The organism is Phocaeicola sp. HCN-6420 (assembly GCF_037890145.1).
In the GTDB taxonomy this organism is placed as follows: domain Bacteria; phylum Bacteroidota; class Bacteroidia; order Bacteroidales; family Bacteroidaceae; genus Phocaeicola.
In genome coordinates, this window is the sequence record NZ_JBBKBJ010000018.1 from 1 (window position 1) to 57,671 (window position 57,671).

The window sequence follows — 57,671 nt, forward strand, 5'->3', positions numbered from 1 at the left end:
ATGTCTTATTTAATAGTTACTTGTAATGGATGATTTACCTTACAGGCATATTCTTTTAGATATTGTTTCCAGGCATCCATTCCGGCTATTCCACCTTTGCTCCATCCACTTCCCCAATAATATGTATAAGTAGTTTCTGGAGTGTAGGTACTGATTCCCAAAACATGACCCAATGCTCCCGGATGTAGAGACTTTTCAGTGTCCTGAAACCATTGTACAAATGTATTCTGAAGCGATTTTGTAAATACAGCTCCTAAATACATAACTCCGTTATTCTGACTGGTATTATTGGTTGAATCGGCATAAGCAATATATTGTTCCTCCTTACAGCATTCATATCCATCCGGATTTTCAGGATGGATTACAATACCTGAAACAACGGGGACATCCTGAGATAAGTTATGGTATGTTATTTCTGTATGGTTCAGATGAGAACCCTTGTCGAGAGTAATGATACGGGTTTCTATTACATTCGAATCATTTTTTACTATAAGAGGCGGATAAGTCAGCTTTACAGTAAAACGAAGAGGTCCGTTATCCAGAATATCATAATCCTTGTAACAATACGGATAAATGATGCAGGAATCAACCATTAAGGCAGCAGTTCCTCCTCCTAAAGTTGCGCCTACACTATAACAGTCCATACCATTACCATGATCAATGTGATAGGAGATAGCATTGCCTATACTGTCGGCTTCCTGTATTTTCCCCTCTTCCTTAAGTTGTTGTATGCGTTTTCGCATTATAGTATCAATATCCATTTTATAACGGTACTCTACTACCGGTTCAGATACAGATTTGGTAAAGACATCATATCCGAAAGCTCTTTCTCCATTTGCTTGCAGAGCCGGACCATAAGCACGGTAAGCAGCCTTATCATTTTCCCAGGCTATATCATCGAGGCGTTCCGGGTAATATTTCCCGCATGAAATGGTTGCGATACTATCAGGAATACCTTTGGTAACTATATATTCAGCGTTTCCTTTACTCGCTACTGAGACCGGAAATATTAGTAAACTGTCATGTGTTACCTGATAGGGAACCTGCCTGTTTTCTACATCGAGCACAACAAACTGTTCATTGGCTTTTAGAGCCAATGCTTGCAATGACTGCATAGGCACTTCTATAAATTCATTATTCCGGTCCAAATCTATCGGATTACTGACCTGAATATGTATTGCCTGATTAAAAGAACATCCTGCCAGGCAAGATGCTGCCAGCAGGATGTTCATTGCTTTTGTAAGAGTATTCATTTCAACAAATATTTTACTTTGATTTATTTAGGCTGCTTTCCGATATAAGCCAGAATACCACCGTCTACGTAAAGCACATGACCGTTTACGAAGTTTGAAGCATCCGAAGCAAGGAAAATAGCCGGACCCATCAGGTCTTCCGGATTTCCCCAGCGTGCAGCAGGAGTCTTGGCTACAATGAAAGCATCGAAAGGATGACGGGAACCGTCTGCCTGACGTTCACGCAAAGGAGCGGTCTGAGGAGTAGCGATATAACCCGGACCGATACCGTTACACTGGATGTTGAATTCACCATATTCAGATGCGATGTTGCGGGTAAGCATCTTCAAGCCGCCTTTTGCTGCTGCATAAGCCGATACTGTTTCACGGCCAAGTTCACTCATCATTGAACAGATGTTGATAATCTTTCCGTGACCTTTCTTGATCATGCTAGGAATAACAGCTTTTGATACAATGAACGGAGCATTCAAATCAACATCGATTACCTGACGGAATTCGGCTGCTGACATCTCACACATCGGAATACGCTTGATGATACCTGCATTGTTTACCAGAATATCGATAACACCTACTTCCTTTTCAATCTGGGCAACCAGAGCATTTACAGCTTCTTCGTTGGTTACATCACAAACATAACCACGAGCATCAATACCCAGTTCCTTATATGCTGCAAGACCTTTGTCTACCAGTTCCTGCTTGATGTCGTTGAATACAATTTTTGCACCAGCCTGTGCAAAACCTGTTGCAATTGCAAAACCGATACCGTAAGAAGCTCCTGTTACAAGAGCTACTTTACCTTCGAGTGAAAAATTAACCATAATCTATAATTTTTATAACAATTCATTTCTAATTATCCAATACATCTTTTCCTTCATATACCCGTTTAAGACGCAACAATGCCTCTATATAATAATAATCAGCATAAATAATAGAAGCATCAATTTCCGAATTATTTGGATAGTGCCCTGTAGAATGAAGCAAAAAAGAAGAAGCTCTATCCCCAGAACGATAAGCAGGAGAAGCAAGAGAAACTAACATTTTTTCAGCAGCTTCACTGTATCGTCTAGCATTTTCAGGCTCACAATATTCAGACAATTCCAAAAGTGCAGAAGCAACAACACAAGCAGCAGAAGCATCCTTAGGAGCATTAGGTATATCAGGAGCATCAAAGTCCCAATATGGAATATAATCTTCGGGCAAACGTTTCAGATATATATCCGTAACTTTTTGCACAAAATCCAAATATTTGGGATCCTTTGTTTCACGATATACCATGGTAAATCCATAAATGGCCCATGCTTGTCCTCTGGCCCACATACTATCATCCGAATATCCCTGATGTGTACAACGCTTAATACATTTTCCAGTTAAAGTATCATATACAGCTACATGAAAAGAGGAATAGTCAGAACGGAAATGATTTTGCATCGTCTTATCAGCATGCGAAACAGCTATATCATACAAATTCTTATTACCTCCATTCTTAGCAGCCCAAAAAAGCATTTCCAAATTAATCATATTATCCATAATTGTATTATGCCCCCCTAACATTTCAATATTGCGAGGCCATGACAGGATAGTTCCGACTTTAGGATTATATAGTGTAGCCAAAGAATCAGCGACTGCCAAAATCACTTTTTTATACTCCGGATTATGAGTTAAGCGATATCCATTACCATAACTACAAAATATCAAAAAGCCCAAATCATGATCATAAGCTGGAATTTCTGCAAAGAACTTGAGTGAAGCAGTATATTTTTCAGCCTCCTCTTTTATGCTATCATTCTGAGTAGCCTCATAATCATACCATAACACACCCGGCCAAAATCCTCCAGTCCATTCTTCCTTATCTGCAGGTTTACAGAACCAAGTGTTCTGTCCCGAAAGTATATTCTTCGGCATCAATGTATAGTCAATACTATCACCATTATGAAATTCAGACAGTGCACGATGTACCTGTTCATCACAATAATTCAACGCTTCATCTACATCTACTTTTCTTTCTTGTTGCTTCCCTGTACATGCGACACACATACAGAACGAAAGGCCATACAATACATTCTTTAATCGCATAATTATATTGCTTATTTATTTTTCAACAATTATTTATTTCTCAAAATATATTCTAACCGACAAAATTTCCATCTCAGAGCGTCTGTCCCCTATATTTCTTATATAACTTCAATGTATTTCTATCCGCAGGAAGTAACTGTAAAGCAGCTCCTCCTCTTGGTTTTAATTTAAATTTCAATATCTGACTTGCATCTACCAGCAGATATGTACATTTCACATGAGTTCGAGTTTTGACCTCTTCGCCTCCATCAGTATAAATACGTACCAAATACACCTTGTCTTTATCCAGGAAAGACAAATCGACCGTCTCCATTGAACCCTCGTTATTAGTCATTGCTCCAACAAACCATTCATTTCCTTTTCGACGTGCCATAATTATATGTTTTCCGGGAGTACCAGCCAAGACACGTGAATCATCGAATACAGTCTGCAAATTTTCAAACCACTCAACTTCAGGTTCTCCCTGATAGGATTCAGCCTTATCATACCAAAATATAGTCTGTAACGGGCTATAAAAAACAAGCGATGCAGCCAATTGATGTGCATGTGTATTCTTCAACCTTCTATCGTAGTAACATATCGTATAATCTGCTGCACCATTAATCATACGTGTAAAAGGCAGAATTGTATTATGCGTAGCATCTGGAAATTCTTCATTACCCCTAATACCTTCCTGAGTCAATAAATTCGGATAAGTACGGCTGAATCCAGATGGACGAAACTCATCATGAATATTTATCATCAATTTATTTTCGGCAGCTAAACGTACCATATCATGCAGCCAGGTTGCCCAACGGTGACTTGCATATTGTACAAATCCAGACTTAACACCGACAACTCCCCATTTATGCAACAATGGAAAAAGTTCACGCATTTGTTTTTGAAGTGCATGCTGATTAACATAAAGCCAAACGCCAACTCCTTTTTCTTTTCCATAAGCAATAACTTTTTGCATATCGACATGAGGCACAACTTTAGTTGCATCACCATCGTGCGAAGTGCAAGGCATATACCATTGCCAGTCAAACAGCATGTAAGGAATATGATGTTCGGCACAAAAATCAATTGTAGCCAAACCAGCTTCAGTTGAAATAGCCGATCGCATAATTTTACCTGGTTGAATCCATGAAACATCAGCAATCTGACAAGAAGGATTCAAATTCTGTATAATATCATTATTTTCCAGCAGATCTCCCGGCTTTTCAGCTGTCATAATCACTTTCCAGGGAGTTGCATAATAGGTAACAATATCTACCGGACTATACATTACAGAAGTCAAAGTATTCTGCTTATCCACAGAACTCTGGAACTTTGTCAGACACCAGTCATCAGTATCAGCATCAGCCAATGCCACCCATAATCCATTAGATAATTCTAATGTTAATGCACGTTCTACCGGCTTTTTTATAGCATTAACATCCAAATATTCAAAAGGCCCCTGTGCCCATTGTTCAGCCCATGCCTTTGTATTCTCCGGAAATGAATATTCCGTCAAGTCACCTACCACTTTATGGAATATCGCCTGCGGATGTTCAGGGAAAAAGTACCGGAAAGCAATTCCTTCGTCATAAGCACGGACTTCAATATTCAGACGATATCCTGAGCCATCCTTCTTCGATAAATACAGAGTTCCCTCATTAAAGGCATCTCTTACAACACTTCGTTCTCCATAAACCGGTGTCCAAATCGTATCTCTAGCAGTATATGACACAGAATCTATTTCAAGATTATCCATCCAGCAAGACGGTTGTTCTACCTTACGTGCCAATGCCAACTCCCAAACTCGATTGTCTAATTCTAAGCCAGCACGCGATTCTTCTAATACAGTTTCATTATGATACTTCAGTTGATAAAAAATACCGTTTTTACCTGAAGCATCTTGCTTACCATAGAAACAAACATTTTGACTTCCATCAGGTGAAGTCAACTCAAGTACCACAGGCTCAGAAGCTACCATCCATCCACTTAATGAGCATGCTACTAATGACAATATAATACCCTTCATAATTAGAATCTTTTGCCATTAATACGAATGAAATCTGCCGTCTACCTAATCAAAATAAAAAAAAGATGGACAAATTCTTTTTATTGAATCCGCCCATCCATTACATTACCTAAAAACACAAGTATAAATTATCTATTCTGTAATATAAAAACATCGTTCCACAGGTATTGCTGTTTGATATTTGCCGGCAATACCATACTGCCATGCAACAACCGTTACTTTTACCGGCATTCTAGCACGCAAAGGTATAGAAGTAAAATATAATCTATTTCCTTCTACTCTGGCAGGTCCTTCTTTCACATAGTAAGATACAGGCAAATTACTGTCGGATACTGCATCAAGTAGAATACTTTCTGTACCTTTTTTCACATCATTTATTCCAGGAAACAAAATATACTGCCGTTTTCCTTCCGTTATACAATAAGGTATTCTAACTTCCATTTCCTGCACAGCCCCTTTATAGTATTTATCACCCGGATGACTGGCCAACAAATAGATACTTCCTGTACGTCGAGGATTATCCATCCCCATCTGATAAAAACTGACAACAAAAGTCGTATCATTCACCTTTTTCACCGGTCCACAAATCCGGTCTATACAAATTTCTCCTTCTCCATGACGATTCGATATACTTTTCCGTAAGCTGTCAGTAAAGCAAGGCTTTAAATAAAAAGTCAGTCCATCAGAACTCGGACGGAAAGGTACTGATAAACGCACATGTGATTTTACATTATAACAAACCAAACTATCCTCTTGTGTCACACTAAGATATTGTGGCAACTTTTTTCGATGCTTTCGATAACGTTCTTCTGTCAATCTAGCCATTTCTTCATCAAAATACCAAAAGGCATCGTGACTGTCACCTTTATACTTTACATAAGGAGCAGCATCCGGACGTTTCCCTTCTTTCGGACTCCATCTAGCAGCCAACCAACCTTCACGTACGTCAACAGGCTTCAACTCTATTCTCTTTTCAAATGAATAAGAAGTCGGGTAACGCCATTCCAACGCTTTTTGCAAGAACAAAGCGATATAATCAGCAGTTTCTTCGGCAACATCAAAATGCCCTCTTCCCGTATCACATAAAAAAGAAACGCAACTTTTCGGATACATCATTCGAAAAGCTAATGCTGGATTTACACGCTCTTCCCACCATTCATACTCACCTTCTATCATCAATCCAGGAATGCCATCGATATTTCTCGTTCGTCCCCATTCCAGATTCTCTCTCCCATAACCAGTAAGATTAGTTCGAGGTGCATCTCCATGCAATGAAACAACAGCCAATGTACGTTCTGGATTCCATGCTGCAAAATTCCACGGAAAAGTAGCCTGTGCAGAGTGCCCAATAGGAATAATAGGAATTCGTTTCAATTCATCATATCCGCTAACACCAGCCAAATCTGATAATACCATATCAAAGACTTTCTGAACACCTGTAGAAACATCCCAACGCTGATCCAATTCTGGCGCTATCCAAATGAGAGCAATACCCAATTGTTCCATTTTCTGACGAAAAGAAGGTAATTCAAACAATGTTTCTTCCGACATATTCTGTTGTCCTACCATAACAGCTTTTATGACACTGCAGGTTGGAGGTATCCACAAAAAAGCTTCTTGAGGCTTTTGTGTTTCTTTTGAAACTCTTCCCTTTACCGTTACCGACCACTGCCATTCTCCTCCAAACAATAAAGTCATCGAGAAAAAGCAAATAAACAGCAAACAGATTCTTTTCATCTTTTTACTTTTTAGTTCAAACTATAGTTTTATAAACAGTAGCAGATATTATCGACCGCCAATCTCCTACTCTGTATATTTGACTTTTACATTACCTTTCTGATAATTTACAATCATATTCTTATCGTTAACAGACAGATGTATAGGTCGTTTTTCTACCCGAAAAGTAGCATTTACAAAAGGCTGACCGTTAATCCACAAATCCAATCCTTTTTCTGTATCTTTTCTAATAAAAAACAGTTTCGACATAGAAGCAAAATAAGAAACATCATTCCGGCGTAAAGCACTTCCATAAGCCATGAATATATCTTTAGTTTCAGCTGGATCTGTTCCTTCAGCATAAGTCACAGCAAACATATATGCATCTGTTGTCCATCCGTCAGCCTCAATCCATGAATTACTATGCATCAGTCGTCCGTCTGCTAACTGATTTATATACAAGTCTGTCACTTTCCCTTTATACACAATACGAAGTCCTATCCAGTCCTTACCCTCTCTACGTTCCATCACCGGCAAATCTTTCTGGGTAATGCTGTCTTTCAAAATTACAGCAGTAAGACCTTTTATCTGATTAAACTTACCCGGCAAATGAAGTGAATAATAAGTTTCCGTAGCTTTCAAATCTTCTGTTGGAGCGGTAATCTCCTCCCAATACAAATCATCCGGATAGTCATGAACAAAATCCGACAAAGCCAACAGACGAGGATAAAGCGGACGTACCACTACCGATGATTCACCACTAGTAATTGTCACATCAGCACCACGCTTTTTCCATTCTCCTCCCGGATGCCATAACCATTCAAACTCTCCACTTTCATGAGTTTTCAAATCATCGATAATATAAACTACATTATCCATCCACAAGAAATGACGGAAGTTACGGCTAAAATGATCCGATACAGGTCCGGTTCCATTGGCCAAAACGTATTTCACATTTCCACCGTCGAGCAAATGATGCAAATATCCTCTCAACGTAGAACCGTGATATTGCTGTTCACGGCTTTGTCCTTGCCCATTGAAAAGCACTACATTATGTGCCTGACTTTGGAAGAAATAATTCCGATAAGCAGGATTTGGATACCAGCAGTTACCCGCATCCTTGATAATATCTACTCCTTTATGAAAAAGAATAAACGAATTGGCATCCGCATGCGAATGATTCCATGTGTGTCCACTTTTCACAGCAAGCATCGTTGCATCTTTTTTCCATGAATTACGCATCGTGGCCCAACCGAAATCGGCAAACAACTGCGATTGTTTCAAATCAGGGACTTCCGGAGCTGATTTCAAACTAGGAGTATAAAGAAAGCCCATCGGACGATTCAAGAAATATCCATCACGATGTTGTCCAGACTCAACCTGACTGATATACCACAACATATTCTTATCCTGAATACCTAAAGCATAAAGCAACATCAGACTACTTTCTGCGGCAACATTCTTATGACTGTCACCAAAATTGATATTATACAAAATACCTGTGCGTGGATAAGATACATAAGCAAAAAAACTAGAAAGGTCTTTCAGCTGCGGAACATCAGGAAGAGAAGCTGACGGATGCATATTTTTCCATGCAACCCAAAACTGTAAAGCTTCCTGTATACCGAAATTTGCATAATTCAAACTTTCATACATGCCTCCAGCCTCATCAAAAGTCTTTGCTTTCTGCTGTAATACATCACCGGCAAAAAGAAACCATTCCGGTAAATAATCGTAAACTGCTTGTGCACCTTCTTTAGCATCCTCCAATTCATTCTGTAAACTCAGAGCCAGTATACCTCCCATACATACACACGAAGTCCACCAATTATGACCCATAGAATTAAGAGAATGAATTCTAGTTGGCTCCAACAACCAGTCACCCAACGAAGGCTCTACACCCAAACGATACAATCCTTCGGCTATTTTCTTCTTCTCCGTAGTTGACAAATCATTATAAACCGCATCATAAGCGATAGCAGACAAGTAAGACTTATGCGCTACCCCCAAATCGGCATGCCATGCCGGACGACGGGCAAGCATTTCACTACTTCCCCAAGTTCTACTCTTTATTACATCCAACAATATTTCCTTTAGCTTATCAGAATATCGTTTATCACCAGTCATCAGATAAGCGAGAGACAAATAGTCAGCTTTATTCAGACTCTTTCCTTTCAACTCCTTATCTGCTGTCTGTTTAATATCTTCCCAAGCCGCAGCCAACTGTGGTTCATGCTGCATACGTTGTTTTACTTGCGATATACGTTCCGGTGTATAAAGCAGTGAAGGATGCTTCACCTTTTGAGCATAGCCTATACACATCCAACAAATCACTCCTACTACTAATACAATACGTTTCATATTTTATTCAAAATTTATATTCTTTATTCCATCCTATCCATTCTTCTTATAATAAAGAAAAGGGTTATGTGCAGCAAATACAAGAATACACTTCTTCAGCGTTATCTTATAATTTTCTCTAATATACGATTAACCAGCCACATCTACCTAAGCACTTCATTCTTTTATTTACATTCTTTCATTATTTCGTATCTTCACTCATCATAAAAAAGCCTCTTTACACGTTTGCATCGTAATCTCAAGATTCAATATAATCCTTTGAAAACAAAGCCAAACTGTGCAAAGAGGCCTAATAGACAACTTATCCTAACCTTTTTACCTGATTTTTTATATAACAAAAAATAAATCTTTCGTTATATCAAACTAACTATTGATAAACCTTACCTATTGCTAACAAGTTTTATTTTATAACTATAAATGTATTTCTTATCAAATAAACGATACTCTTTATGAGGGTACATTCCCCAACTGTTATCCCCTCCAAGCCCTCTCTGCTTCAAATCAACATGCAGAAAAATATTCTTCCGAGAAAAAATATCTATTACATGCTGTAATTTACGAGTTAACCCCGGATCTAAATCTTCTGGAGCAAAATGCAATGCAGAAAAAGCTAATGGTTGAAGACCTGTTATTTCTATACCAAAACCATTATCATCCGACAATGAAAGCCATCGTACATCTGTTTTATTTCCAGTTTCCTGAGGACGTATATACGGATAAAACTGATTTGCTACCTTATCTTTATAACATCCAATAAACGTATTATCACATCTGTCTATATAATTCTCCTGAGGGCCTCTTCCGTAATATTCAAGATTATCATAATTTCCATTCAATTCCATTCTCATACCGAAACGAGGCAATTCAGGCAATTTTCTTCCCGTCATATCAATACTAGCCGTCAAAATCACAGCCCCATCATTACACACATGATATTCCACGATGTAAGGAACCATAATATCATCAAGCATCCATTCCATTTTGACAGAAAGAGTCTTATCTGCATTTTCCGTTACAACAGCATTCTGTAACGAACGATTTACGTGTGCTGTACGCCAAACTCCACAAAGCCAGGGCATTTTATTACCAAAGTCATTATCAGTCGGCACGCGCCAGAAAGCTGGCTCCGGATATTGAACAAACGGTGATTTACCATCCAAAGTATAATCAAATAATCTTCCTTTTTTTAAATCTATCTTACCAGAAATCTTACCCGATTTAAACGAAATCACATTTCCTGTCTGCTCATACGATAATGTACCCGCTGTTTGACACTCCAACACAAAGAAATTACCCTCACTCAGTTTCAGCTGTTCCTTTGCAATTTCAAAATGTTCAGGAACCAAATCTGTTCTTTTACGAGTATATGCATACAAGTTCAAAAAGTATTCATCTTTGCCCTGTGATATTTCAGGAAGTTTCAGTTTGATGCTTTCAGATGAATGAGGTTTCAGATCGACAGAGAAGCTGGCAGAATCTACCGGCTCACCATTCTTAATAAGCTTCCATTGAAAATCAAAATCTTTAAGATCCGTAAAGTCATAAAGATTCCGGATTTCAACAAGCCCCTTCTGCAAATCTTTCTCCTTAAACTGAATATACTGATAAACCTTCTTCACCTCATAAGCCTGCGGCTTAGGAATACCATTTGCCGATATAATGCCATCCGTTCCCGTATTCCATTCACTTTCCTTATCTTCGAGCCATTTATAACTTCCAAGTTCTCCGTTATACATCCAGTATGTTCTGCCACCCTGTCCGTCTTTACGTATCTTGATACCCTGATCCATGAAATCCCAAATAAATCCTCCCTGCAAATTAGGGCTATCGTATATGACATTCCACAAATCTTTTAAGTTGCCGTTACTGTTTCCTTGTGCATGGGCATATTCACACATGATATACGGACGTTTTTTCCCTGAGTTACGATATTCTATCATTCTTCCAAAACTTGGATACATCGGACATACGACATCCGTATTCCAATCCTCCCAAGCCTGTTCAAACTGTACAAAACGGCTTGGATCATACTGCTTGAGCCGCTTGTATTCATCATGAAAAACCTTTCCATTACCACATTCATTACCTAACGACCATCCAATAATACAAGCATGATTTTTATCTCTTTCAACCATTCGGGTAATACGGTCTACATGCGCATCATACCATTCGGGGCGATAAGCAGGATGAGGAATTGTATCCTTAAAATAAGGAACCGATCCCATGCCATGAGTTTCTATATTGGCCTCATCCACTACATAAATTCCATACTTATCACATAATTTATAGAAGAAGGGATGATTGGGATAGTGACAGGTACGAATCGCATTCATATTCAAACGCTTAATAACTTTCAGGTCATTCAGAATGATCTCTTTCGTCTGCACATGTCCCAAACTGTCATTATGTTCATGACGGTTTACTCCTTTTATGTAAACAGGTACTCCATTTACATGTAATTTTGAATCCTTTATTTCTATTTTACGGAAACCTACTTTATAGGAAGTCACGGCCAACTGTTTACCTGTAAGATCATGCAAAGTCAGTACACAGTCGTACAAATAAGGAGATTCAGCATTCCATTTATTCACATTCTTCACAATCCCTTCAAAAGACAAAGTAGTCAACTCCTTTTCGATGCCGAATTCTCGAGATACAGACAATACATTCTTACCACTTGTATCAAACAAACCTAAATTTAACCTACCCTCTTTTACTTTATTACCAGTAAACTCACGTAGGTCGACAGTTCCCCGAAACACTCCATTTTTATAGTGACTGTCAAGGTCAGGTTTAAAGAAAAAGTCCCAAACAGTCAATTTTGGATAAGCTTGTAAAAAGACATCCCGTTCAATGCCAGACAATCTCCAAAAGTCCTGATCTTCCATATAACTTCCGTCATGCCATCTATACACCTGAACAGCAAGCAGATTCTTACCTTCCTGAATGTATGAAGTAACATTGAACTCTACAGGAGATTTAGCTGCCTTACTCATTCCCACCTCTTTGCCATTGATATAAATGCGAGCATATCCACTGATAGAGCCAAAGTGAATAAAAATTTCTCTATCTGACCAGTTTTGAGGAACTGTAAAATAGGTACGATATGTACCCACAGGATTATCTACATCAATATAAGGAGGATTAGGAGAAAATACGTATTGAATATTACGCATTACAGGCTCTCCAAAACCTTCCAATTCCCAATTTGAAGGAACATCGATTTCATTCCAGTCCGCATCCGATAAGTCTGTGCGATAAAATTCCCGATTGCTTTTTTCAATGGAAGGAGCATAATCAAACTTCCATTTTCCATTCAACGATTTATACCAAGGAGAAGATTCAATATTTTCGGATTTAGCGTCAACAGCCGATTCATAAATTCCGAAGTCCGCATGCGGCTTTTCTTTGTTTCTCTCGTATATAGTAGGACATTCCCACTCATTCTGCTGTGCCTTAAAAGAAACACAGATATTTACGAGCAAGAAAGTTAAAATCAAGTTTTTTAAATTCATCAGTATTCTATAAACTAACTAATAATACAACTTAAAAAATAATATAGAATAAGGAACAAAAAAAATCTATACTACTATTCTGAACCTTATTCTATATAAACATACTTTTTCAATAAACTTACTGCAATCAATTAATCATTGAATAGCAATGGTCCATAACTAGGATGCCCTCCATCATATGTCAGTTCTTTATATGTTTCCAATAATTTTTCAGTATAAGGCATATTCAGTTTCTTCCGTTTGACATAGTGATTATAAACCATATAGAAAATAGGTTGCCAACATTTGCCACGTTCTACATCTACACCTCCATTTTTATCTTTTGTTTCTTTAGAAATCACATCCCATTTACAATATTTACCAGTAACATCAGTCCATGTTTCAAAAGGAACATCATATCCCAAATTATATTTGACTGTGTATTCATACCCCAGCATCGCACGGTTTTTATAAGCTGAATAAAGATCGTTACCTTGCTTCCAGGCTATTTCACAAATAGCAGACACAGCCCCCAATCCCAATACAGTATGCTGTTGGTCACGACCAGACTCCTGACACTGACCTGTTTCTCCATCTATATAATGTGAAATAGTACCATTATCATTTCCATACAAGTAAAAGTTAATACATTTCTTATACATCTCTACATCATCCCATAAAATGGCAGCAGCTAAATACGATTTAGTCACATGCAATCCCCAGTTACCATTCGTATAAGGCTTGGTTGCATAGAATTCTTCCCAAACTGGAAGAAAGACTTTACGTAACATAGTATTTATCTTCTCTGTATCTTCTGCAGTCATACCTTCGTAAGTATGACTCAACATTTCTAGCGCATAGATAATCTTAATACCTTCAAGTCCGGCCATTAAAGCTGTATCATTACCATCAATATCTTTCAGAACACTCGCATAGGCCAGCATCAATTCCCGTGACTTTTTAGCATATGCTTCATCTTGAGTTATCATCCACATCACAGCATTCAAATAAACCGCATCAAAATCCTGCTCAGCATTTCGCTTGGTAAATCCATATTCTCCATCACGAGCTATTATATCATATGGGCCTTTAATCGTATAAGTAGCTTGTGCCAATGGCTCTTTCTGCATAGCAAGGAAAGTACTATATGCGGGTTCTTTTTTATCTGCTACCATTTCACGAATATGCTCAATATCTTTCTGAGTATGTAAAATTCCAGGATGCTCCAAAGAAGGTTCATAATTATCTCCAGATAAAGGCCAACTATCAATATCGTTCACCCCATTCTCGAATTCAGCTGAACAGCTTGTTATTACAGCAACTGTCACCAGTGAAAACAGTATTTTATTAAGTTTCATATCTAATTTCTTTTATGTTAATACATTTTCAATAACTACCGAATTATTAAAGCATGAGGGTACTTTAAAGTAATACCCTCATATCCTTTAATAAACTATTATTTATTATCACTATCCTGTTTTATCAAATTTTTTAAATCTTCTTCAGATTCAAAAGTTTTAATCCAATCAACATCAATAGTACCAGTTTGGTCTGCATCATACCAAATTTTCCAGATTTCGAACACAACATTATCAACTTTCTGTAAACTCAATGGCATCATCTCCGTATTTACCTTTTTCTTAGTAAAATCTGCATAGAATACCTGATAATCGCCACATTGCAAAACATCCATTGCTCTATTACCTTTATTGGTATCAGCACCATATTTACCACCAGAAGCAATTCCTCCCCACATATCAAGGTACCATTCCATTTTAGTTGACTCCTCCCATACACCTTCAGGGAATTTCACTTTAAAAGCAAGAATCGGATAATTCCGCACATTAAATTCAAATCCGCCAGTACGCTTAATACGAATAGCTTTATAATTCTTATCAGCACCAGGGAAGAGACTTAATATACCTTTTTCTTCCAACCAGTTAAATTCGGCACACTGTTTATTAAAGTTTTCCCACGAATTCATAAATTCGAATGAATCATTCATCTTACCTTCAGCTACAGTTATTGTCATTAAAGCAGAAATAGGATCTCCGGTACCATAATCAGCTGTAGCAGTAACAGTAACAGTACCATATTTTTTAGCTATTAACCTTCCATCCTCATCAATATCCAAAACACTTGCATTATTGCTTTCCCACTTCAATGCAGACAATGTAGCATCAGCAGGAGTTACTACCAATTGAGGAACATATATTTCTCCTAATGCAAGCTTATCTGACTCTTTCGCAAAAGCTAACGTTTCCACATAAACGATCGGCTTCACATTTATTTCAAACACTTTAGAAAAGTGTTTTGAATCCGTAGCTATTGCTTTAATTTGTGCAGTACCTTCTTTCAGACCTTTTACAACTCCACTTTCACTAACAGATGCTATTTCTGGAGTTAAACTTTCCCATTTCAATGATGGATAAGTTGGATCAGCTGGAAGTGTATTCCACTCTAACTGCAAAGTCCCTGTAACAAACAGATCTAAATTCTTATTTGTTAGTTGAATATCTTCTATAAAAATAATTTCATCCACAACTTTAATTTCAACTGTAGAAGTAACAGCAAAACCAATGGCAGGCATAGCTGAAACGATAGCAGAACCTGCATGTACAGCTGTTATACGCCCATCAGCATCAACAGTAGCTATCTCTGGACTGGCAGATTTCCATACTACCCTCTTATCAGAAGCATTATCCGGCAGTATAGTATATGACAAAATAGTATCAGAACCTTTTAACAAAGGTAATACAGGAGTAACATCCAAATTAATTTCCGATATCAGAACTTTTTCGTCCATTGCAGGAGATACAACATCTTCACTACATGCTGAAGCCAACAGACCGGCTCCCAACATGCAAGCAAAAAAGTTCTTTTTACATAATATATTCTTATTCATCATAGTCATATTTTCATTAAGTTTATCAAGTATGAGATTTTATTCCCAGCCTGGATTCTGTTTTAAGTTTGGATTAAGTTTCAACTGATCTGTTGGCAATGGATATAAATAATTCTTTTCTGCCCAAACACGTCCTTGCTCGTGTATAATACAACCCTCTGCATCCAACGGTTTGGAAGAGGCATCAGCCCATTTTCTTTCAAACTCAGTGCCTTTCCATTTTACACCTGTCAAATTCATAGGCATTTCAACCTCCGCTGTTTTCCATCGTTTTAAATCATCAAGACGAAAATTTTCATCAAAAAATTCCACAGTACGCTCTCTACGTATTTCAGTACGCATATCAAGATTATGCTGACTAACAAAATCATTAGTTAAATCAGGCATTTCTGGATTCACACGTTTGCGTGTTAAATTCAAACTAATATCCAAATCATCATCCGATATTTTCTCATCGCGTTCAAATACAGCTTCAGCATAATTTAATAAAACTTCTGCATATCGAATTATAGGGTAGTCATAAGCTTCCATACCAGCAGGGACTCCATCACGTTCACAACACCACTTTTGTGGGAAATATCCAGTACCAGCTGCAGGCATAAAGTTTTTATGAGAAGCATTTGCTATCTCCTCAGGACTTCCAGTCCAATCAATACGACCTCCTCCTGTTCCCCAATAAGTATTACCAGGTATCATTAAAGTATTATTCATACGGTTGTCTCTTCCCATAAATTCAGAATCAACTTCACTATAATTCCAAGTTTTTTCATCAATAGGCAAACCATTGCTTTGCAAATACATATTTGCTAATTTACGTGTCACATAAACAGCATTACCCAATCTACCCTGAGTTATATTAAAACCGATAGAATTCAATGTTGGATGATGACGTCTAGAAAAAATATACTCTTTATTAGCATTCTTTCCAAGACCTGCAGGATTCGACTTTTCATCTTCCAATATAAACAAATACTTATAAGCTTCCACTCCTAATTCTGCCGGAGCAAATATTTCAAAAAGTCCACTTTCAATAACATCGTATGCAGCTTTTGCAGCAATATCAAGTAATTCTTTCGAATGTTCATTGTTTTTTCCATCATTACGGAACTTCTGCCAAGTACCTTCATATAAAGCAACTCGAGACAAAAAGGCACTAGCAGCCTGACTTGACAAACGTCCAGCATCATTACTGCTTATTTCATCGGCAGAGGGGAGTAAATTTACCGCTTCCTTTAAATCTTCTACAATAAAGTCTACAACTTCTTCACGAGGATTTCGTGCAGACTGCATTTCTGGAGAATCAATATCAATAACATTTTTTACAATAATAACATCTCCATACACCTGCAATAACTCAAAATAACAATAAGCACGGAAGAATCTAGCTTCTCCTGCATATATAGCTATATCCGAAAAATTCTTATATTCTTCTGCTTTCTCTAGTAATGTGTTTATCTGTCGTATACGATTGTAAGTATCCGTATAAGTTTTATCCGAAGATGGAACACTATTTGTACCATTACTGTAAACATCCAATGTATTTCCTGTACGCAAATCAGAACGAGCATCACTGTGTGCTCCTGCATCAAGTTGTTTGAAGTCGGTTGTCCAACTATAAAATTGAGTTGCAAACAACTTAAAATGTTCAGGCGTCTGCCAATAATTAGTATCTGCCAACTGGGTTTTCGGTTCCAAATCAAGGCAAGACTGAAACGCCAACATACAAAATAGTACTAAAATATTTATAATTGTTTTCATCTGTTTCATTTTTAGAAGGTTGCATTAATGCCAAAAGTAACTGTACGGTTAAACGGATAACGTTGCTTGGTTTCCACCTTACGTGTAGCTTCAGGATCCCATCCATCATTTATATATGACTTTTCCCACAAATCAGAGCCAGACACATATATACGTAGATTTTCAATAAAACCACTTTTAGTAATTAATGATTTTGGAATTGTATAACCTAATACAATATCTTTCAAACGTAAATATGCTCCATTTTCGACCGACCAAGTAGAAGCTATGTAATTATAGTTATTTATATCATTATTATTTGAATAACTAGGATAATAATTATCTGGAGTTTCAGGGCTCCATACATTACCAACTGACTGATTAGAAGTATTCAACCAAATAGCCTTAAAAGGAACCTTCCATGCATCTATTTCTCGGTAGATGGTACGCTTTCCTACTCCTTGGAATACAGTATTAAAATCAAAGCCCTTCCATTCAAATCCAAAATTAAATGAGAAAGAAAGCTTCGGGTCGTCAGTACCTAAGTAAACAAGGTCATCTTGTGTCAATTTACCATCCTTATTCACATCTTCATACATATGATCACCCAAACGAAGATTAGCCGGCATATCAACCGAATTATTTCCTATATACTTTTGGGTATATTTCATCAATTGCTCTTCCGTCTGAATCTTACCAATATAGCGATATCCGAAAATAGAATTCAGAGGATAACCATTCAATGCAGAATTATATCCCTCCTGAATAACAATTTCTCCGCCATCAATCATTTTATTAGTAATATATGTCAAAGTTCCACCTATGTGATAATTGAAATCTCCTATACGATCACGCCAAGTCAAACTTCCATCGTATCCCTTAGCTTCAAATTTTCCGGTATTGGTACTTGGAGCCGTGCCTCCCAACACTCCAGGATACAAACGAGATACTAACATATTGTTATTTTTCTTCATAAATAACTCAAAACTACCAACAAGGCGATTATTGAAGAAACCAAAATCAAGACCTAAGTTATAATTATAGATACGTTCCCAAGTTCTTTCTGTACTAACCAGCCCTGCCGATTCAACATATGTACCTCTAGAATTTCCCAAATAAGCACCACTGCCCGACTTATAATTATAAAGTTGGATACCATCATAGCGACCAATTCCACTCTGATTACCAACTTCACCATAAGAAAGGCGCAACTTTAGTTCACTTATATAATCACGAGTATTTTCCATAAACTTCTCTTCGCTAATACGCCATCCTGCGGAAGCTCCCCAAAAGAAATTCCAACGATTTTTGGGCAAAAATTTAGAAGATCCATCATAACGAGCACTCAATTCAATCAAATACCGAGAACGGTAATTGTAATTAAAACGTCCAAAATAAGAAAGGATAGCTTCTTCCCAACGGTCAACTTTATCAATATAAACTTCTCCTTTACCGTTCAGTGACTCAATGGCAGATTCTACATCCATAACTTTAGTAGCACTATAATCATAAGCAGAATAATCATATTGCACACCAACCATAGCCGAAACATCATGAGCTTCTTTAAACATTTTCTGATAAGTCAAAAAAGCAGAAGCTGTATAATTATCAGTCCGTGAAGAAGACTTTTTATAAGAAGATTTTTCTTGTGACGGATAAGGTGAATTTTCATTTCTAATCAAAGTACCATCGTACTGATACCAATCTATCGACAAATATTGCTCGTCACGAGCTGCATTATTTGTGCTATATCCTAAAGTACCCTGAAAATCTAATCCATCCAAGAGATTAACTTTCAAAACTTCATTTACATTCACTGAAGTAACAACCAATTTATTATCACCACCCAATTCTACTAGCCAATTTGGAGAATGAATTCCTCCCCATGCATAAGGTTTACCATCTATTGTAGAAACAGGTAATCCTGGTTGAGGAATAGAAACTCCAAGTACAGAACCTATTTGCGTAGGTGCAACTTGATATTGACGACTTGTAGCCATATTCGATTCAAGGCTGATACGGTCAGATAATTTGAAATTATTAAACAAGCGCACATTATAGCGTTCATTAGAGTTATTTCCCCATTGTAGAGTACCTTCATCGCGCAAATATCCTAAAGACAAACGATAACTAGACTTTTCTGTACCTCCAGATAGACTGAGATTATGCTGTGTAGAATTTGCATTTCCCCAAAGGACATCTGTCCAGTTCATATCATGGAATACAAAATCTGCAACCCCATTGAATGCTCCTGGTATAGGATCAGGAACTGAACCATCTCCACCATTCAAATTAATCCAACTTCCTTTTAAGGACTTGGCCAATTGAGCATAACGTATCCAAGAATCATCTTCACCATATCCATCATTACGACGAGCTTGAATCACACCATCGGCCCATTCATCCAAACTCATTAAACGAGGCTGAAGTCCTACTATCTTACGAGTAAACGAACCACTATACTCTATTTTAGCTTTACCTACATCAGGACGCTTAGTTGTTACAAGAATAACTCCTCCAGCAGCCTTTGCACCATAAATAGCAGCCGAAGCATCTTTCAGGAAGTTAATAGAAGCTATATCATCAGCATTTAACTGTGACATTTCGCTAACCCCACTGGCTGGAACACCATCAATAATCAATAAGGGATCTACTGAGTTCTTCGATACAGCACCACGTATTGAAATCCCCCAGCCTTCCTCACCAGGAGCAGCTGATGAACGAGTAATACGTAGTCCTGGAACTTGCCCCTGCATAGCCGAAAGCGGATTTGACACAGTACCTTTGTTCTTAAAAATATCATCTGTTACAACTGTTACAGATCCTGTTAATGTTTCTTTCTTTTGAGATCCATAACCTACAACAACAACTTCATCCAATACTTCTGTATCTTCTTTCAACTGTATTTTCGACAAACGAGCATCAGAAGCAGGAAGCTCTATTGTTTTATATCCAATATAAGATATAACAATAACTGCATTGCGAGAGGAAACTTTCAACTGGAAATTACCATCCATATCGGTAATTACACCATTAGTCGTTCCCTTCTCCAAGACACTAGCACCAATTACAGGAATACCATCGGCATCCAACACTTGTCCTTTCACACTAACACCTTCTACTACAGCCTGCATATCGGAATTAGCATAAACAGGAGTAATACTCCCAGCTGCCATAGCCGAAAGAAGCAAAGCTGAAAAAAGGATTCTTCTTGATGAAATCTTTAGAAAGTCATTCTTCATAAGATTAAATTTGAAATTAACTTATATACACTTCTTTATAAATTCACGAATTTCACGTCGACCAATCAACAGATGATTTTCGACAGTACGGGGAGACAGATTTAAAACTTCAGCAATATCACCAACCGACTTATCTTCGAAACGACTCATACAATAAATCTTACGACGCTGCACTGGTAAAGTAGCAAGCTTTTCTTTTTCTACTTGTTCTAAATTATCAGCAATAATACGGCTTTCACAATCATTACTGCCAATAGGAGTAACCTCATACATATACGAAGATATTTCCTGCCACTTATAATAACGACGGAGATAATCATTCACCAAATTCCGGACTATAGTAAACAAAAAATACTTAACTGTATCCGGACGAAGCATCAACTGATAATCCAACAGGCGAAGAAAAGAATCCTGCGTCAAGTCTTCAGCATCTTCTTTATTATTTACTTTTTTATAAATATAGAAAAACACCGACTGCCGATATCTTTCATACGATTCGGCTACTAACTGATAAGATGTTTTTGCTTGGTCTTTCATAAAATTAGTCATTTCCGGTTTTGATTACACCGCAAAATTAACAGACATTTACCTTGATGTAAAAATTTTTAAGTCCAAAGCTATCTCACAGAATCCGAATAGACATAAAGCTATATATAACATTAATAATCAATAAATTACAAGAAAATATATAGAGTCTCAAATAATAATTTGAGACTGTTATTCTAATGTAATTTCAATAAAAAGCCTTCTAACTACTCAATACGAAGAACATTATATATAAAAGAAAAAGTACAAAAAAGCCTACCGTATGATAAATTGATCTTCTTTCATACGGCAGACTTTTATAATACGATTACTAATTAAAATAGATTCTATAAAACTTCAATTACACCTTCAATAAAATAAATTTATTTCTCTAACTGCTTGATATATTCATTAGGAGTAACTCCTGTCATTTTCTTGAAATGTCGGAAAAAAGAGGCACGTGAACTAAACCCACAATGTTCGGCTAATGCACTCAATGTATATCTGGCATATTCTTCTTTAGCTATCAGTTGCTTGAATTCTGCTACACGATAATCATTTACATAATCATAAAAATTCCTATTAAGATATTGGTTAAATAAATAGGAAAGCACATGTGATGAAGTTCCGATAAGATCTGCCAGATCGGCTATTTTCAAAGCTGGGTTTTTATAAGGTTTCTTTTGTTGCATTACAGCTTCCAGCAACTTAAACAAGCGCTTGCACTCCTCTGGACTAACCTTATTTGTCTTATATTTATCTTCTGAAGTTTTAATATCTTTCGCTATTTCAAAAGAAACAGCCTGTTCAACAACTGCTGGCTCCGGCACATCAACGGTTTCGCGCATATCAGCTAATACTACCAGCTGCTGTTTCCGTCTTCTAATGCGAATATAAAATACTACTCCGACTAATATTATCAGAACTCCTCCACCAATAATCCATAACAAAGGAAATCCTTCTACAACAATGTTTAGCTTAGCTTCAGAATCCGGATAGCCAATACGCCTCATTTTAAATATATACTTGCCTGCCTGAAGATTGTAAAATGAAACTTCAGAAGTACCCAACAAAGGCTTCCAGTTATCATTTTCCCCTTCGAGCATGTATTCATAAGAAACATTCGACGGATCTGTATAGGTAAAGCCCGAAAATCTGAAGGTCAGACTGGAAGCCGTTCTATCAAGCCGGATATCATTTCCACAGTTCTCGGGATAAAACTCTTTACCGTTAACTAAAATTTCTGATATGGACAATCTGTACGGATGACTATGAAGAAGCTTAGTCCCCTGTGTGCCTAGATAAACCAACCCTTTAGAATTCCCAAACCATAATCCTCCCGCATCATCTTTCACTGGAAAACAATTTATAAAAATAGGGCTCGGTATACCATCGGTAAAATTATATGGTATGCAGATTTCTTTCTTGTCGTAACGATATAATCCATTATTAGTTGTTATCCATAACCATCTTTTATCATCTTCTACAATACCCATCAAAGCTTTATCTTTCAACAGACTGACGGAAATTCTATTGAAACGGCTCATATTCAATGTCGAAACAAATAAATCTCCTTTTTCTGGCAAAAAATAAAGATTGTGTTCAGAATCCTCATAAATGGATCGTATTTTTTCCTTATCGACAAATCCTTCCGGAAAGACATCTAATTTCAAACTTTTACTGGAAGGCTCCCAGATACAGAGCCCTGTTTCGGTACAAATCCATCCCTTGTGAGTGGAATCAAAATAAATTTCGTACACATTCCCTTCCGGCAATTTAGAATTTGATGCGGTATAATGAGCAACCTGCTTCCCATCGCGATAACAATAAACTCCCACAGAAGTACCTATCCAAAGATTGTTTTCATTATCAGAGCGGATACAAAAAACATGTCCACTAAGAAAAGGATTGGGTTCACTAGAGTCAAAATTACTCAATGTCAACGTTTCCGGATTGAAAACGTACATTCCTCCCCCATAAGTTCCAATATAATAGTTACCCTCGAAATAGCAACTCGACAAAATCAGACTAGCACGTAATTCAGGAGAATGATAGTTACGATAAATTTTACGTGACTCATCGATATAAAATAAACCGTCGCGAGTTCCTATCAACTTCTCATCGCCATGAAAGGCAATTGTACGAATCGGCATGTCTTTCGTATCAAAATAAGGAGGGTATTTATACGTTTCGAACAATCCACTCTGAAACAATGTATAGTCAACCCCTTGTTGATAATAGCCAATCCACAACAATCCGTCACGATCCAGCATCAGTGAATAAACGGAATTAGAACGAATACTATTTTCATTGCCTACTTCATGCCGGAATGATTTCACAACCTGTTGCTGACTGGTAGATATAAAATGTACACCATTTCCATCGGTACCCACATACAATAAATCTTTTCCGTCTGACGATAATGATGAAATAACACCACAACCGACATCTATATACCGACGATACTGCCTGCTGGAAATATCAAATGCTATGATGCCTTCACTCATTGTACCAAGATATAAAGTCTTACCGATACAACAAACAGAATGGAATGCTCTATCATATGGATAAAACGCTATCGAATTATCAATCAAATTCAAGGAAGCAACTCCCTTGCGTGTTGCTATCCACAACAAATGTTGTTCACCAAAACTCAAACCAGTTATACTATTTTTTAAAGAAAAGACATTTTTATCGAGTAATAATAGTTTGAAATTACCATTTTTATATACGTAAAGTCCTTTATCTGTACCTATATAAAGAATTCCTTTTCCATCGGATAACAAAACCTTAACAGGAGTTTCTATTATATCAGATGCAACGTGCTCTATGTCATGTATTCTATTATTCACACGCCAAAGCCCATTTCCAGTCCCTACCCATATTTCCTTCTCAGGCATTTCGGCTATAGCATATACTCGCTTCAGATTTTCAGTACTACCCTTTATCATATAATGTTTCAGATAAACCCCATCAAAACGCTCCAAAGAAGTGTTGGTACCAAACCAAACATAACCAGAACTATCTTTATAAAGGGCATTCACAACCAAATCTGGCAAACCGTCTGCAACTGAAAGATTACGGAAATGATAGGAAGAAGCCATCACCTGACCGGTCAAAAAAAACAATATTATGAAACAAATAAACCTTATCTTCATAAAAGCATAAAAAATCCATCTATTTATCATTACAAAGATAGAAAATTAAAAACATAACAAAATATGCTATAAAATTAAATTTATATCAACATAATAATCTAACAACAAACGGTAGAGAACAAAATATCTCCAAAAAAAGTATGACTATAAAAAGACACAGTCAGCTTATAGAAAATATTGCAGGAAATAACAGATAAAATTTGTACAAAAAATTTTATCTTTTGTACAAATTCTAAAAAAACGTCCCGACAAATTCCGCCAGATACGGGCAGAACTTCTTGTAAACAATTCATCCAGTACATACGATTTGATGCGATACATTCAGACAATTGACGGGCGTAACTTCTTATAAACAGTTCACCCCCTTCACATCCGGTCGGTGTGAAGGGGGTGAAGGGCAAAAAAGGTAAAAAATTTCTTTATCAGCGTATCGCAGCAATCAATTCTTCCGGAGCCAACAGGCTTTGTTCACCTGTCGCCATATTCTTCAAGGTTACTTTTCCTTCGTTCATCTCATTTTCACCTACGATAGCAACAAAAGGAATTGCCTTGGCATTGGCGTAACTCATCTGTTTCTTCATCTTCGTACTGTCGGGATAAATCTCGGCACGGATACCTGCTGCACGAACCTTTGCCAGTATCGGAAGCACGTAAGCAGCCTCAGCCTCACCAAAGTTGACGAACAGAAGCTGAGTACCCAGTGCAGCATCTTTCGGATATAAATCGAGCTGGTTTAATACATCGTATATACGGTCTGCACCAAAAGAAATGCCAACTCCCGACATACCATCCATACCAAACACGCCTGTCAAGTTGTCATAACGTCCACCACCACTGATACTACCGATCTGTACATCGAGCGCCTTTACTTCGAAGATGGCACCGGTATAATAATTCAATCCACGTGCCAGCGTCAAATCCAGCTCAACTTCCGACTTGATTCCCAGTGTAGAAATAGTTTTCAAAATGAACTCACTCTCTTCTACGCCTTTCAGTCCGGTTTCGCTGGCAGCAAGAACCGACTTCAGCGTTTCAAGTTTTTCATCATTCGAACCGCTCAGCAAGATAATCGGCTGCAACTTGTCGATAGCTTCCTGCGGAATGCCTTTCGAAGCCAATTCAGCATTCACATTTTCCAAGCCTATCTTATCCAGTTTATCGATGGCTACCGTAATATCCACAATTTTATCTGCTTCTCCGATAATTTCAGCAATACCTGTCAGAATCTTACGGTTGTTTATCTTGATAGACACCCGGATACCGAACTTATTGAACACCGCATCAATCATCTGCACCAGTTCTACTTCGTTCAGCAGCGAGTTGCTTCCTACAACATCGGCATCGCACTGATAAAACTCACGGTAACGTCCTTTCTGAGGACGGTCGGCACGCCATACCGGTTGTATCTGAAAACGTTTGAAAGGGAAACTTATTTCGTCGCGATGCATTACCACATAACGAGCAAATGGTACGGTCAAGTCGTAGCGTAACCCCTTTTCACAAAACTTACTTGCCAGTTTTGCAGCATTACGGCTCAGCAGTTCTTCATCGGTCAACCCAGAGAAATAATCTCCAGAGTTCTGTATCTTAAACAACAGTTTGTCACCTTCTTCACCATACTTTCCCATCAGCGTAGACAAGTTTTCCATCGATGGAGTTTCAATCTGCTGGAATCCATACAAATAAAATACTTCGCGGATAGTATTGAATATATAATTACGTTTCGCCATTTCTACAGGCGAAAAGTCTCTTGTTCCTTTGGGTATACTGGGTTTTGTAGCCATAATAAATCAAGATTTATAAATTTCGTTGCAAAAATACATGAAATATTTGAATTTGAAAGCTGTTAGAAAAGAAGTATTTACTAAAACAGAGAACAAAAAAGCGCGGAAGTGTCACATCTCCCCACACAAAAGGGCGTTATACACTTCCGCGCACTATTATATTTTACTCCGTTTTATCAATCACGACGATTGGTAAATATCATAATGTAATAAACTAATGTAGCCAGTGAACTCAGCGCTGCTACGACATAAGTATATGCAGCAGACTTCAATGCATCCTGTGCCTGACGATGATTTGAGGAATTGGTTACTCCGGCACTGCTCAACCAAACCAGTGCCCGTCGGCTTGCATCAATCTCTACCGGCAAAGTAATGAAACTAAATAAGGTCGTCATGGCAAAAAGACAAATACCTATCAACAGAAGCTGTGGAAAAGTATTAATCATAAACATACCGGCCAATAAAACCCACTGTACTATAGAAGAAGAGAATTGTACAACCGGAACCAGTGCCGAGCGCATCTGCAACGGTGCATATGCTCTGGCATGCTGGACTGCGTGCCCGCATTCATGAGCGGCAACAGCTGCTGCGGCAACACTACATGTATTATAAACTCCTTCACTCAAATTGACAGTTTTGTTTGCCGGATTATAATGGTCGGTCAACATCCCCGGAGTGCTGGTTACTCTTACATCATAAATGCCATTATCGCGAAGCATCTTTTCTGCAATTTCTCGCCCCGTCATGCCATTACTTAATGCCATGCGAGAATATTTATCAAACTTACTTTGCAGATTCGACTGCACCCAATAACTGATAAGGGCAATACCAATAAATAAAATCCAATACATATAATCTATCTTTATTTGTTTCTACTTACTTAAATAAAAGCATACAAATACTTTGCCAAAAGTAAATAAAAAAACAGGAATTGAACAATTCTTTTTACGCTTTTGACTATTATTAAGTTTGTTCTTAAATATTCTTTTTCAAAAATACAATATTTTATTTCATTATCAATCAGTGCATTAGTAATTAAACAAAATATTATTTTCACATTTTCTTCTTAAAATATTTGGTAGTTTAAAAAGAATAGTCTACCTTTGCACTCGCAATCAGGAAATGACTGCAAAACAGGTTTGATTCGCTAGCTCAGCAGGTAGAGCACAACACTTTTAATGTTGGGGTCTTGGGTTCGAGCCCCAAGCGGATCACCCAAACAAATCTACTAAAAGCGAAGAGGATGTATCTGAAACGATACGTCCTCTTTTTTTTATAAAAACTTCAAGAGAAATTGAAAAGATTCAGGCTAAAGCCATAACTTTGCCCGTACTTTTAAATCCAAACCGTTATGTGGAAGTATTATGCTCTGCTGTCAGCGTTTTTTGCCGCACTGACAGCTATCTTTGCCAAGATAGGCGTAAAAGACATTAACTCAGACCTTGCCACAGCTATCCGTACTACAATCATTCTATGCATCACATGGGGAATTGTTTTCTGCAGCCGGGAAACCGCAGGCATCAGGCAGGTAAGCGAACATACGTGGATATTCCTCATCCTTTCGGGAATAGCAACGGGACTGTCGTGGCTGTTTTATTTCAAGGCACTGCAAACCGGAGATGTATCGCGCGTGGCACCGATAGACAAGCTCAGCGTGGTCATGACCATCTGCCTGTCGTTCTTGTTTCTGCGCGAACCGGTCAGTCTGCGGGTAGTAATAGGTGCTCTCCTGATTACCTGCGGAAGTATTGTGATGCTTATCAAATAGCCAGAAGATTCCTTTCACCCTTTTCACCGGTAGCATTGGCACAACCAGAGGAATACTTCCTTTTACAAAACCGACAAACAAAGGAATAAAAACACAAGTCAACCAGAAAAGAAAAATACAATTCGTAAAACAACAAACATTATAGTTTTTAAAAAAGGCTGTTATTTACAGCACTTTTCCGTTTTCTCCACACACTGCCCGAAAAACTCCTGAAAAAGCCCGCTGGCCAGTTTCCAGTTTTCACGGTTAATGCAGTACTTCACCTTCGGAGTTTCCACCTCACCCTGTATGAGTCCCGCATCCTTCAGTTCCTTCAAGTGCTGCGACACGGTAGCCTTGGCTATCGGCAGTTCCTCATGTATATCGCCAAAATAGCATGTTTTCTGCCGGGCAAGAAAGTGCAGAATGGCAATTCGTGCCGGATGTCCCAAGGCTTTGGCAAACCTTGCCAACTGCTCCTGCGTGGCTGTATAATCCTTTTTTGCTTCCATCGTATCCTATCGTTCGAAAATTACGAATATCATTTAAAATGTGTAACCAAAAAAATTCCTTTATGCCGGAAACGGTAAAATCCGCCTTTCAGCATAAAGGAAAATTCATTTATCAGAACAACTTGCTTGGATATTCTCCAGAGTCGGCAAGTGCTTTCAGCTTATCAACCACGCCCTGACGGTCGGCAGCATAAGTCACACCAAACCAGCGAGAAGTCGTATCGAGTACTTCTACCGTAGCAGTACCATCGTTTATCAGCTTGTTCACCATGAGCGGAATGTAATATTCAGCTTTCGGCTTGTCGATGTTCTCTTTCAGGAAGTCTACGAAATAATCTTCAGAATACTTGAAATAGTCGGGAGTAAAGCCCCACATATTCATAGAAACCGGTGTATTATCTTCGATGCCTACCCATTCGCCGTTCTCGTCCTTGTAAGAAACGACGCCGTTGATACGCATGATTTCAGTACGTTCAACCACCGTAGTCAGGTGTCTGTGTTCATCGGTAGAGCAGATACCGCGAGCTACAGTACCGCTTTCGCTCAATGTATTACCTACACGGAATCCTACCATACAGTAGGTATTCTTGACTCCTTCGGGCAGTTCGGACAAGTATTTACCGATAACGGCAAAACTATCGCGTCCGTAGAAGTCGTCGGCATTGATAACGGCAAAAGGTTCACGAATCACATCTTTACCCATCAGCACAGCATGATTGGTACCCCATGGTTTTGTACGATCGGCCGGGCAAGTGAATCCTTCGGGCAACTTGTCGATGCTCTGGAACACTACTTCCACCGGAATATGATTTTCGTACTTGCTGATGATTTTCTTACGGAAATCCTCTTCAAAATCTTTTCTGATTACAAATACGATTTTTCCAAATCCGCCACGTATAGCGTCGAAAATAGAATAATCCATGATTGTTTCACCGTTAGGTCCTACGCCGTCAAGCTGCTTTAAACCTCCGTAACGGCTTCCCATTCCTGCTGCCAGGACAAACAAAGTTGGTTTCATAATATGTCTTTAAATTAAGTTATAGCGCAAAGGTAAAGAATTTATATAAATAGCGCTAAATTGTTACAGAACAAAATGAGTATTGTTTCGGTTATTTTATATAAATTCGCATAAACTATACGCTTTATTTAGCCTATGAAAAAGTATTTACGATGGACTGGGATTGCCGTCGCATCGCCGTTCATACTATTTATACTGCTATGTATCTTGATATACATTCCTCCTATCCAGAACTTTCTGGTGAATACGGCTACCCGCTACGCTTCCGAGGCCACAGGAATGCAAATTTCCATCGGACGGATTTCACTCTCCTTCCCCTTGGATCTGGTTGTCAGCCATACGGTTGTAGTCGACAAGCAAGATACGATTCTGAACGCCGAACGGCTGACTGCCAAGGTACAGCTCATGCCGCTTCTGCAAAAGAAGATAGAACTGGACGGACTGCAGCTTACCAAGGCTTCGGTCAATACGGCAAACCTGATTGAAGGACTCACCCTGAAAGGCAATCTGGGAGAACTGTTCGTTTCTTCTCACGGAGTAGACCTCGACCCGGAAACTGCCATTGTCAATACACTGTCGCTGAAAGATACCCACCTGTCGGTATGCATGGCAGATACAACTGCTGCCGACACGACCAGCTCGGCACCGCTGTACTGGAAGATACAGTTGAAGAACGTCGATCTGGAAAACGTATCGTTTGCCATGCAGATGCCTCTCGACTCCCTCGACATGTCGGCGTCCATCGGCAAGCTGTCACTGCGCAACGGACTGGTGGACTTGCATAAATTGGCATACTCTGCCCAGACACTCAACCTGAGCAAGGGTACGGCTTCCATCAACACCAATACGCTCGCTCCCGCACAGGGACTGGACGTAGCACATATCGCCATCACCGACATAAACCTGGACTTAGACTCTGTGTATTATGCCGGGGAGGACATCTATGCCAATATCAAAGACTTCAACCTGAAGGAACGTTCCGGACTGGAAATCACCTCAACGCAAGGCAAACTAATCTCCGACGCGAAAACCCTCAAGGTACCCTCGCTCCAGATAAAGACTCCCGACTCGTTCATCGAGTTCAACGCCTCTATGGACTGGGATGCCACCCATGCCGATAAGGACGGACAAATCAACGCCCGCCTCATGGCAGACATCGGCAAGAACGACTTGCTGAAGGTAGTTACCGGCATGCCTGAAGCGTTCATCCAGAAATATCCGGCGGCTCCCCTGCAGATACGGGCAGGAGTGGACGGCAACCTGAAAGAGATACGCCTCACCACACTCTCGGCAAACATTCAGGGAGCACTCAAGGCACAGGCGTCGGGAAAAATCTCCCTGCCGCTGGACAGCATACGCCGGAACGGTTCGGTGAGCCTGGAGGTAGAAACGGGCAATCTGGCTTTCGTAGAAACCATGATGGAAGGTATCGTGCTGCCTCACGGCATGAAGTTGAACGGAGAAGCACAAATCAACGGAAGCCGGCTGGGAGCCGACTTACAATTCCTGCCGGGCAGGAAAGCCAACGTATCTGTCAAAGCAGACTACGACATGCAGAAGGAAGCCTATCTGTTCGACCTGAACGTAGACAGCCTCAACCTGCACCGTTTCATGCCTCATGACTCCATCTTCGGACTTTCGGCTACCATTCATGCAGAAGGCGAAGGCACAGACTTTTTCTCTCCGCGTACAAGAGCGATGCTGAAAACCGAAGTTTCTCACTTCCGCTACGGGTCACTCGTATTCTCGGGAGTGACGCTGACGGCAGGACTGCAACGTTCTCAGGCTTCGGCACTGCTGAACATCAACAACCGTGCGCTCGACGTATCGGCAGAACTGCAGGCACTGCTGCATCCCAATCTGGTAAAAGCCGACCTGAATACCAGCATCCGGCTGTTGGACTGGCAGGAACTGGCACTGATGAATACGCCGTTCCGCTCTGCCATGAACATCGAAGTACATGCACAGACCGACATGAAACAGCGGCATAGTGCACGGACAACCATCAGCGGTATCCAGTTGGCTACTGCCGAACGGACATTCAAGACCAAGGATCTGCATGCAGGGTTCAACATGGCGCCCGACTCGGTGCGAGGATATGTGAATGCCGGCGACCTGACCTTCCTGTTCAGATCGACCAACAGCCTCGAGAAATTCATGAGCAAGACCGACCGCATAGCACAGGAGTTCAGTGCCCAGTGGAAAAAGAAACATATCAACCAGCAGTTGCTCAAGGAGATGATGCCGGCAGCCCAGTTGAAGATATTCTCCGGTTCCGACAATCCGGTTGCCAACTTTCTGGCGGCACAGCACATCAGTTACAACCGCCTGAGAGCAAACTTCAGCCTGTCACCCGAAAAAGGACTGGACGGTTCTATCGACTTGTTCGGTCTGCATACCGACAGTCTGCAACTGGACACCATTTACTTCAGAGCCTCACAGGATTCTGCCCGCCTGCAGTTCGACAGCGGTGTAAAGGCACTTGCCAGCAAGCGTCAGGAAGCATTCAATATCTCGCTGAACGGCTACATAGGCTCTACCGACGCACAGATGCTTATCGGCTATCTGAACGGGAAAGGAGAAACAGGCGTAGACCTCGGCCTGCAAGCCCAGTTACGCCCCAACGGCATCAGCATGCACATTACCCCCGACAACCCCACGCTGGTATACCGGCCGTTCAAGGTAAATCCCGACAACTACATTTACCTGAGCGACCAAGGACGCATCCATGCCGACGTAAAGATATACGACGAGAACCACTCGGGACTGTCGCTGTACTCTACCCCCGACTCTCTCGCGCTGCAAGACCTTACCTTGGGGCTGAACCAGATAGACATTGCAGAATTCCGGCGCATCATCCCTTACATGCCCGACATAGCCGGCTCCATCAATGCCGAGGCACACTATATACAGACCGAAGCAAGTACGCAGGTAGCCACCGATGTAGGTATCAGCAATCTGGCTTACAACAAGCAGCCACTGGGCAACTGGGAGATGAGTGCCGTCTACCTTCCTAAGGAAACGGGAGAACACAGCATCGACGGTTTTGTCATGCTGAACGGAGAAGAAATCATGAGCATGAACGGAAGCTACCTGTCGGCTTCGGGCAAAAACGACAAAGACCATATCACAGCCGACGTGAACCTGCATCACCTGCCGCTGAAGATAGCCAATGCGTTCATCCCCGACAATATGGCAAAGCTGCAAGGCGACCTCGACGGAGCCATTTCCGTAGAAGGCTCTACGTCGCAACCCGTATTAAACGGAGAGCTGGGAATGGACAGCGTCATCGTAAACATACCGCAGGCTTCGCTGAACCTCCGTTTCGACAACCGCCCGCTGAAGATAGAAAACAGCCGGCTGATATTCGAACGCTTCAACATCTTCACCAAAGGGAAAACGCCGTTCAGCATCGACGGATATGTCGACATGACCGACATGGCTGCCATGGACATCAACCTGAAGATGCAGGCACACAATTTCGAACTGATCAACGCCAAGCGCACCAAGGAATCGCTGGTTCACGGCAAGCTGTATGTCGACGTCGACGCCCTGCTGAAAGGAAGACCGGATGCCCTGACCATGCGTGGAAACATGAACATACTGGGCAGCAGCGACTTCACCTATGTACTGAAAGATTCGCCGCTCACCGTAGAAGACCGCCTGAACGAAACCGTAACGTTTGTCGACTTCAGCGATACCACCCATATAGAGAAGCCCAACATGCCAGTCATGTCGCTGGGCGGAATGGACATCCTGATGACACTCCACATCGACGAAGCCGTACAGGCACGTGTCGACCTGAACGACAACGGCAGCAACTACATGCTGCTGGAAGGCGGAGGCGACCTCTCGTTCCAGTACCAGCCCGACGGCAACATGCTGCTGAACGGACGATACTCGCTGATGAGCGGAGAAATGAAATACGAAATGCCTATCATCCCGCTCAAGACCTTCTACATACAAGACGGCAGCTACATCGAGTGGACGGGCAACCTGATGAACCCCAACCTGAACATCAAGGCAGCCGAACGGGTACGTGCCTCGGTTTCGTCCGACGGAGAAAGCTCACGCATGGTCAACTTCAATGTGGGTGTCAACCTGACCAACCGGCTGGAAGACCTGGGATTCACCTTTACCCTCGAAGCCCCCGACGACGGAGCCATGCAGAACGAACTGGCGTCCAAGTCGGCAGAAGAAAAGAACAAGCTGGCAGTCACCATGCTGGTAACCGGCGTATACATGGGCGACAGCAATGCCGGAGCGAAAGGATTCGATACCAACAGCATGCTGAACTCTTTCCTGCAAAGCGAAATCAACAAGGTAGCCGGAAGCGCGCTGAAAACCATCGACATCAACTTCGGTATGGAAACGACGGACGAAGGAGGTACAGGCAACACCCGTACCGACTACAACTTCCAGTTTGCCAAACGTTTCTGGAACAACCGCTTCCAGGTGATTATCGGCGGCAAGATTTCTACCGGAAACGACGTACAGCAGCAAGACGAATCGTTCATCGACAATATATCGCTGGAGTACCGCCTCGACAACAGTGGAACACGCTACATCAAGATTTTCCACGACAAGAACTACGAGAGCATCCTCGACGGCGAAGTGATAGAAACCGGTGCCGGTATCGTACTGAGAAAGAAAGTGAGCAAACTGGGCGAGCTTTTCATCTTCCGTTCGCGCAAGAAGAAGCAGCCGGAACAAGAAACAGCCAACTGATTTTTTAGACACATAAAAACAGATTCATGAAAAGACAGAAAACATATCCTATACTCGTCCTCCTGCTGACAGTCTTACTTGCCGCATCGTGCTCTACCACCAAGCACCTGCCCGAAGGAGAAACACTGTACTTAGGACTGAAAAAGGTTACCATCGACAACGAAGACAAGAGCAAGGCAGGACAGAATGCGCTGGCCGAAGTGGAAGGCGCAATCAGCATTGCCCCCAACTATGCCATCACGATAAAACCCAACATACGCTTTCCCATTCCCTTCGGACTATGGATATACAACCGTTTCGAACGGTACGAAAAAGGGTTCGGCCACTGGGTATTCAAGAAGCTGGCTTCCGATCCCGTATATGTTTCCACCGTCAATCCCGAAACCCGTGTCAAGGTGGCAACCAACCTGCTGCACGACTACGGCTACTTCGACGGCAAGGTAACCTACCGGGTAGACAGCACGCGCAATCCCCGTGCCGTAAAGCTGAGCTACGATATCGACATGGGTAAGCCCTACTACATCGATACCCTCATCTACGAAGGCTTCCGTCCACGTACCGACAGCCTGCTCCGCGCCCACTTCGACGAACGCCTGATACACAGCGGCGACAACTTCGACGTGACCGTGCTGAATCAGGAACGCCAGCGCCTGATAGACCTGCTGCGCGACAACGGCTATTACTACGCCCGAAACGAATTTCTGACGTTTCTTGCCGACACCATCATGCGCAAAGGCTACGTCAGCATGAAGATTGTACCACGGCAGAGCATACCCGAAGAGGCACTCCGCACCTACTACATCGGTCACACCTCGGTCTACCTCACCGGCTACAACGGCGAACAGCCCACCGACTCGCTGAAACGACGCAACTTTACGGTCTACTATTCCGGCAAGAAGCCCGGCATCCGGTACGGCGTACTGCGCAAGCGTTTCCTGTACCGTCAGGGAGAAGTCTACTCGCAAACCCGGCAGAACTATACACAGGAAGCACTGGCACGACTGGACGTATTCAAGTTCAGCGATTTCCAGTATACCCCCCGCAGCGGAGCCGGAAAAGATACCCTCGACATACGGGTAAACGCCATGTTCGACCTGCCCTACAACAGCGAGCTGGAACTGAACGTCACGACCAAAAGCACCAAGCAGACCGGACCGGGAGCCATCTTCAACCTCTCGCGCAAGAACTTCCGCGGCATGGGAGCCTCGCTCAACCTCGAACTCAAAGGCTCGTACGAATGGCAGACCAGCTCCACCGTCGACGGCGACAAGTCGGTCATGAACTCCTACGAACTGGGTGCCGCCCTGTCGCTGGAGTTCCCCCGTATCGTACTCCCGTGGGTACGCAACCGCATCGACCCCTTCCGCTTCCCCTCGCAGACCAACTTCAAGATTTACGCCGAACAAGTAAACCGTGCCCGTTACTTCAAGATGCTCTCCTTCGGCGGAAGCGTATCGTACAGCTTCCAGCCCTCACGCAGCATGAAGCACACCGTAACACCGCTCCATCTGGCATTCAACCACCTGCAGCACCGCACGGCAGCCTTCGACTCCATAGCCGAAGCCAACCCGATGCTGTTCCACAGTCTGGACGACCAGTTCATCCCGTCGGTAACCTACACCTTTACCTACGACAACTCCTGGCAGCAGCGCCGGATGCGCCTGTGGTGGGAAAACTCCTTCACCTCGGCAGGAAACGTCACCTCCCTTATTTACGCAGCCTTCGGCAAAAGCCTGAAGGCAAGGGACAAGAAATTTCTGGGAACCCCCTTCGCCCAGTTCCTGAAATTCTCGAGCGAAATACGCCCGCTGTATTACATCAGCGACAAACAGCAGATAGCAGCCCGCTTCATGGCAGGAGTAATCTGGGCATACGGCAACAAGACCATCGCCCCCTACAGCGAGCAGTTCTACGTAGGAGGTGCCAACAGCATCCGTGCCTTTACGGTACGTTCCATTGGTCCGGGACGCTTCCATCCGGCAGAAAGCTCCACCTATTCGTACGTCGACGAAACGGGTGACATCAAGCTGGAAGCCAATCTGGAGTACCGATTCCGCATCCTGTCGAGCCTGTTCGGCGGCAACCTGAACGGAGCCGTCTTTCTGGACGCCGGCAACGTATGGCTGATGCGCAAGGACGAAGCCCGTCCGGATGCCGAATTCAGCTTCAACAAATTCTTAGACAGCATCGCACTGGGCACCGGTCTGGGCATCCGCTACGACCTGTCGTTCCTCGTGCTCCGCCTCGACTGGGGAATCGCCCTCCACGTACCTTATGAAACGGGCATTTCCAAGTATTACAACATTCCCCGGTTCAAAGACGGCATGGGCATCCATTTCGCCATCGGCTATCCGTTCTAAAAAAGAGAACAAAAAAAACCGGAAGTTTGCATACGTTTTGTGCAAACCTCCGGACAAAAATTACTATTCAGACTAAAACTTAATTGAAAATAATAGAATTCATAATCTGCCACTCGTGACGAGCGTCGAGCACAAGCACCCCGGCAGTACTAAGGTCAATCGGCTCATCCTCACCATAGCTCTGCGACTGGCTCTTCTCTCCCATCGTATACAAGCGGTTGCGCACAATACTGAAACATGTTTCCGTATCAATATTGTCAAGTTCGGTAATCACGGTACGTCCGTTCTCTCCATCGGGCAGCGATACCAGCGTACGATCCTCGCCTGCCGTTTCGTAATTACGCAAGACGACATCCCAGTACTTTATCACCTTTCCGTCCGCGTCGAGCATCTGCATCTGGAAAGTAGGTACACCCGCATCCACATCCTCCTGCGTCATGACCACCGATATCCAGAAACTGTCGCCGAACACCGTACCCCTCGGCAGCGAAATCGTGCCCTTAGGATAAGCCTCCTCGTCAGTCTGCCAGTTCGTATCGGCACTGTCCAGATAGCCGTCGCCATTCATATCCAGCGGCAGCAGCCCGTTCTTCGTATTTCCCGGGAACCACTTGCACAGGTCAATCTCGTACACAGAAAACGCATTGTTCACAGCCGATCCTGCCAGAGCACAATCATAGTCCGTACGCGGATCCATACCATTTATCACATTATCCTTATGAAAATCGAAAGCATCGTCCACACTTCTGAATCCTCCGAAGATAACAGTCTGATTCCGTTTGGTAGCAACCAGCCGCAGCTTAGCCACACTGCTGCCGTTTACCAGCACCGGCACACGGGTAAAATAGCCAAACGTACCCGCTACCTGCCGGCGAGCCACCATCAGTCCGTGCTGTGCTTCCGCCTCATCACTCAGTTTGGAAAGAATTACGCCATTTTCCACCCAGAAAATTTCCGCCCCGGCAAACACCTCTTCGGCATATCCACCGTCGGGTACGGTAGCCACCTCTGTATGGTTAAAAGAATCGCCTACCTCCACACCCTTGAACGGCTCATAGCCTCCATACGTACCGCTTTGATAACCTATTACGTAAGCCATGTAAGTCTTGCCTTCCTCCAGACACTCACTGCCGGTAAGTGTAATCGTGGCATAGCGTCCCATTCCATCTTCCGTACTCCAGGGGTAGCTTGCCTTGTTGTCCGGATTGCTCCAGTTGTCAATCGTCTTTTTATACACCACCTTTGCCGGACTCTGATACTCCACAATCAGTATACTGAGCTTGTCGAACGTCTGCGTAGGCGTAACACTCGAGATAGGACGGCGTGACGCCACAGCAGCCGGATTCACTCCCTCTCCACCTTCAAAAAGCTCGCCCACACTTTCTACTGCAACCGAAAACGTCTGCTGCTGAGGCTTTCCACTCTGCCCCTCTGCATCGGGCGACGAAGAATCACTGCAGGCAGAAAAAAGCATCAGGGCGATGCCCGCCAAATATGTCAATCTATATAATTTCATAAATAAATTATCCAATTAAAATAACTTCATACCCTTGTAACTACCTTACACAGTGCCAATTGTTATTCCAACACGCTAGAACAACTAATAGATTTTGACGGAGTTCCCAGACAATAAAAATGATTCGCCTCAATCGGGAAAAGATACTTGTCGAGATCGTCGATAATACCGGTACCTATATCAGTTTCGTCTTCGAATTCAAGATCATCACTATTTTGCCAAGGCTTCGTCAGACGTACCTTTTTGCTGGTACCCACAATACCAGTAATGGAGGTAGTCACAAACTCCGCTACAAGCGTATAGTCGTACAGCTCCCTATCTGGGATATTGACAGGCAGCATGAATGCCGTCATAGAGCATTTATAAGTAGGAGCTCCTGGAGCAATTCCAGAACCCGATTCAGGCTTAACCAAATCATCCTTTGTAAAGGTCTTATCCATCAGTACCCTGCCCTCTTCGTTGAAAGAATTACCTCCATAAGGACTGGTGATGTAATCTGTAATTCCACTTGCTGTTGGGGCACTGGGCAATAGTTTCACTTGCGTATTCTGCGAATTATAAAGCAAAATTCTCACGCGCTCTACTTCCTGCGGAATCTGATTCAGGCAAACCTGCAGACCTGCGACCCTGCGCCACAAATTAATCTCACCAATATTCTTGTCACTCTCCGACTTTGGCGTGAAATCTACAAAGCCTGTAAAGAATTCCGAATGTGCCATATCAGTCGGAGTTTTACCCTCTTGAAGTGTAATCGGATCAGTCAGCTTACTACCAATCTCAATAGACTCAAGCAATCCATAAGTTTCTATCGAGTTCATCCCGTCATAGTCTGGCATTTTATCTTGCTCTGTCGCTCCGTCTACACCTACCGCTACCAGCCGATAAGTTTTTCCGACCGTAAATGGATAAGCAAATGTATACTGCATTGCTGCCGTTTCAGTCGGAAGCGAATTAAAGTGTTCTCTCCACCCCACATTAAAGCGGGCTTTACACTCACCATTGGTTCCAGCTTCGTCCATTTCGTAAATATAGAGATATACATCCGTAACATGCTGTTTACCTCTAATTTCATGACCGTCATCTTGATTCAGATTGCCATCATAAACCGGCAAGGAAGTACGGGTCTGCAAGTCACTTTGAGCCGCAATGGTAACCGTTACTCCCTCAACAGTCTGTACCGGTTCATTCTCCTTGCTGCATGAGGCTCCCAGCAGGAGGAAGCCACACACAGTCAGGGCACAAAATACAGCATGTATGAATTGTTTCATTTTCATAACCCACTTTCCTTTCATTCTTTTACGAGATAGAAACGTCCGTTATTACTCTTCATCGCACCTGCATTTACTGTAAGCGAAGTACCGTCCAGCAGATAGCGATTTCCAGTCTGTTTGTCCACCAGTGTCCATCCCTTCCAGTTGCTGCCATAATTCAGGGTGAATTTTGTCTGTTGCGAACCGTCCTTTACCATGAATCCTAAATCCACACGAGCAGCATTCTTTATCTTCTGGATATCGAGCGCACGCTTGCCGGCTACGGTATACACCTTTACCTTCGGCATAAAGTCCTCGTCAATCAGTGAAACAACATCCTCCTTCGCATTGTATGCATCCGATGCTCCGGCACTGCGAAGCAGCGAACAAGAACTTACAGAGTTACCCGACACAGCCGAGATTTTCATTTCGCCTGCTGCCGGAACAGAAGCACTGCGGGAACTTCTGGTTGCGGTACTTGCAGAAGGCTGTACAAACATATCCGAGGTATAAGTTATATTAACATTGTCTGAAGCATAATCTCCTGACACCTCTACATAAAATGCCTGCAACGGTGCAATGGTGTTGCTCTGTTCTCCATATCCTTCAAAGCTTAAATCTCCGTTTTCACCTAAGGAAATTCTGACCAATCCCTCTTCTCCTCCGAAAACATTTTCAGAATCTATGATACGGATAGCCCGAACAGACTGATTATTTTTTGTTAGGAATGTCTTTATATCCAAATAACTCATAAACGGGTTACCTGCCACAAAATAGGTAGCTTCTTTTTCATCATTCCGCAATTCAAAAGTAAATGAACTACCTGCATGCTCCGGATTAAATCCACTCACTTCATAAGCAAATTTTCCATTCATATTTCTTGCCCCTTCCGGCAAATCTTCTGGTTTCACCTTTCCTCCGGAAAGCGTATAATAATTATATGTAGTATAATCTTTCGGGAAACGAAGACGATAAGAAGTCCCCCAATCATTTCCAACCATCATCTTGATGCCCTGTGCCTGCTCGTACGGCTGAGCCACGGCATTGAATGTACGGCTCCAGTCGGCAGTGGCAGCTACAGTACCGTTAGTACCAGAAGTTGCAGTTGTAACCGCACGACTGTACATTTTCTGGCGTACTATCGGATTGTGTCGCACTTCACGATAAGTATCCTCATTCAGCGGAGTAAAGTATGCCGGCATCTCAGGCGAAACAAACATATCGCCCGTAACCATGCCGTGAAGTGGAGTAGAAATCATATGATACATACCGCTTTGTACTTCCATTTCCACGTATGCACAGTCATACTCCAGATATTGTGTATTGAGTACAGCTGCTCCCGGTTCGAAATGAATATTCGCACAATAGTTACCGCCATAAAAATCATCTACACTACCCCAAGCTTTCAAGTCCGGATAACGTGTGGCTCCTGTAGGAATCACCACATTGGTACATCCCCAAGGAGAACCGTCCGTCCAGTTGCTCCAGTTGTTCCAGTCGGTATCTGCCGCATTTCTCTTCCAGGTAGTCTTCAGCGGATGTACCTGGGCACGCAGTCCGTTGTAAGTAGGCAATCCCGAAATAGAATAATCACCTACCGGCAATGACAATTCAAAGACATAACCGTCATTATCCGGCTTCAATGCAGCCTCCTGTTCTATCTTCTGTCCGTTGCCGTTATACGGATAGCAGGTAAATGTAAGTTTAGTTTTATCATCCTGAGCATCGACAGAGATACGTACATTACCCAAATAGGTTGTTTCATCCACACAAACATGTTCGGTTATACTCCTGTATGTAATGTCGGTTTCTCCTTGATCTTCCGGTTCTTCTGCACAATCGGGAATACCATTCCCATTGGCATCCGGACGGATATAGAAACCCGACAGCCAGACTGTTTCGAGCGCATCTGCCAGTGAAGGGAACGAAATACGTACTTCATCGTAATCCTGTAAAGGAGTAACCTCGATATAAGCCAGTCCGGCATCGCTTATCACCTCGATGGAAGCCAGTCCACCGGAAGTAGACTCACTTGCTACCGCCTGTCCACCATTGTATGCTGCTATTGTCACATTCTGAAGAACAGACGCATTCAGCACATATCCCGGCGTACGGAGTATGGCACCTACCGGCTGTCCGCCTCTGATGGAATTAAATTTTACAGCCACGGTAGAACGGCTTATCAGGCTGACTCCTGCTACAATAGAAGCCGCTGTCTGCTGACTGTTGTCGATTACGTACGACAGATTGTTCATGGTAGCCCCCACACTTGCCGCCGACGGAAATTTTGTTTCCGCATAGTTGATAGTTGCCCCATGTTTCTGTGCCGTAATCATTTCCATACAAGCCTCCGATGTTCCTGCATACTCTTCGCAAGTAACAGGTTCGTAGAAAGCATAATACAGACGGAAGGTATTCAAATTGACATTCAGCAAGCCTGCAGTCCAAAGCTCCACCTGATCGAATGTCTGATCTGTTTCCACATAAAAACGTAACTTGCTTCCGTCGTTTCCTACCAGTCCCACTCCTACCGCGTCATTTTCTGCCGTCAGTCCGGAAAACACCTCTTTACCATTATTATACAGTCTGATAAAGAAAAACTTCAAGACATCGGCACCCAGCAGTTGATTATTTGTCTGCATCACAAACCCCACACGGGTCTTTCCTCCTTGCGGAGCAATTTCTTTAGAAGAATGTACACCAGCCAGACTGCCAAACTGAATCAAGCTCAATACATTGGTAGCTTCTGCATAATTAGTATAATCAGCGTCAACCAGATTCTGGCGGTTGTTTATCTTATTGAACAAAGAAATACCTCCCTGCGATCCACTGGATTCAACCACTGTATACTGTCCTTGGTTCTCAGAAGTATTAATCATCATCGTATTACAACCCGCCTCAGCTTCTTTTTTATTACGATGAATCACCGCATACGACCATGAAGTTTCTCCTTCTCGGGTATATACAGCCCTTATTACATAGTCACCATTTACGGTCATGCCGGTCATGTGGTTGCCCGATATATTAGGAGGTGTAGCTCCTTCGGGATAACTAATAGGTGAATAACTTACAGTACCATCCGATGGTGTCGGGAGGTTGTAATAATCGGTAGAAATGGTATCATTGCCAATGGTGAAATAAGAGGATACATCTATCTCTACCGGGTCGCGGGAGTAGGCGTAATGGATGGTTGTTTTTTCCAATTTGACACTCAGTGGGAAGTCAATCTGTACTCCACGTGCAGCTTTTGTCGTAATAAAACTAAAATTCTTACTATTTCCTCCTACTGCAGAAAGACCAATACCTGTACTCAATTCCACCTCTTGTTGTGATTTATTACTCGCATCCAAAGCATGCATAGTAACACCGCCTAAATTTACATTTAAAAGAGTTGCAGTAGAAGTTCTAAAACCAATCTCACTGCCTGCAGGTATATCGGCATTAAAATTTACTCTAAATTTGGGCACTGATAGTAAAGCGTCAAGAGAGAAAGATAATCCATTATCCAAATCTGAGTCACAAAGCTCTTTTTTAGAATTCCACACACCTGCTCCCAAAATGTTCTCATATTCCTCTCCTTTCGCATCCTCATAAGTATATCCCTTAGCCGCAATTTTTTCAGGATTCTCCCCCACAAACGCATAGTAAAACTTAGCGCTCTGATTAACACTTACGTCAACGTTCACACCAGCATATCCCAAGCGGACTTCATCGAAAGGTTTTGTAGCATCAAAAGAAACTTCATACTTGCCACCAGCAACATTCAGCAAATTCAAATCAAGCAACTGAAATCCGCCTCCACTCTCAGATAAAGAAGAGTCCTGTACTTTACCGTTTAACAGTGTCTGAACATAAAAAGCTTTCAACACAGAAAGGTCCAGTACACCACCCTGAGGCTCATATACAAAACCAACCTTTACACCTTGCCCTCCGTTGTAATAAACCCTATTTACGTCACGAACAGAGAATATAGGTATACCTGCATCTACTTTAGCTAAACCGGAAACTGTTACTCCATTGGTTAAATCTTTATCAATGAGGAACTCCTGATTTTCATTATTCGCACCAACAGCTATCAATCCCTTAGTTATCTGGTTGATTACTCTTCCTTCACCCACCAAAGGGACACGACAATGGGGCTTGTATATAGCACCATATGTTTCATTCTGTTCTACATCAAGACCTGAGGTATTTTCATCCTCATTAACACGTGTTCCACCTTGTTCGAAAGATTGCATCGAGGGAAGTAAATCCTCATCGCGGCATGAATAAAATACAACTGTCAGCAGTGCAGCCAGAAGCAGCGGCACCGATGCAGACCATTTCTTTCCGGCTATTCGACAGGCGGAAAGAAAACTCCTTTGTCTGGATGTCTGGAAAAATACTCTCATTATCTTTTGGTTTTATAGTTTTTACAATATTACTTCACTTCCCCGTCGTGCATAAAGCGGTACTACCTGACTGCGGTTTTACGCGATGCTTTCTCTGAATAATGACGGAAAGCTGCCTGGCTCTTGCCTTCGGAATAATAATGAAAGACAGGCAGTCTTCCGGCTCCGATTCGTATCGTTCATGAAAAATCTCACTGTTGCCGGCGTCTTGCAGAAGAGCTTTTTGTTACTTGCCTTCGGAAGTTCAAAAAAACAGGGTAAAATAGTATTGCCTGCATGTCAGGCAATACTATTTGATTTATCGGTCTGAAAATTAATCCAGTTCCATTCCGTGAATAACTTCCCAGTTATCGTTTACTTTCAATACAAGTTCTTGCTTGTTGTTCAATGATTCTGGCTTGTCATCTGGATCTTCTGGATCTGGATCTGGATCAACACCCGGCTGTTCGGGATCTACTTCATCATTCATTCTGGTACCAATACCATACAAGTGGTTACGTACGAGGCTGTAGGTGTTTGAAGATTCACCAGAAAGAGAAGTGCTCCAGTCAGTAGATTCACTATTCCAGCATGTAATTGTTTGCTTCAACTGTTCATCCGCTGAACCCAGATTCACTTTCCAGCTTCTGAGTACTGTTCCACCTTCATTTGTCAATTGCAAAGTCAAAGTCTGTTTTCCATCTACATGTGCAAACGGGATAACAAATTCACCACCAAAAGCAGAACCTTTCTGGAAAGTAGGATGACCTTCTGAAGAATATGGATTCTTCCAATTATCACCCGCATCAATCAAATTATCACCGTCATTATCTGCAATATTTGTAAACCACTGAGTCAAATCAATAGAGCTAATCTCATAAGTTTCACTTCCAGATTTACCATTGGTACCGTTTACTACATATTTTACATTAACATCATTACCAGAACCATTTCCAGTAAGATCAAAGCTATTGAAATGACCAAGAACCAATGACTCATTCTGAGCACTTGCAACCAGTTTCAAATACTTAGCACCTTCCATATAAGGAATATCCTTAACATAAGCAAAAGCACCTGCTACCTGACGGTTCAGTACTATCGGCTCCTTGAAACCTTTTCCTTCTGTAACAGTCAATTCCATTATTTGTCCGGCAAAGATTTCTTCACCAATCTTATTCGCAGCGCCATCTTTAATTGGCAACACCATGTTTTCCTTGAAAGTACCTTCTTTTGCAACACTTGTTACAGCATCTAAAGTATAATCACTGTTACTGCTATAACCTACCGCATAAATCTTATAAGTACCGGCAGCAAGTTTATCTGCATCCTTCAGTTCGATAGTAGTCTGCCGACCGTGACCACCAGTAGTATATACTGTTGAACCATCAGTATTCCAATCAGAGATTTCTTTTACATATACCACCTTACCAGTATTATCACAAATCCACAGCTTTACATTCTCAATAGTCTGTTTAGCCTCAGCACTATACAGCGGACGTCCAGCACGGGTAGCCAGTCCGTCGCCACCATTTTCCACCTGCAATGTGATAATCTGAGCACCGTCAGTCACACTCTCTACACCATTTCCGTCTTGCACATAGACAACTTCCTTGTCGCAAGAATAGAATGACAATGAAGCCATCAAAGCCATTCCCAATAAGTAATTTTTCTTCATACTTAAAATTTTAAAATATAAATAATAACATTATCAATTAATCCAGTTCCATATTGTGCAGCAACTCCCAGTTGTCGTTCACCCGAAGGTAAATCTCGAAATCGCCCTCACCGCTTCCACCTTCGTCTACATACACATACTTCAGGATGGTAATCTCGTTACGCCCCATGGTGATGTTTACGTCCTGTGGTTCCAGCATAGGATAATAGGTTGCCCTGCCCTGAGTTCCGGCTGCCGACTTATCGAAGAATGTCACACTCAGCGTAGAACCTTCGTACGACGGAGAGGGACACATCAGGGTTTCGCTCTTTATCTCACTGCGTATTTCCTGCCAGTCGAGCTCGGTATGTATATCGGTCAGACTGGAATAATGGAAACCATTGTCCACAAAATTGAAAATATCCTGTATATCCTTGGTGGAGAAGTCGATGTTATCGGGGATTCCCTCAGCCTTGATAAGCAGGTTGCCCTTGGTACGCTCCATGGCAAGCGAATGTTTTTCGTTGCCGTAGCGGTAATCGAACGTGGCACTTGCCAGATAAACATCGTTTGCAGCCGCACCCACAGCTTCCATTTCTGCCGTAGTAGCATCTTCGCCCAGCGGTTCGTCGCTCTTCATGTTTCCCCATACGGTAAGGGTATATTTTCCATACGGCAGCGACTCGGGAAGGGTGATAAGCTGTGTCTGGTCGTCGTTGTCTACCGACGTAGTTTTCTGCTCTGCCACTACCTTTCCTTCGGCATCGTGTACAATGTAGTACAGCGTGCTCACGTAGTCGCGGAACGGCAGGTTTTCTGCCTTGCGCTCCATCAGTCCCAGCTTCACGGCATCGTCGATGTTGAAGTAGTTCTTGTCTTTTACCGTAAGTGTAACCTGCAGCGGCGGACAGGGAGGAACCGTATCGCGTATGCAACTGCTCCACAAAAGGCACATAGCCACCGGCAATACATATATTATGATCTTCATTCCTTTACTCATAGTCTTTTCCTCCTGTCAATGCTTGAAATGCCGGTGTCGTAAGGTAAGGAAGGAAATCGGGCTCGGTCTTCATTCGTTCCTTCAACCGGCTGTCGGGCAGTGCTTGTTTCAGAGGCGCAGCTACCTTTTCTGCCTCCAGCTGCATGCGTGCAGCTATCAGTGCACGTACGTATTCCGCCAGCGGACTATTATCCTCGCAGCGTTCCATAATGTAAGCAGCATGCTGCGTATCGCCTACACTCAGAGATACGACTGCCGCATTCACGTCTTCGTAGCCCTGCATCAGTGTGTATGCCTCCTGCAACTTTCTTTCCTGTGCCTTGAGCAATGCCAGGTTGTAGCGTGCCTGAGGCAGTTCGGTATTGGTCTGCAGCAGTTCGATTGCCTTTTCGTTGTTTTCCTTGTACACATATACGGCTGCCTTGGTATTCAGTACCTCGGGCGAATATTCCTTCAGTCCGTCAAGCACTGCCTCGGCCTCGTCTGCCTTGTCTTCACGCAGCAGGAGCACTGCCAGATTGTTGGCTGCCACCTGCGACTGCGGGAAGTAATGCAGAATGGTGCGGTATACTTCCTTCTTCTCTTCGGGAGTCTTCTTCAGCGTCGATACGCGCAGCAGCTCTTCTTCGTTGAAGGCATCGGGACGCTTGCCGTACATGTCGAGCAGTTCGGCATCGGTAGTGAAGCTCTTCAGTGTATACGTATATACATATTCTACCTTACGGTCTTTTTGCAGGTACTTGTTCTTGATGTCGTTCCAGCAAGACAGACGGCGGATATAGCGTTCTGCCACATCGTCGTTCTCGGCATTATACTTGTCGATGATTTCTCTCACTTTCAGCGAGTCGGGATGTCCGTCGGCTGTCATTGCCTGAAGCACCGGCATCCAGCCCTCGGGACGGGAACCGATACTGAAACGTGACGCCTGCGAAGCATTGAAATGAAGCTGGTCTACCAGCCAGTTCTTTGCCGAATTGGCACGGTTGCGAGCCAGCGTGGTATTGAAGGCATACGAACCGTCGGCCGACGCCATACCGTAAATGCTTACGCTGTTCAGCGTGGCAAGCGAGTCGGTCACGATTTTCTGCAGCGTGGCAAGCATGCGGTTCATCTCGTTGCGGTTATCGCCCAGCGACAGATTGATGTCGTAACGGTTTATCACAAACTGCAGCAAGGCTTCTCCCCTGCCTTCCATAATCTTGGGACGGATTACGAACTCCGGCTCAATCCAGTTAAGCTGAAGCGATTTCTTGGGTTCTATCAGGGTAGGGATGTTGTTGATGTAGGCAATATCTACGGTATCGGCAATGCTGCATTCACCACATCCGTCGGTAGACAGGACGGCAACAATGCGCCCGCCGTCGATATCGGCAGGAACAGCTACCCGCTCGGAATAGTTTACGTCGTATTCCTTGCGGTTGTTTACCTTGCGTGCGGCATTTGCCAGCGTATCTACATAGCCGTCGAGAAGCACACGGCGGTTCATCTTCTTACTATAAATAGGAGCATCGAACACCATGGGAGTATATTCTGCCAGCATCGAATCTTTCTGCAGCAACTGCGGAACGACAATGAGGCGGCTCCTGCCGGTAAAGGCATGGCTCGGGATATGGATGTTGACATCCACGTCGACAGTCGACATGCTGTCGGGGGTAAGCGTACGTACCGGTGTGACCGAAACTTTCTTACTCATACCCGATGATGCACAGCCAGCCACTCCCAGCGACAAGCATCCGGCACAAAACAAATATGTATATCTGAATTTCATATTGCAAACGTTTAAAAGATATAAGAAACCGATACAGCCAATTTTGTAAGCCCCCAATAATCTTTGGTCTTATCTTCGTGACACTTGCTGCAAGGTATGCGGGGACTCTCCTTATACCACAGACGGGCGTATCCGGCACCAATCAGTGCCTCCAGGTTCCAGTGCGACGACAATATCCAGTTATAGCCATAGGTGACACCTCCCCCGGCCAGATAACCGTCGTAACGCTTGTCGTTGAAACCTCCGTAATACTGTGCTCCGTGCAGGTGGACTCCCACGAAATGTCCTTCGAATTTCTCACAAAACCAATATCTCAACTCCGGCTGCACCAGCCAGAAACGCATTTTCTTGTCATCCTTGAACGTCCACGGATTGTATGCCAGCTGCCAGTCGGTGGTAAACTTCCGGCTTAAACCAATTTCGATGCTGGCGTTTGGAGTAGTAGCTCCCCAGTAAAGGGCGTTGGTCTTCAAAGCGACATTTTGAGCATTTCCACTACCTCCAAAATACAGAAAGGCGCAGAGAAAGAACAATTTTCTACTTTTCCGCATCATTAATAGTATCTTTTTGATTTCTTTGCAAAGGTAAGCCACTACCGAAGATTGAAAATTACAAATTCGCGTCAAAGAATTACACTTTACACGCATTGCCCGCAAGCGGACATCTGTTTATTCAAGCTGTCCGGCTTTTTCTTCAAGCGCTTCCTTACGCAATTCATTAGGTGTTTTTCCAAAATATTTTTTACAAAAGGTTGTCAGGTACGACGTAGAGGAAAACTGATACTTCTCTGCAATCTCAGTGAAAGGCAGGGTGCTCAGCGTGACATCGCTTCTTACAAACTCCTGCTTGCGCAGTAGCAGCCACGTCTTCGCCGTAGCATTGAAAGTTTCCTTGAAGCGCCGGTTAAACGTGCTCAGGCTCATGTTGGCACGTATGGCAAAATCCTTAACATCGAATATCGAACGGCTATTCATCAGCACAAAATCCTTGAACTCCATATCCTTACCCAAAATCGGATAGAAGAACAATGCCAATTCTTCCTTTGTATAGCCGGCACGTAGATACAAAAACAGCTCATCGCGCTTTATCTGATGGTAATGTACGCAACCCAGTCCCTCTCTTAAACTGCTGACAAGCAGAGGAAGAAAATTCTGAATACGTTCGTCCAGCTTCAGGCAATGGGGCTCCTGAGAAACTTCTCCAATTACATAATGCGACAACTGCTGGATAGAAAAGCGTGAGCACAACTTCAAGTCGCTAACAAAGGAACACAACAATAAAGTCGTAGCTTTACGGGCATAAGCAATAATCTGTTGATTTTTTGGCAGCAAAAATAAATGTCCCGACTGAGGATGAAAATATTTATCTACCCCATACCGTATCTCTACATCACCTTCCAGCATAAAGACCAAAAACGTAGTATCCAGATACTGACGTTCCACAACATGGCCTTCGGGGATTTCCTTCAATAAAAAAATTTTATTGAATCCTTCTGCGTAATTGGTGCAGGAAATATGTTCATTTTTATAAAAGAAAGCCATGATATACTATTACTTTATATTAAAACTCACCTATCCAAAAATCTTCTCTCATCAAAGAATCTTGATTTTTTCCCTTAAGAGAAGTGCAACAAATATAATAATTTCCCGATAAAATACACAAAAAACAAATTATTTTCCTAATAATCTATATACAAAACCGATATTTCATGCCTTTTTACCAGCATAAATGAGTCAGGCAATAAGAAAAAAAAACGACAGATTTTCACAGAAATACCGGCAGGCTATAGAGAAAATGCCGGCACCTACAGGCGTGTTTTTGTACAAAAAATCCGGAAATTTGTACAAAACCTCAAAAAGATTTGTACAAATTTCCGGAAAAGAACCAACGACAAGGAGCGAGAAGCCCTTACTTATTTTTTTGCTTATCCTTATATTCGGTAGGAGTCATGCCGAAACGCTGCTTGAAGCACTTGCTGAAATAGCGCGGATCGTTGATACCTACCATGTAAGATATCTGAGTCATGTTGAACTCGCCCGTTTCAATGAGCTGGGCAGCACGTTTCACACGCATTTCCTTGATAAATTCTATCGGAGCAAGCCCCGTCAGCGATTTCAGCTTCTTGAAAAAGACCGAACGGCTCACTGCCATTTCATGTACCAGATCGTCGACCACCAGTTCGCCGTTGTCGATATTGCGCTCCATAAAGTCGGTCAGACGGTCGAGGAAACGACGGTCCTGATCCGACATCATATCGACTTCCTCTTCCTCGTTCTCCACCTCGGAGGGATTGATGTTCATCAGACGGTCGCAGTAGAACTGGCGCAGCCTCTGCCGACGTGCCAGCAAATTGTCGACACGAGCTTCGAGGTAGGTCGCACTGAAAGGCTTGGTAATGTAACTGTCGGCACCCAGCTTCAAGCTCTGGAGCTTGGTATCCATATCGGTCTTTGCCGTAAGCAGCACGATAGGAATGTGGCTGGTGGTCAGTTCCTCACGCAGTTCACGAACCAGCGTAATACCGTCTTTTTCGGGCATCATGATGTCGCTGATAATGATATCGGGAACAAACTTCACGGCTTTTTCCAGTCCTTCCACCCCATTGACAGCCTCGATGATGCGGAAGCGTGAGCCGAATATGCTGCGCAGGAAAAATCTCAGTTCCAGATTGTCCTCGACAAGCAGCATGGTTGCTTCGGGAACGGTTTCACTTTTCTCCTTCTCGCCGGCAACAGAATCTCCGGCAGCCACTGCCACCACTTCATCGGGAACCTCCTGCTTGCTGATGGCATCCATCATCTGCACATTATCCGAGAGGACAAATTCCACCTCTTCGCCATAGTGCTCCTTTCCTTTCAGGAAGTCGACCATAAAGCAACTTCCTTCTCCTTCCTTACTCTCCACCCGTATGGTAGCATGATGCATCTCGACCAGCTCCTTTACCAGCGAAAGCCCGATACCCGAACTGTTCGGATTAAACAGATTCTTGTCGAGCAGGGTTTCGAAACGTACGAACAAAGAATTTTTCCTGCTTTCGGGAATACCGATACCCTGATCCTGCACGCCTACCGTCACGCTACCCTCATTGTCGTGTATAAATACGGTAATCGTCTTTCCGGGCTGCGTATACTTAAACGCGTTCGACAAGAGGTTGAATACTATTTTTTCCACCTTATCGGCATCTACCCACAGTTTCAGTTCATCCTGTTCGCTCTCGAAAATAAAGTCTATCTTGTTCGACTCTGCCACCGACTCGAAGTTCTCCATAATCTTGCGTACAAAGGCTACGATGTCTACCTGCTCCACACAAAGTTTCATCTTGTGATTCTGTATCTTGCGGAAGTCAAGTATCTGGTTGACCAGCCTCAGCATACGGTGTGTGTTACGCTCCACCACCTGCAACTGCTCGCGTACCTCCTTATTCAGGTCGGCACGCCTCAGAATATATTCCAGCGGTCCTTCTATCAGTGTAAGCGGAGTACGGAGCTCGTGCGAGATATTGGTAAAGAAACGCAGCTTCATGTCGGTAACCTGCTGTTCGACAGACACCTCATGCTTCAACCGGTAAATAAGGAACAATATATAAGCTCCTCCCAGCAAGACCAGCATAAACGCCACCACGTAAAGTACATACGCATAAGGAGTTTCCCAGAACGAAGGCTTGACGGTAATTTTCAGGCTATGTTCGTTTTCTACCCAGATGCCGGCTCCGTTCGTCGATTTCACACGGAAAACATAATTTCCCTTCGGCAGATTGGTATAGGTAGCCGTACGCTGCTTGCCCACGTAGTTCCATTCCTTGTCGAACCCCTCGAGAATATAAGCATACTGCACATTCTCGGGGAAACTCATGTCGAGTGCAGCAAACGCTAAAGTCACCGTATTCTCCTTGTGCGAAAGCCGGAGGTGCGACAAGCTGTTCAATGACTCGGGCAAAACAGACCCTGCTTGCGGCAAAACGATTTTATTGGCAATCTTCAAACCCGAAAAAATGATTTCAGGCACATAAGCATTCTTCCGTATCTGGGCAGGATTGAAACACAACAATCCCCTGTTTGTACCAAACATCAGGCGTCCGTCGCCGGAAGCAATTGCCGTACTTTCTTCGAACAGAAGCTCTTCTCCGATTTCCTGCTTCAAGTAATTGTCGAAATGGTGATTTGCAACATTCATCTTGCTTAATCCGCTTTCCGATCCCATCCAGACGTTTCCGCTCTTGTCTTCGGCAAGCGAGAAAAGCACGTCAGTAGGAAGCCCGTCTTTGGTACCATAGGCCAGAAACAGTGCATTGCCCTGCTTGTCGACGCTTTTCAGTTCATTCAGTCCTCCGCCAAACGTAGCAAAGAACAGACGGTTATCGTGAGTAAGCAGAATATCGTATATATCGTTGCACGTCAACGTTTCCCGCTGGCCGGGTATATATACATGGAGGTGGAAATTGATACTGCCGGGGTGTGCAAACTTTTCGCTGAAGGACAACAGTCCGTTGGAAGTAGCCACCCACAGCATTCCATTCCGGTCGTGCCTGATGCGGCGTGCCTTGTAACAGCGCTCTATCGGATACGATTTCAGGTTATTCCGCGAGTTGACAAAACGGACACTACCGTCGTCACGGCGTTCGATATAATTGATACCCCCTCCGAAAGTAACCACCCAGATGCGCCCGTAACCATCCTCGCACAAATCGTACACACTGTTATGGCTCAAGCTGTAAATATCGCCGGCATCGTATGTATAGTGCAGCAACCTGTATGCATCTCCCTGAGGAATCAACTGAAGCAGTCCGTTTCCCTTGGTAGCAATCCATATATTGCCTTTCGAATCTTCTATAATCTTGTAAGCCGATCCCTTGAAAAGAGTACCCGCAGAAGCAATCCTCCCGTCTGTCGTCAGATACCCCCGGCGTTTGAAATCGAGCGAATAAACAGATATCTTGCCGTCGCGCGTACCTATCCAGAGTTGCTTGCGCGAATCCACGCAAAGCGCACGTACCTGATTGGCATTGGTATCGTAGTTACAGTCGAGCGGTTTCAGCAGGTTAAATTCATTTTTAAAGAAAGTCACCTTGTCCAGCCCCTTCGAGTGTGTTCCCAGCCACAGGTTGCCCTGATGGTCGAGCATCATGGCATGCAGCTTGTTCGAAAAGCGCCAGGAGTCGGCACCGGTCTCGTTGTAAAACGGCAGCAGACAGTTCTGCCTTCTGTCGAACCACGACAATCCTCCTCCCAACGGATGTACCCACAAATCACCCTGCTTATCTTCACAAACGGCAAACTTAGGCGCATCACCCGGTTCCTGCTCTACCGAGGCTTGCTCTACCTTGAATACTCCGGTAGAAGGATTGAAGTGGCATACGCAGCCCACTTTCTGCACTTCAAACCAGACCTCGCTGTGGCTGTCTACATACAGCGAACGGACAGGAAAACGGGAAAAATCGAATTTATCTGCCGGATTATAATAAGTCAGATTATCCAGCGACTCATCGCTCACCACGAATCCCGACTTGCGGGTAGCCATAATAATTTTATTACCAGCCAGCCGGCGAATGGCAACAATATCGTCCTCCAAAGACAATTCCTTCAACTCGAAAGATTCATCCTTCAGCGAATACTTCCATATCCTTCCGTAGCCGGAAGTAAAATAAACGTGTTCGTTCACGGAAACCGCCGAAAAAAAAGACTGCCCCGCACGCCCCGATTCCAAATGCGTATTTACGAAAAAAGAAGATTTCTTTCCGGTGCTGCCATCTATCGCAAACAACCCGTCCTGAGTAAGCAGCCATTCCTTGTTCTTCGCATCCAGAAAGACCGTATTGATAGCCGTGCCCTTCTCCTTGGCAGCCGTAGACAGATACACCTTCGATGTAAGTTTGCCCGTCTTACTGTCGGGCACTACCCTGATGCCTCCATTCTTGTCGGTAAGCAGCCATACCGTACCATTGTCGAGCGGCAGGATAGACGTGACAGCCAAATCTTTGCCAGTCCCCTCGGCCGGTACTTCTGTAAATGTTTCCATCCGCTTATCGAAACGGAACACCCTGCCATCGTAAGTAATGCACCACACATCCCCATGTCTGTCTACCTGCAGATGGTCTACCCGATTGGAACTCCAGCGCATTTCGTTTTCCTTACGTGCCTTGTACACCTTGAAGTCGTAGCCGTCGAAGCGGTTGATACCATCCCACGTAGCAAACCATATCATTCCGTCGTGGTCTTGTACCATATCCATAACCGAATTCTCCGACAAACCGTTCTCCTGCGAATAATGAGTAAATGTACAATTCAGTTGAGCATTAGCTAAAACACTGAAAGACAAGAACAAAAGAATGTTTAAAAGTTTTTTCATAACATTATATTCAGCGATGCGAGCAAAAGTAATGAAAATTAAATGATTCCGCAAACATGTAAAGACAGTAAAACACCCTTACTATAACCTAAAAAGAGTTTCATCTTTTCCCTGCCGAGAGGTAGTGATGAAACTCTTTCAGATTTTATAACTCTAACCTTCTAAAAATCAGAAACGACGGTGAGGAGGTCCGCCGAATCCTCCTCTGGGGCCTCCCATTCCGGGTCCGCCCTTGGCAGCACCTTTTCCGCCAAACAGATTCAGGCGGTAAATAAAGTGTACCATGCAATAACTGTAAATGGCATTGTATTCGGTATCCTGACGCATGGCAGCACTGATAGTACGGCTGATGTTGCTCTGGTTTCTCAGGATATCGTAGAACTGAATGCTCACCGTAGCGGCATTACCCTTGAGGAAATCCTGAGAGATCTGTGCATTCCAGATCAGTTCATCGGTATTCATGCTCGAGTCTGTATATCCTCTACGCGAGTTCTGCGACAAGTCGGTAGATATTGACATGTTCCACGGCAACCGCACGTTGGTGCTGGCACCATAAGCAAACTGATAAGTATCCATATTGTTGCTTTCCTGATAGCTGTTGCGCGAATGAGTATAATCCAGCGATCCGTTCAGCGAGAACTCCCACCAGTCATTGCGGTAAGTACCTCTCAAGCGTTCTCCCAACGACAGGCGCTTGGTAGTATTCTTGTCGGTATCGGTCACTACCGTCTTATCGCTGATGTAGCTTATCATATTCTGGTAATTTGCACGAGTAAATGTATTGATGGTATACTTCTTATTACGCAAAGCGGTATTGGTACCCACCATTCCCATCAGGTTCCAGTTTCCGTTGATATTTTCAGGAGTAGTAACATATCCACCCGTCTGCGGATCGTATACCCTACGGTTACTGATGTCGTTCAGTACATTCTGATAGCGGAAGAACGAGAACATACCCCGCTGCTTGTCTGTATTGAAGAAATTATATTCGGCACGCAACTCGTTGGTAAACGTAGGCTTCAGTCCCGGGTTACCGTTCTGGATATTCAGCGGGTCGGTATTATCCGAAATAGGCAGCAAGTCTACCATGTCCGGCTGTGCAGCCTTTCCACGATAACGCAGACGCAACTGGCTTGTCTTGGAGAATTTATAACGGAAGTCGAACGTCGGAGTAAAATTGAATACATTTCTGACGGTCATCGTATCCAGCTCTCCTTTCTTATACGACAAATCCGATTTCTGCGGCTGGAAGCTGACTCCGGCATTCAGACTCATCTTCTCGCGCACCCAGCGGAATGTCACATCCATCTGGTGATTATAGTAATTGTATGCAGCGCTCTTGCTCAGGTCGGTATTATAAACACCCTGAATATCACCGTTCACTCCATCGTTCACAGTCCATTCATTTCCCATGTCGAACGTAGAATTGTCGGTTGTAGAATGCTTATACTGGAAGTTGTAGCTGAACTGCAGGAAGCCTCCTCTGAAAATCGGCTCGCTATACGTCAGCTTTGCACTATAGTCGGATGTTTTGGTAGGAGTCGTTATATAACGGTTCAATATTTCCAGCCTTTCCTCCGGAGTTTTCTGGAAATAGTCGGTTCTGGAAGTTGAGAACTGCTCGCTGCTGCTGTTCGTATAATTATACTTTCCACGGAAAGTAATATTTCTGCCAGCCTTGCCCAGACGGCGATTGACGATGACAGAACCTCCAGCCGTAAGGTCATCTCCTTTCTTCAAGGTATTTTTCAAGACCGTATTTACGATATCCTCTTCGGGTACGAGCGAGGTCAAATCGTCGGTACCAAACAATTCGTCGGTAGAATATCCGGGGTCCTGTCCGAATGTATAAGAGTTCTGTCCGGTAGAGTTATCAGTCTTTCCATAGCTGATACGCGGACGGAAAATGAAAGTTGTCATCGTATCCGGTTTCCACTCAATGTATGCATCGCCCACAAAGTTTGTCGTCTTGTTGCGGGAATGATCCATCGCGTTCTTAAACGAACTGCTTTCCGACGACACAAACGTTTCGGAAGCCTGCTTGCTGACTATATCGGCATCCTTGTAATTGAAGTTTACACTACCTTCTGTTTTCAGTTTTTCTCTCTCGGTAGCAAAATTGATACCGAACATCTTTATGGCAGTCAGTCCGTTATTTCCCTTACGGAAACCACCTCCGCCACCGGGGAAACTATTGTCGTTGACATTGTTCAGCGATCCGATGGCAGTAAACTGTTTCTTACCCTGAAAGTAATTGACCATTGCCTTTCCGCTGTAACGGTCTTTTGTTCCGGCGGCAACATCCACATTACCCATCCATCCCTTGTTCATGCCCGGCTTTACAGTCAGGTCGAGTACCGTTTCTTCCTCACCGTCGTCCACTCCCGTCATCCGGGCCATATCCGACTGTTTTTCGTAGGCACGTATCTTATCGATAATATTCACCGGCAAGTTCTTCATGGCAATATTCGGGTCGTCGGCAAAGAATTCCTTGCCGTCAATCATAATCTTATTGATTTCCTTACCGTTGATTGTTATTTTTCCATCATCGTCGATTTCGGCCCCCGGCAACTTCTTGACCAGCTCCTCCAATGCCGATCCTTCGGGCACACGATAGGCAGAACTGTTGTATACCAGCGTATCTTCGGAAGCAGTAACCTCGGGAGCCTGCGCCACTACGACCGCTCCTTCAAGCATGATAGCATCCGAATGCAGCTTGATAGTACCCAGACTGACACGCGGTTTCGCCTTTGTGAGCGTGACCGACTGGAATGTCGGTGTATACCCCACGAAAGACACCTTCAACAAATATTTTCCAGGACGCACAGACAAGGCAAATCGCCCATCGTTGTTCGTTACATCTCCTGTAACCATCGAACTGTCCTTCACTGCAAGTATCTGTACCGTAGCCTGCATAACCGGCGAATTGTCATCATTGTCGACAACAGTTCCCGAAACTAAACCTTTGCTACCTCCGCTTTGTGCAAAAGCAACTATCCCGCAGGATACCAGTAGCAACCCCATCACCCATTTTTTCATTCTTATAATCTAATACAATGTTTTCAACGTTGGTTTGACATTGAAACATTTTAAAGGTTTAATTGCTAAACCTTTTTTAATGATTATTTTCTTCTGAATGTTTTTTCGATG

The 57,671-nt window shown here is 42.9% G+C and carries 31 protein-coding genes and 1 tRNA gene (1 of these 32 running past the window's edge); 4 read left to right on the forward strand and 28 right to left on the reverse strand.

Annotated elements, in window-relative coordinates; genetic code table 11:
* Nucleotides 1-5: 5 nt before the first annotated feature.
* The 15 genes from WKT12_RS11045 to WKT12_RS11115 all read right to left on the reverse strand — a co-directional run bounded on the left by WKT12_RS11045 (nucleotide 6) and on the right by WKT12_RS11115 (nucleotide 27,104).
* Nucleotides 6-1,253 (reverse strand): DUF4861 domain-containing protein, encoded by a 1,248-nt coding sequence (locus tag WKT12_RS11045; protein WP_340319699.1) that lies wholly within the window; start codon nucleotides 1,251-1,253, stop codon nucleotides 6-8.
* A 23-nt stretch (nucleotides 1,254-1,276) separates the two neighbouring features.
* A complete protein-coding gene (locus tag WKT12_RS11050) occupies nucleotides 1,277-2,071 on the reverse strand; it encodes a gluconate 5-dehydrogenase (RefSeq protein ID WP_007567476.1) in 795 nt (264 codons plus the stop codon).
* Between the two features lie 28 nt (nucleotides 2,072-2,099).
* Nucleotides 2,100-3,326, reverse strand: a complete 1,227-nt coding sequence (locus WKT12_RS11055; RefSeq protein ID WP_336312661.1) for a glycoside hydrolase family 88 protein — start codon at nucleotides 3,324-3,326, stop codon at nucleotides 2,100-2,102.
* 73 nt (nucleotides 3,327-3,399) lie between these two features.
* A complete protein-coding gene (locus WKT12_RS11060; protein WP_445323139.1) occupies nucleotides 3,400-5,331 on the reverse strand; it encodes a glycoside hydrolase family 97 catalytic domain-containing protein in 1,932 nt (643 codons plus the stop codon).
* A 132-nt stretch (nucleotides 5,332-5,463) separates the two neighbouring features.
* Entirely contained in the window at nucleotides 5,464-7,068 is a 1,605-nt protein-coding gene (locus WKT12_RS11065; protein ID WP_340319700.1) for a hypothetical protein, read from the reverse strand.
* A 66-nt stretch (nucleotides 7,069-7,134) separates the two neighbouring features.
* Nucleotides 7,135-9,408, reverse strand: a complete 2,274-nt coding sequence (locus WKT12_RS11070) for a heparinase II/III domain-containing protein (protein ID WP_340319701.1) — start codon at nucleotides 9,406-9,408, stop codon at nucleotides 7,135-7,137.
* Nucleotides 9,409-9,788: 380 nt separating this feature from the next.
* A complete protein-coding gene (locus WKT12_RS11075) occupies nucleotides 9,789-12,923 on the reverse strand; it encodes a glycoside hydrolase family 2 TIM barrel-domain containing protein (protein WP_340319702.1) in 3,135 nt (1,044 codons plus the stop codon).
* Between the two features lie 131 nt (nucleotides 12,924-13,054).
* Nucleotides 13,055-14,260 (reverse strand): alginate lyase family protein, encoded by a 1,206-nt coding sequence (locus WKT12_RS11080; RefSeq protein WP_302533323.1) that lies wholly within the window; start codon nucleotides 14,258-14,260, stop codon nucleotides 13,055-13,057.
* Nucleotides 14,261-14,358: 98 nt separating this feature from the next.
* Nucleotides 14,359-15,810: an Ig-like domain-containing protein gene (locus WKT12_RS11085; protein WP_340319703.1), complete on the reverse strand. Its 1,452-nt coding sequence runs from the start codon at nucleotides 15,808-15,810 to the stop codon at nucleotides 14,359-14,361.
* Between the two features lie 36 nt (nucleotides 15,811-15,846).
* Complete coding sequence (locus tag WKT12_RS11090; protein WP_340319704.1) at nucleotides 15,847-17,565, reverse strand: RagB/SusD family nutrient uptake outer membrane protein; 1,719 nt, start codon at nucleotides 17,563-17,565, stop codon at nucleotides 15,847-15,849.
* An 11-nt stretch (nucleotides 17,566-17,576) separates the two neighbouring features.
* The gene (locus WKT12_RS11095; protein WP_340319705.1) at nucleotides 17,577-20,786 is read right to left on the reverse strand and encodes a SusC/RagA family TonB-linked outer membrane protein; all 3,210 of its coding nucleotides are present in this window, start codon (nucleotides 20,784-20,786) and stop codon (nucleotides 17,577-17,579) included.
* A gap of 21 nt (nucleotides 20,787-20,807) precedes the next feature.
* On the reverse strand, nucleotides 20,808-21,323 hold the full coding sequence (locus tag WKT12_RS11100; RefSeq protein WP_340319706.1) for a sigma-70 family RNA polymerase sigma factor: 516 nt from the start codon (nucleotides 21,321-21,323) through the stop codon (nucleotides 20,808-20,810).
* 371 nt (nucleotides 21,324-21,694) lie between these two features.
* Nucleotides 21,695-24,499: a two-component regulator propeller domain-containing protein gene (locus WKT12_RS11105; RefSeq protein WP_445323140.1), complete on the reverse strand. Its 2,805-nt coding sequence runs from the start codon at nucleotides 24,497-24,499 to the stop codon at nucleotides 21,695-21,697.
* Nucleotides 24,500-24,891: 392 nt separating this feature from the next.
* Nucleotides 24,892-26,253 carry a histidine--tRNA ligase gene (hisS, locus tag WKT12_RS11110; protein WP_021971071.1) on the reverse strand — a complete coding sequence of 454 codons (1,362 nt, stop codon included), beginning with the start codon at nucleotides 26,251-26,253 and terminating at the stop codon, nucleotides 24,892-24,894.
* A 176-nt stretch (nucleotides 26,254-26,429) separates the two neighbouring features.
* The gene (locus WKT12_RS11115; protein ID WP_021971070.1) at nucleotides 26,430-27,104 is read right to left on the reverse strand and encodes a zinc metallopeptidase; all 675 of its coding nucleotides are present in this window, start codon (nucleotides 27,102-27,104) and stop codon (nucleotides 26,430-26,432) included.
* A 289-nt stretch (nucleotides 27,105-27,393) separates the two neighbouring features.
* Between WKT12_RS11115 and WKT12_RS11120 the strand changes: the two genes are divergently transcribed.
* Both WKT12_RS11120 and WKT12_RS11125 read left to right on the forward strand, forming a co-directional pair.
* Nucleotides 27,394-27,471: transfer RNA gene (locus tag WKT12_RS11120), tRNA-Lys, on the forward strand.
* A 133-nt stretch (nucleotides 27,472-27,604) separates the two neighbouring features.
* Nucleotides 27,605-28,021: an EamA family transporter gene (locus WKT12_RS11125; protein ID WP_021971615.1), complete on the forward strand. Its 417-nt coding sequence runs from the start codon at nucleotides 27,605-27,607 to the stop codon at nucleotides 28,019-28,021.
* Nucleotides 28,022-28,182: 161 nt separating this feature from the next.
* Here WKT12_RS11125 and WKT12_RS11130 read toward each other — a convergent pair whose 3' ends face one another.
* A complete protein-coding gene (locus tag WKT12_RS11130) occupies nucleotides 28,183-28,512 on the reverse strand; it encodes an ArsR/SmtB family transcription factor (protein ID WP_021971614.1) in 330 nt (109 codons plus the stop codon).
* Between the two features lie 112 nt (nucleotides 28,513-28,624).
* A complete protein-coding gene (locus WKT12_RS11135; protein WP_340319708.1) occupies nucleotides 28,625-29,530 on the reverse strand; it encodes a nucleotidyltransferase in 906 nt (301 codons plus the stop codon).
* A gap of 135 nt (nucleotides 29,531-29,665) precedes the next feature.
* Between WKT12_RS11135 and WKT12_RS11140 the strand changes: the two genes are divergently transcribed.
* Both WKT12_RS11140 and tamL read left to right on the forward strand, forming a co-directional pair.
* Complete coding sequence (locus WKT12_RS11140) at nucleotides 29,666-34,258, forward strand: translocation/assembly module TamB domain-containing protein (RefSeq protein WP_340319709.1); 4,593 nt, start codon at nucleotides 29,666-29,668, stop codon at nucleotides 34,256-34,258.
* Nucleotides 34,259-34,284: 26 nt separating this feature from the next.
* Nucleotides 34,285-36,618, forward strand: coding sequence for a translocation and assembly module lipoprotein TamL (gene tamL / locus WKT12_RS11145; protein ID WP_340319710.1), 2,334 nt, complete (start codon nucleotides 34,285-34,287; stop codon nucleotides 36,616-36,618).
* 79 nt (nucleotides 36,619-36,697) lie between these two features.
* Here the strand turns inward: tamL and WKT12_RS11150 are convergent, their stop codons facing one another.
* The 11 genes from WKT12_RS11150 to WKT12_RS11200 form a co-directional block, all read right to left on the reverse strand.
* Nucleotides 36,698-38,134, reverse strand: a complete 1,437-nt coding sequence (locus tag WKT12_RS11150) for a hypothetical protein (protein WP_340319711.1) — start codon at nucleotides 38,132-38,134, stop codon at nucleotides 36,698-36,700.
* Between the two features lie 62 nt (nucleotides 38,135-38,196).
* Entirely contained in the window at nucleotides 38,197-39,426 is a 1,230-nt protein-coding gene (locus WKT12_RS11155; protein WP_340319712.1) for a FimB/Mfa2 family fimbrial subunit, read from the reverse strand.
* A complete protein-coding gene (locus WKT12_RS11160) occupies nucleotides 39,423-43,775 on the reverse strand; it encodes a hypothetical protein (protein WP_340319713.1) in 4,353 nt (1,450 codons plus the stop codon). The genes WKT12_RS11155 and WKT12_RS11160 overlap by 4 nt, the downstream gene beginning before the upstream one ends.
* A gap of 313 nt (nucleotides 43,776-44,088) precedes the next feature.
* A complete protein-coding gene (locus WKT12_RS11165) occupies nucleotides 44,089-45,429 on the reverse strand; it encodes a FimB/Mfa2 family fimbrial subunit (protein WP_340319714.1) in 1,341 nt (446 codons plus the stop codon).
* Nucleotides 45,430-45,466: 37 nt separating this feature from the next.
* The gene (locus WKT12_RS11170) at nucleotides 45,467-46,396 is read right to left on the reverse strand and encodes a FimB/Mfa2 family fimbrial subunit (protein ID WP_340319715.1); all 930 of its coding nucleotides are present in this window, start codon (nucleotides 46,394-46,396) and stop codon (nucleotides 45,467-45,469) included.
* Nucleotides 46,397-46,400: 4 nt separating this feature from the next.
* Nucleotides 46,401-48,176 carry a hypothetical protein gene (locus tag WKT12_RS11175; protein ID WP_340319716.1) on the reverse strand — a complete coding sequence of 592 codons (1,776 nt, stop codon included), beginning with the start codon at nucleotides 48,174-48,176 and terminating at the stop codon, nucleotides 46,401-46,403.
* An 11-nt stretch (nucleotides 48,177-48,187) separates the two neighbouring features.
* A complete protein-coding gene (locus tag WKT12_RS11180) occupies nucleotides 48,188-48,730 on the reverse strand; it encodes a DUF3575 domain-containing protein (protein ID WP_340319717.1) in 543 nt (180 codons plus the stop codon).
* A 114-nt stretch (nucleotides 48,731-48,844) separates the two neighbouring features.
* Complete coding sequence (locus tag WKT12_RS11185; RefSeq protein WP_340319718.1) at nucleotides 48,845-49,717, reverse strand: helix-turn-helix transcriptional regulator; 873 nt, start codon at nucleotides 49,715-49,717, stop codon at nucleotides 48,845-48,847.
* Between the two features lie 367 nt (nucleotides 49,718-50,084).
* Nucleotides 50,085-54,521, reverse strand: a complete 4,437-nt coding sequence (locus WKT12_RS11190; RefSeq protein ID WP_340319719.1) for a two-component regulator propeller domain-containing protein — start codon at nucleotides 54,519-54,521, stop codon at nucleotides 50,085-50,087.
* Between the two features lie 168 nt (nucleotides 54,522-54,689).
* Nucleotides 54,690-57,560, reverse strand: coding sequence for a TonB-dependent receptor (locus WKT12_RS11195; protein WP_340319720.1), 2,871 nt, complete (start codon nucleotides 57,558-57,560; stop codon nucleotides 54,690-54,692).
* 83 nt (nucleotides 57,561-57,643) lie between these two features.
* Nucleotides 57,644-57,671, reverse strand: partial view of a hypothetical protein gene (locus WKT12_RS11200; protein ID WP_340319721.1) — the final stretch only. It continues 380 nt past the right edge of the window; the window shows 28 of its 408 coding nt (coding positions 381-408); the start codon falls outside the window, past its right edge — the gene reads right to left on this strand; it ends in the stop codon at nucleotides 57,644-57,646.

What these genes read in the sequence shown, in the direction of transcription:
- WKT12_RS11065 (WP_340319700.1), bottom strand. Translation starts at nt 7,068, where the DNA reads ATGAAAAGAATCTGTTTGCTGTTTATTTGCTTTTTCTCGATGACTTTA.
- WKT12_RS11050 (WP_007567476.1), bottom strand. Translation starts at nt 2,071, where the DNA reads ATGGTTAATTTTTCACTCGAAGGTAAAGTAGCTCTTGTAACAGGAGCT.
- hisS (WP_021971071.1), bottom strand. Translation starts at nt 26,253, where the DNA reads ATGGCTACAAAACCCAGTATACCCAAAGGAACAAGAGACTTTTCGCCT.
- WKT12_RS11095 (WP_340319705.1), bottom strand. Translation starts at nt 20,786, where the DNA reads ATGAAGAATGACTTTCTAAAGATTTCATCAAGAAGAATCCTTTTTTCA.
- WKT12_RS11080 (WP_302533323.1), bottom strand. Translation starts at nt 14,260, where the DNA reads ATGAAACTTAATAAAATACTGTTTTCACTGGTGACAGTTGCTGTAATA.
- WKT12_RS11195 (WP_340319720.1), bottom strand. Translation starts at nt 57,560, where the DNA reads ATGAAAAAATGGGTGATGGGGTTGCTACTGGTATCCTGCGGGATAGTT.
- WKT12_RS11115 (WP_021971070.1), bottom strand. Translation starts at nt 27,104, where the DNA reads ATGTATTGGATTTTATTTATTGGTATTGCCCTTATCAGTTATTGGGTG.
- WKT12_RS11160 (WP_340319713.1), bottom strand. Translation starts at nt 43,775, where the DNA reads ATGAGAGTATTTTTCCAGACATCCAGACAAAGGAGTTTTCTTTCCGCC.
- WKT12_RS11135 (WP_340319708.1), bottom strand. Translation starts at nt 29,530, where the DNA reads ATGAAACCAACTTTGTTTGTCCTGGCAGCAGGAATGGGAAGCCGTTAC.
- WKT12_RS11180 (WP_340319717.1), bottom strand. Translation starts at nt 48,730, where the DNA reads ATGATGCGGAAAAGTAGAAAATTGTTCTTTCTCTGCGCCTTTCTGTAT.
- WKT12_RS11175 (WP_340319716.1), bottom strand. Translation starts at nt 48,176, where the DNA reads ATGAAATTCAGATATACATATTTGTTTTGTGCCGGATGCTTGTCGCTG.
- WKT12_RS11100 (WP_340319706.1), bottom strand. Translation starts at nt 21,323, where the DNA reads ATGAAAGACCAAGCAAAAACATCTTATCAGTTAGTAGCCGAATCGTAT.
- WKT12_RS11185 (WP_340319718.1), bottom strand. Translation starts at nt 49,717, where the DNA reads ATGGCTTTCTTTTATAAAAATGAACATATTTCCTGCACCAATTACGCA.
- WKT12_RS11170 (WP_340319715.1), bottom strand. Translation starts at nt 46,396, where the DNA reads ATGAAGATCATAATATATGTATTGCCGGTGGCTATGTGCCTTTTGTGG.
- WKT12_RS11090 (WP_340319704.1), bottom strand. Translation starts at nt 17,565, where the DNA reads ATGAAAACAATTATAAATATTTTAGTACTATTTTGTATGTTGGCGTTT.
- WKT12_RS11055 (WP_336312661.1), bottom strand. Translation starts at nt 3,326, where the DNA reads ATGCGATTAAAGAATGTATTGTATGGCCTTTCGTTCTGTATGTGTGTC.
- WKT12_RS11140 (WP_340319709.1), top strand. Translation starts at nt 29,666, where the DNA reads ATGAAAAAGTATTTACGATGGACTGGGATTGCCGTCGCATCGCCGTTC.
- WKT12_RS11085 (WP_340319703.1), bottom strand. Translation starts at nt 15,810, where the DNA reads ATGATGAATAAGAATATATTATGTAAAAAGAACTTTTTTGCTTGCATG.
- WKT12_RS11125 (WP_021971615.1), top strand. Translation starts at nt 27,605, where the DNA reads ATGTGGAAGTATTATGCTCTGCTGTCAGCGTTTTTTGCCGCACTGACA.
- WKT12_RS11075 (WP_340319702.1), bottom strand. Translation starts at nt 12,923, where the DNA reads ATGAATTTAAAAAACTTGATTTTAACTTTCTTGCTCGTAAATATCTGT.
- WKT12_RS11165 (WP_340319714.1), bottom strand. Translation starts at nt 45,429, where the DNA reads ATGAAGAAAAATTACTTATTGGGAATGGCTTTGATGGCTTCATTGTCA.
- WKT12_RS11130 (WP_021971614.1), bottom strand. Translation starts at nt 28,512, where the DNA reads ATGGAAGCAAAAAAGGATTATACAGCCACGCAGGAGCAGTTGGCAAGG.
- WKT12_RS11150 (WP_340319711.1), bottom strand. Translation starts at nt 38,134, where the DNA reads ATGAAATTATATAGATTGACATATTTGGCGGGCATCGCCCTGATGCTT.
- WKT12_RS11155 (WP_340319712.1), bottom strand. Translation starts at nt 39,426, where the DNA reads ATGAAAGGAAAGTGGGTTATGAAAATGAAACAATTCATACATGCTGTA.
- WKT12_RS11045 (WP_340319699.1), bottom strand. Translation starts at nt 1,253, where the DNA reads ATGAATACTCTTACAAAAGCAATGAACATCCTGCTGGCAGCATCTTGC.
- WKT12_RS11105 (WP_445323140.1), bottom strand. Translation starts at nt 24,499, where the DNA reads ATGATAAATAGATGGATTTTTTATGCTTTTATGAAGATAAGGTTTATT.
- WKT12_RS11070 (WP_340319701.1), bottom strand. Translation starts at nt 9,408, where the DNA reads ATGAAACGTATTGTATTAGTAGTAGGAGTGATTTGTTGGATGTGTATA.
- WKT12_RS11190 (WP_340319719.1), bottom strand. Translation starts at nt 54,521, where the DNA reads ATGAAAAAACTTTTAAACATTCTTTTGTTCTTGTCTTTCAGTGTTTTA.
- WKT12_RS11060 (WP_445323139.1), bottom strand. Translation starts at nt 5,331, where the DNA reads ATGAAGGGTATTATATTGTCATTAGTAGCATGCTCATTAAGTGGATGG.
- tamL (WP_340319710.1), top strand. Translation starts at nt 34,285, where the DNA reads ATGAAAAGACAGAAAACATATCCTATACTCGTCCTCCTGCTGACAGTC.